The organism is Rubrimonas cliftonensis, assembly GCF_900107585.1.
Lineage (GTDB): Bacteria > Pseudomonadota > Alphaproteobacteria > Rhodobacterales > Rhodobacteraceae > Rubrimonas > Rubrimonas cliftonensis.
On sequence record NZ_FNQM01000013.1, the window covers coordinates 57672 to 106711 of the forward strand.

Sequence of the window (49040 nt, forward strand, 5' to 3'; positions counted from 1 at the left end):
CTGCAGGGCGTACTCGGCCGCGTCGACGCTGGAGGAGACGTCCAGCGCGAGCACGAGGGCCGCCGTGCAGTCCAGCGCACGCGCCCCGACGGGCGCGAGCGCCAGCAGTGCTGCGGCGGCGGCGCGGCTCACCACGTCCCGGTGTTCTCCATGCCGGACCAGGGCTCGGCTTTGGGAAGCGACTCGCCGATCTGAAGCAACTCGATGGAGATGCCGTCGGGCGACTTCACGAAGGCCATCCGGCCGTCGCGCGGCGGGCGGTTGATCGTGACGCCCGCCTTCTGCAGCCTGTCGCACATGGCGTAGATGTCCTCGACGCCATAGGCGAGGTGGCCGAAGTTGCGGCCGCCCTGATACTGCTCGTCGCCGTCCCAGTTGTAGGTCAGCTCGATGGGGCGGTCGTGCTGGCCCGGCGGGGCGAGGAAGACCAGCGTGAACCGGCCCTGCTCGCTGTCGACCCTGCGGATCTCCTCCATGCCGAGGAGGTCGCAGTAGAATTTTTTCGACGCCTCGACGTCCTTCACCCGCACCATGGTGTGGAGGTATTCGATCTTCATGATGTCACGTCCCTTTTGGCGTTGCGCTCACCGCCGCGCAGTCTCAATCCCGGCCTTGTCCGCGGTCCATCCACAGTCTTGTCCACAACAGGTCCACCGTCGTCGCATTGCGGGAGGCGCATATTTCCGATTCAGTCGCGGCGTTCAGCGGACGGGAGCGATGCGATGGATGGTAACGCATTGGACGAGCGAGGCCAGCCGGAGATCGCGCCAGAGAACGCGGGAGAGACCCGTCGCGCCACGGCCCCCGCCATGGAGGCGCGGCTCGGCGCCGCCATCCCCGTGCTCGACCACGGTTTCCTGCGCGTGGTGGACTACATGGGCGACGACGCCGCCATCGTTCAGGCGGCGCGCGTCAGCTACGGCCGGGGCACCAAGTCGGCGCGCGACGACGCCGGGCTGATCCGCTACCTGATGCGCCATTGGCACTCCACGCCGTTCGAGATGTGCGAGATCAAGCTGCATGTGAAGCTGCCGATCTTCGTCGCGCGACAGTGGATCCGGCATCGCACGGCCAACGTGAACGAGTATTCCGCGCGGTACTCGATCCTCGACCGCGAATTCTACACGCCCGCGCCGGAGCACCTGGCGGCCCAGTCCGCCAGCAACCGGCAGGGCCGCGGCGCGGTGCTGGCGGGGGACGACGCGGAGGCCGCGCTGCGGCTGCTGCGCGACGAGGCGACGCGCGATTTCGACGCCTATGAGCGGCTGCTCGGCGATGGCGGCGACCGGCCCGGCCTCGCGCGCGAGCTGGCGCGGATGGCGCTGCCGCTGTCGGCCTACACCCAGTGGTACTGGAAGACCGACCTGCACAACCTGTTTCATTTCCTGCGCCTGCGCGCGGACCCCCATGCGCAGTACGAGATCCGCGTCTATGCGGAGGCGCTCTGCGAGGTGGTGCGAGACTGGGTTCCGGCGGCATGGGCGGCCTTCGAGGACTATCGCCTCAACGCCGAGACGTTCTCCGGCCCGGCGATGGCGTGTCTGCGCCGCATGCTCGCCGGCGAGGCGGTGACGCAGGACAGCTCGGGCATGAGCGCAGGCGAATGGCGGGAGTTCCAGGCGGCGCTGGCCGGGCGCGCGGCGTGAACGGTTTGCCCGCGCCCGCGGCGCGCGCTAGATACGCCCTATGACTGGAGCATTGACCACTGTCGCCATCGCGGCCTGTCTCGTCGTGCTGGGCGTTCTGGTGCTCGGCCTGTTCTCGTTCGGGCGCGGCGGCGCCTTCAGCAAGCGGTGGTCCAACAAGATCATGCAGGCGCGGGTGATCGCGCAGTTCGCCGCCGTCGTCATCATCGTTGCGCTCGCCTGGGCGATGCGCGGAGGTCAGTGAAATGGTCGTTCTGAACCGGATCTACACGCGCACCGGAGACGCAGGCGAAACCGCCCTCGGCGATGGCATGCGCGTGGCGAAGTTCTCGCTGAGGGTCGACGCCTACGGAACGGTGGACGAGACCAACGCCGTCATCGGCCTCGCACGGCTCCATGCCGAGGGCGACATGGACGCGGCGCTCGGGCGCATCCAGAACGACCTGTTCGATCTCGGCGCTGATCTCTGCACGCCGGACCGCGGCAAGGATGACGAGGCGGAGTATCCTCCGCTTCGGATGGTCGAGAGCCAGGTCGAACGCCTCGAACGTGAGATTGACGCCATGAACGGCGCGCTTCAGCCTCTGAGGAGCTTCATTCTGCCAGGCGGTTCGCCGCTGGCGGCGCATCTGCACATGTGCCGCACCGTGTCGCGCAGGGCGGAGCGGCTGGTCACTGCGCTGTCGGCTCAAGAAGTCGTCGGTGGCGCGGCCTGTCGCTACGTCAACCGTCTCTCGGACTGGTTCTTCGTCGCCGGCCGCATCGCCAACGACAATGGCGCAGACGACGTGCTCTGGGTTCCGGGAGCAACCCGCGGCTGATGGCCCCGCTCAGCGCTCGCGCCGCGAGAGATGTGCCAAGCCGCAGAGCGCGCCAAGCCCGCTGAGCCCGGCAAGCATCTGGCTGGACGCCGCGCCGATCAGAAAGGCTGGGTCAATGAGCGGAGCCGCGCTCACACTGAACGCGACTCCGGCCACGATCACGATAGCAACGGCACCCTGGATCATCGCTTCAACTCCACGCCTACGCGAAATGTGATGCCGCACTGCAGCGAATGCCTCAAGTGAATTATCGATGACCTTGCAGCCAACCCGGGCAAAATCGGCGCATGGAAGGGGATGCACGCCATCATGGCGCCGACTGCCTCAAATTTGTTTCCCGGCTGAACCGGTTCCGGCTCACTTCTCGCCGTGATGCGGTGGAGACGCTAGACAGTTCGGCGTGTGACGCGGCGATTGATTCGATTGCAGGAGGCTCGATCCATGAAGGTGCTCGTCCCCGTTAAACGGGTGATTGACTACAACGTGAAGGTTCGCGTGAAGGCGGACGGCAGCGGCGTGGATCTCGCCAACGTCAAGATGTCGATGAATCCCTTCGATGAAATCGCCGTCGAGGAGGCCATTCGCCTGCGCGAGGCCGGCCATGCGACTGAGATCGTCGCGGTCTCCATCGGCGTCAGGCAGGCGCAGGAGACGCTGCGCACGGCGCTCGCCATGGGCGCCGACCGCGCGATCCTGATCGAGGCGGCCGCGACGGTGGAGACCGACATCGAACCGCTGGCCGTCGCCAAGCTGCTCGCGAAGGTGGTCGCGGACGAGGCGCCAGGTCTCGTCCTGATGGGAAAACAGGCCATCGACAACGACATGAACGCCACCGGCCAGATGCTGAGCGCGCTGCTCGGCTGGGCGCAGGCGACCTACGCCTCCAAGCTCGAGATCGAGGACGGCGCAGCGGTCGTGACGCGAGAAGTCGACGGCGGCCTCCAGACCATCCGCGTCAAGACGCCCGCGGTCGTGACGGTGGACCTTCGCCTGAACGAGCCGCGCTACGCGTCGCTGCCCAACATCATGAAGGCGAAGAAGAAGCCGCTCGACGTCAAAACGCCGGCCGACTATGGCGTGGACGTCTCGCCCCGGCTCAGCATCAGGACCGTCACCGAGCCGCCAGTGCGGCAGGCCGGCGTGAAGGTCGGCTCGGTCGATGAACTCGTCGAGAAACTCAGGAACGAAGCGGGGGTGATCTGACCATGGCCGTTCTTCTGATCGCAGAAATGTCCGGCTCGGATCTAGCCGCCGACGCCACCGCGAAGGCGCTGACCGCCGCCAAGGCCATGGGCGGCGACGTCCACATCCTCGTGGCGGGCGAAGGCTGCGCCGGCGCGGCCGAAGCCGCCGCCAAACTCGACGGCGCGGCGAGGGTGCTGTGCGCCGACGCGCGGGCCTTCGCTCATTCGCTGGCGGAGCCGATCGCTGATCTCGTGGTCTCGCTGGCCGGCGCCTACGAACACATCGTCGCACCCGCCACGGTGCAGGGCAAGAACGTGTGCCCGCGCATCGCGGCGCTGCTGGACGTCATGGTGATCACGGACATCTCGGAGGTGAAAGGTCCCGACACCTTCGTGCGCCCGATCTACGCCGGCAACGCCTTCCAGGAAGTGACGAGCGCGGACGCCAAGAAGGTCGTCACTGTGCGCACCTCGACGTTCGAGGTCGCAGGCGCGCAGGCGGCCGCGCCGGTCGAGGCCGTCGCCGCGCCCGCCGATACGGGGCTCTCCTCATGGGTCGAGGACACGGTCGCCGCGTCCGACCGCCCCGAGCTGACTTCGGCGAAGGTGATCGTCTCCGGCGGCCGCGCCATCGGCTCGAAGGAGAACTTCGCGATCATCGAGAAGGTCGCCGACAAGCTGGGCGCCGCCATCGGCGCAAGCCGCGCCGCGGTCGACTCGGGCTACGCGCCGAACGACTGGCAGGTCGGCCAGACCGGCAAGGTCGTCGCGCCGGACCTCTACATCGCCATCGGCATCTCCGGCGCGATCCAGCACCTCGCCGGCATGAAGGACAGCAAGGTGATCGTCGCGATCAACAAGGACGAGGAGGCGCCGATCTTCCAGGTCGCCGACTACGGGCTCGTCGCCGACCTGTTCGACGCCGTGCCGGAGCTCGAGGAGAAGCTCGGCTGAGGCGCCATGGCCGCGCGGATGCGCGCGGCCACCGCCCAGTAGAAAAGGCAGGTTCCGGCGCCCCAGAGCGAGAGCGCCGCGAACTGCGCCTCCACCCCCACGCCGAGGTCGATGAGCGCGCCGGTCGCGCCGGGCCCGAGCGCGGTCGCGAACACCATCATCGCCACCGCAACGCCGCGAATCGCCCCGATGTGCCGCGTTCCGTAGACCTCAGGCCATAGCGCGCCGATCACCGCCACCGCCGCGCCCTGCGTCGCGCCGAGCAGCGCAAAGCCGACGAACGCGGCGGCCGGCGCGTCCCACAGGCCGATAAGCGCCACGCCGAGCGCCAGAGGCGCCTGGTAGAGCGGCAGGAGACGCCGCGCGCTGAAACGGTCCACCGCCCATGCCGCCACGAAGCTCATCGCGATCGTCGCCACGGAGTAGAACGGGAAGGCCGCCGCCACGGTCGTCAGGCTCCAGCCCTTCACCGTGGAGAGGTGCGCGCCGTGGAAGAACACCGCGGTGCCGATGAACGGCGGCGCGAGCAGGCCCGGCGTCAAAGCCCAGAAAGTCCAATGTCGCAGCGCCTCGCCGCGGGTCCAGTGCCGACCCATCATGCCGGGCGCGCTCTCGGTCTCGGCCAGCTGGCGCGGCGTACGCTCTCGGCCCAGCAGCCACAGCACCGGCGGGATCAGCGCGATGAGCAGCGCCGCGGCCGCCAGCCAGACGCCCCGCCAGCCGATGAGGCCGGTCAGCGCGACGGCGGTGATCGGCAGCAGCGCCTCGCCCAGCGAGAAGCCCATGGCAGCCAGCGCCACCGCGCGGCCGCGCTGCGCGCTGAACCACCGCCCCATCGCGGTGAAGGCGAGATGGCTGCAATAGCCCTGCCCCAGAAAGCGCAGGCAGAAGATCAGGCAGCCCAGCGCCACGGCGCCGCCGACGAACGCCATGCCGACGCAGGCGCCCGCCAGGCCCGCGAAGACGCAGGCCGCAAGCGCCCGGATGCGGAAGCGGTCGGCGAGAAAGCCCGTCGAGGTCAGCAGCGCGGCGGAGGCGACCGTGCCGAGCGTATAGACGCCGCCCCACTCGCCGTGGCTGAGATCGAGCTCTGCGCGCAGCGCCGGCCCCGACAGCGCGATGAAGAATGTCTGCCCGAAGCTCGAGGCGAAGGTCAGCACGCCGCCGGCCGCGAGCCAGCGCGCGTTCTGGCGCATGAAACCCAGTGTTCGCATCACCCAGCGTTAGCGCCGCGGGGCCCGGCGCGCCAGCGGGCCGCTTGCATAGAAGGCTTGCGCGGGCGTATCAGGCGATCGATGGAATTGGTCGATGCGGGATCGGCCGGGCGGGTTTGGGAGCAGGCGCATGGAAAAGTTCGAAACGCTGACCGGGGTCGCCGCGCCCCTGCCGCAAATCAACGTCGACACCGACATGATCATCCCCAAGCAGTTCCTGAAGACCATCAAGCGCACCGGCCTCGGCAAGAACCTGTTCGACGAGATGCGCTACCGGGCCGACGGCTCCGAGAACCCCGACTTCGTGCTGAACAAGCCGGCCTATCGCGAGGCGAAGATCCTCGTGGCGGGGGAGAACTTCGGCTGCGGCTCCTCTCGCGAACATGCGCCCTGGGCGATCCTCGATTTCGGCATCCGCTGCGTGATCGCGACGAGCTTCGCCGACATCTTCTTCAACAACTGCTTCAAGAACGGCATCCTCGCGATTGCGCTGCCGCAGGAGCAGATCGACAAGCTGCTCGACGACGCCGGCCGCGGCGCCAACGCGGTGCTGACGGTGGACCTGCCGAATCAGACCATCACCGGCCCCGACGGCGGCTCGATCAGCTTCGACATCGACCCGTTCCGCAAGCGCTGCCTGCTCGAAGGCCTCGACGATATCGGGCTGACGCTGGAGAAGGCCGACGCCATCGCGGATTTCGAGGCGAAGCGCGCCCGGACGACCCCTTGGCTGGCCGGCTCCTCCGCCGCCTGACAGCCGCGGCGGGGCTCTGCGCCGCCGCTACGCTTCCAGCCCAGTCCGACCCGGCGCCGCCCGCGCCCGGCGCGATCCGCGTCGCGGCCTACAACACGGCGCTGTCGCGCAGGGCCCCGGGGGCGCTGGTGCAGGCCCTTCGTCTCGGAGACGATCGTCAGGTGGCGGCGGTGGCGGAAGTGGTCCAGCGCGTCCGCCCCGACGTGATCCTGCTGATGGAGATCGACCACGACGCTGACGGCGAGGCGCTGCGGCTGGTCGCCGAGGCGCTGCGGGCGGGGCGCAACGGCGCCGAAGGGCTCGACTATCCCCACCGTTTCACCGCCCCGGTCAACACGGGCGTGCAGAGCGGCTTCGACCTCGACGGCGACGGCGAGACGGGCGGGCCGGGCGACGCCTGGGGCTGGGGTGCCTTTCCGGGTCAGTACGGCATGGGCTTGCTGAGCCGGCTGCCGCTCGGGCCGGCGCGCACGTTCCGGATGCTGCGCTGGGCGGCGGCGCCGGAGGCGCTGATCCCGCGCGGCCACTACCCGCCCGAAGCTGAGCCCATGCTGCGGCTCTCCTCCAAGAGCCACTGGGACGTGAGCGTGGACGGCGGGCGGCTGCGGCTGCTGGCCAGCCACCCGACGCCGCCGGTCTTCGACGGACCCGAGGACGCCAACGGCCGCCGCAACGCCGACGAGCTGCGCTTCTGGGGCGACTACCTAGACGGGGCGGGCTGGATGGCTGACGACGCCGGCGTGAGTGGCGGCTATGCGGGCGGCCCCTTCGTCCTGCTCGGCGACCTGAACGCCGACCCCGAGGACGGCGACGGACGGCGCGAGGCGATCCGCGCGCTGCTCTCGCACCCGGTCTTGCAGGATCCCGCTCCGATCTCGGCGGGCGGGCGCGCGGCGGCCTCGCCCGACCATGCCGGCCCGCCCGGTCGCGACACGGCGGACTGGCGCACGGCGCGCGGGCCGGGCGCGCTGCGCGTCGACTACGCGCTCCCCTCCGCCGAGCTGGCGGTGACTGGTTCTGGCGTGTTCTGGCCGGCCCCGGACGAGCCGCTCGCGCGGCTCGTCGGCGGGCCGGGCAAGATCGTGAGCTCCGACCACCGCCTCGTCTGGGTGGACGTCGTCCTGCCCTGAGACCGTCGCGCCGACCGGCTTGACCCCCTCCGCGCGGTGGTTTCTAGCTCGCTGGCCGCATGGCGCATTCAATCAACAAGCACGAAAGGGGCCGACCATGGCCGATCGCTCACTCCTCATTCTCCCCGGCGACGGCATCGGCCCGGAGGTCATGGCCGAGGTGCGCCGGGTGATCGACTGGTTCGCGACCCATCGCGGCATCGGCTTCGACGTGAGCGAGGATCTTGTCGGCGGCGCGGCCTATGACCTCCATGGCAAGCCGCTTTCGGACGAGACGATGGCCAGCGCGCAGGAGGCGGACGCGGTGCTGCTGGGCGCGGTCGGCGGCCCGAAATACGACAAGCTGGACTTCTCGGTGAAGCCCGAGCGCGGGCTGCTGCGGCTGCGCAAAGAGATGGACCTGTTCGCCAACCTGCGCCCCGCCCAGTGCTTCGAGGCGCTGGCCGACGCCTCGAGCCTCAAGCGCGAGGTGATCGCCGGGCTCGACATCATGATCGTCCGGGAGCTGACCTCCGGCGTCTATTTCGGCGAGCCGCGCGGCGTGACCACGGGCAATGACGGCCAGCGCGTCGGCGTCAACACCCAGCGCTACACCGAGGCGGAGATCGACCGCGTCGTGCGCGCCGCGTTCGAGCTGGCCCGCAAGCGCGGCGGCAAGCTGTGCTCGATGGAGAAAGCGAATGTGATGGAGTCCGGTGTTCTGTGGCGCGAGATCGCCACGGAGGTCCACGCCGACTATCCCGACGTCGAACTCAGCCACATGTACGCCGACGCCGGCGCCATGCAGCTCGTGCGCTGGCCCAAGCAGTTCGACGTCATCGTGACCGACAACCTGTTCGGCGACATCCTGTCGGACATCGCCGCGATGCTGACCGGCTCGCTGGGGATGCTGCCCTCGGCGTCACTCGGCGCGCCGCAGGCCAACGGGCGGCCCAAGGCGCTCTACGAGCCGGTACACGGCTCGGCGCCCGACATCGCCGGGCAGGGCGTGGCGAACCCGATCGCCTGCATCCTCAGCTTCGCGATGGCGCTGCGCTACAGCTTCGATCTGGGCGCCGAAGCCGACCAGATCGAGGCGGCGGTTCAGAGCGTTCTGGCCGACGGCCTGCGCACCGGCGACCTGATGACGGTCGGCGGCGGCCGCAAGGTCGGCACGGTGGAGATGGGGGACGCGATCCTGAAGGCGCTCGCCGCCTGACATGCTTATGGTGACCGGGCGGTGACCGGGCGCCTCGCCGCTAAAACTAGCAAGGGCGGCCCATGCGGACCGCCCTTGCAAGTCAATCGATGATCGGATGATCAGAAGTCGAGGTTCATGAAAACGCCGCCGGCGTAGGCTTCCTCGGCGACCGAAGTGTCGTCCTCGCCGTACTCGAGCACGACGCCGACGGTGACGCCCGGCGCAAGCGCGTAGTCGGCGCCGGCCGAGAGGCCCATCACGTCGTCAGCATTGTCGACGCCCTGCGCCCACTGCAGGCCGAAGTTCCAGGGGCCGGTCTCGTAGTTGGCGCCGATCGCGTAGCCGCCGGTGTCCTCAGCTGCGCCGGAGGCGCTGGTCGCGCCGTCAAACTGCAGGCCATAGATACCGCCGACCGTGAAGCCGCCGAAGCCGACGTTCGCGGAGACGATGAAAGCGCCGTCATGGCCGAACGTGTCCGACTCGAGCGGAGCGATATAGGCGCCGCCGACGTCGAGGCCGAAGCCGCCGAAGTCGTTGGAGTACTTGGCGCCGAGCTCGAAGGCGGCCGTGTCGTTGTCGGTCTCGTTGGTCGAGACTTCGCCCTGGCCCGCAGCGCGGCCCGAACGGCTGTCGCCGCCCGGCGTGAACGAGACGCCCGCCTGGAAGCCGGCGAAGGTCGGCGTGAAGTAGGTGACCTTCAACTGGTCGCCTGTATCGCCGCCGTCCGTGGACACGACGCCGACGAGGCTGTCGTTGTAGTCGAAGAGGATGCCCGCGGCATCGCCGGCGGCGGTGAAGGCGGTGGCGCCGGCGGCGGCCCCGGCGAGACGGTCGCCCGCGCCGTCTTCACGACCGACTTCGATGGTGCCGAAGGAGCCGCGCACGGTGCCGACGTACTCGTCAGCGTTCTCGGAGGTGCCGCTGGCCTCGAACTCGACCTTCGCGCCAAAGGTGATGCCGTTGTCGGCGACCAGGCGGAAGTTGAAGATGACTTCAGCGTTGTTGATGACGGTGAAGTTCGTCGCGTCGGGCACATCCTCGCTGGTATCGAAGTAGCCGAAGCCCGAGGTCATGAAGCCGCCGATCTGGGCCGTCACTTCCTGAGCCGAGGCGGCGCCGGCGAAGCCGGCGATGGACAGCGCCGAAGCGCCCAGCAGAATCTTTTTCATTTCGGTCCCTCGCATCGTTAGCGATTTCAGGTCGTGAGCGTTTCGTCACGAGCATCATCATGTATCTTGAGCGGGCCTTCTACCGTCAAGCTACAAGCAGATGCGCCATGACACGATGGAACGTATGTGGCCAAAGAGGCACAAGGGTGCTTTCCCAAGATTTGGATTGCCGGCATATGAGGGGTCTGGCCGCAGCGTCGGCCGCACGGGGAGAAGAAGACATGTCTCGTCAGTTTCGCCGCCTTTCGGGCGGCGCGGCCGCATTCTCGGCGGCCGCCCTGCTTCTCGCGGCCTGTTCTGGCGGCGGCTATCGGCAGACGGCGGAGGACGCGCCGCCGCCGAGCGAGGTCGGCGGGCGCAAGGGCAATCTTGAGCGGTACGGCGCCGACGGCACGATCCTCGACATCGTCGGCGGCTCGGCTGCGATCTCCATCGGCGGAGACCGGGGAGAGGCGTTCGCCGGGGCGGTGAACAAGCATCTCTGGCAGGCCTCGCTCGAGACGCTCGACTTCCTGCCCATCTCCTCGACGGACCCGTTCACGGGCGTGATCGCGACCGACTGGGGCGCGGCGCCCGGCGTGCAGGGCGAGCGCTTCAAGGTGACGGCCTATGTCACGGACACCGCGCTGACGCCGCAGGCGCTGCGCGTCGCGGTGTTTCGCGAGATCCGCGCGGAGGGCGGCGTCTGGACGCCGGCGCCGGTCGCCCAGGAGACGCCCAGACAGCTCGAGGACTCGATCCTCGTGCGCGCGCGCCAACTGCGCGTCGCCGAAGCCGAGGCCGGTTGACCGCCGGCGTTGCTGGGTGTGACGCCGCGTCCTAAGACGGCGCAGAATCACCACTCTGGTCGCCAGCGCAGCTTCGGAGCCCTCGATAGATGAGCCCAGCCGACGACGCCTCCAATCCGGGCCGCCACGAGGGCGGACCCTCGCGCTACGACGCCGCGGCCGTCGAGGCGCGCTGGCGCGCGGCCTGGGACGAAGCCGGCTGCTTTCGCGCGTCCCGGGACGACGCTCGACAGAAATACTATGTGCTGGAGATGTTTCCCTACCCGTCGGGGCGCATCCACATCGGCCATGTGCGCAACTACGCGATGGGAGACGTGATCGCCCGCTACAAGCGCGCGACGGGCTTCACCGTGCTGCATCCGATGGGGTGGGACGCTTTCGGCATGCCTGCGGAGAACGCGGCGATGGAGCGCGGCGTCGAGCCGGCCGGCTGGACGCGCGAGAACATCGCCGTAATGAAGGACCAGCTCGCGCTGATGGGGCTGTCGCTCGACTGGTCGCGCGAGATCGCGACCTGCGAACCCGACTACTACGGCCAGCAGCAGGCGCTGTTTCTTGACATGATGGAGGCCGGCCTCGTCGCCCGACGGGCGTCGATGGTCAACTGGGACCCGGTCGACAACACCGTGCTCGCGAACGAACAGGTGATCGACGGGCGCGGCTGGCGGTCGGGGGCCCTGGTTGAGCGGCGCGAGCTGACGCAGTGGTTCTTCCGCATCTCCGACATGGCCGACGAGCTGCTCGAGGGGCTGGACAGCCTGGAGAAGTGGCCCGAGAAGGTCCGGGCGATGCAGCGCAACTGGATCGGCCGCTCGGAAGGTCTGGAGCTGCGCTTCGACCTGACGCCCGACGCGCGCGCGCCGGAATGGACCGGGCGCGACGGGCGCGGCGTCGAAGTCTACACCACCCGGCCTGACACGATCTTCGGCGCGGGCTTCCTCGGCCTGTCGCCGGACCACCCGCTCGCGAAGGCGATCGCCGCGCAGAACCAGGAGGTGGCGGCGTTCTGCGAGGAGGCGCGGCGCGGTGGCACGACCGAGGCGGCGCTTGAGACGGCGGAGAAGACGGGCGTCGACACCGGCCTGCGCGCCCGTCACCCCTTCGTCGACGGCCGCGAACTGCCGGTCTGGATCGCGAACTTCATCCTGATGGACTACGGCTCCGGCGCGATCTTCGGGTGCGCGGCGCATGATCAGCGCGATCTCGATTTCGCTCGGAAATACGGGCTCGACGTCCTGCCGGTCGTCGCCCCTTCCGACGCGGACGAGGACTTCACGGTGGACGCCGAGGCCTACACCGGACCGGGACGGCTGATCAATTCGCGCTTCCTGGACGGCATGACCATCGAGGAGGCCAAGGCGGAGGTGATCTCGCGGATCGCCGCGACCGGACGCGGGCGGGCGCGGGTCAACTATCGCCTGCGCGACTGGGGCGTGTCGCGGCAGCGCTACTGGGGCTGCCCGATCCCCGTGATCCATTGCGCGACATGCGGCGTCCTGCCCGCCCCGCGCGAAAACCTGCCCATACGCCTGCCGGAGAAGGTGAGCTTCGACCAGCCCGGCAACCCGCTCGACCGGATGCCGGAATGGACGCGGGTCGCCTGCCCCGCCTGCGGCGCCGAGGCGCGTCGCGAGACCGACACGATGGACACCTTCGTGGATTCGTCTTGGTACTTCGCGCGCTTCACCGCGCCCCACGCGGAGACGCCCACGGATCGCGACGAAGCCGGCTACTGGATGAACGTCGACCAGTACATCGGCGGGGTCGAGCACGCGATCCTGCACCTGCTTTACGCAAGGTTCTTCGCCCGCGCGATGATCCGCACCGGTTGGCTGCCGGCGACCTGCGCCGAGCCGTTCGACGCGCTGTTCACGCAGGGAATGGTCTGCCACGAGACATATCGCGCCGCCGACGGCCGATGGCTGACGCCGGAGGAAGTCGAGCGGCGCGACGGCGCGACGGTGGAGCGCGCGACAGGCGCCGAGGTCTCGGTCGGCCCGTCGATCAAGATGTCCAAGTCGAAGAAGAACGTCGTCTCGCCCGAGGCCATCGTCGCAACCCACGGCGCCGACGCCGCCCGCTGGCTCATGCTGTCGGACAGCCCCCCGGAGCGCGACGTGGAATGGACCGCGTCCGGCGTCGAGGGCGCCGCGCGGCACATTCAGCGCGTCTGGCGGCTCGTGGACGGCGCGGCGGACGCGCTGGGTCAGGCGGCCTTCATCGGCGCCGACGCCGAGATCTCCCTGCGGCGGGCCACGCATCGCGCCATCGCCGGCGTGACGGCCGACATCGAGTCGTTCGCCTTCAACAAGGCCATCGCGCGGCTCTACGAGTTCGCCGCCGCCATCGGCCAGTCGGGCGAGGCTGCGGGGCCGGCGGCGCGGCGAGAGGCCCTTGAGACGCTCGCCCTCCTGCACATGCCGTTCACGCCGCATCTGGCCGAAGAAATGCGCGCGCGTCTGGGTCTTGGCGGGCTGGCTGCGGAGGCGCCCTGGCCGCAAGCCGATCCCACCCTCCTGAGGGCCGACACGCTGCGGCTTCCGGTGCAGGTCAACGGAAAACGCCGCGGCGAGATCGAGGTGCCGACCGATGCGGACCCGGCGGCGGTGGAGGCGGCGGCGCTTGCCGACGCCGACGTCCATCGCGCGCTCGCCGGCGCCAAGCCGCGCAAGGTGATCGTCGTGCCGGGACGCATCGTCAATGTCGTCGTCTGAGATGCGGCGGCGCGCGCTGATCGCATCCGTCGTCGCGCTGTCGCTCGGCCCCTCCTGCGGCTTCACGCCGCTCCACGGCGAAGCCAGCGAGGGATTGCGCGGGCGCGTGGCGCTGGAGAACTCCCGCAGCCGGGTGGACTTCGCCTATCGCGAACGGCTCGGGAGGCGACTTGGCGAAGCGTCGGGTGACGCCGAGTACACGCTCTCCACCGAAATCGCGATCGAGGAGATCGGCCTCGCGATCACGCCGGACGACGCGACGACGCGCTATGACGTGACCGGCCGCGCCCGTTACGTTCTGAGGCGACGTGGAGACGGCGCCGAGATCGCGAAGGGCGAGGCGCGGAGCGCAACCGCTTACAGCACCCTGGCTTCGCCCTATGCCACGCGCATCGCCGAGCGCGACGCGCGGCGCAGAGTAGCGGTCGATCTTGCAGACCGCGTGTTCACCCAGCTCGCCGCGGCGCGCCTCGATGCCGGCTAGGGCGACGCGCAGACAGAGGAGCGGTCGCGCGGGCCGGGCATCGGCGTGAAGCTCGGCGGCGCTCGCGCAACGGCTTTCTGCGCCAACCCGCCGGAAGGAGTTTCCGCCGCGCTGCTTTACGGCGAAGACGCCTCGCAGGTGTCCGCGGCGCGCGATACGCTGCTGCTTGGTCTCCTGGGGCCAGGGGCGGAAGCAGAGATGCGTCTCGACGTCCTTCAGGCGCAGGGGCTTCGCAGCGATCCGGCCGCGCTGGACGCGGCGCTGAGGGCGCAGGGCTTCTTCCCGGGGCGCAGGGCCGTCGTCGTGAACGAGACCGGCGACCAGCACGCCGAGACCGTCGCCGCCGCTCTCGCGGCGACGGGGCCGGAGGCGTTCCTGCTGATCACGGCTGGCGTGCTTCCCTCCAGATCGAGCCTGCGAAAGCTCTTTGAAGCCGGCGAGGGGCGGGTGGCGGCGGCCTTCTACCCGGACCCTCCCGACCGCGGCGCGCTGCGGGACATGCTGCGTTCGGTCGGCGTCGCGGGAGGAGCGGACGACGCGGCGCTTTCGGCGCTGGAGTCCGTTGCGCACGGCATGGATCGGGGTTCTCTCGCCAGACTTGTCGAGGTCGTCTCGCTCCACCACTCCGGAGCGGACCGACCGGTGGACCTCGCCACGGTGGAGGCGTGCGCCCCGCCCTCATCCGACGACGGGATGGGCGGCGCCGCGGAAGCCGCCGTCGAGGCCGCGCTATCCGGAAAGGCGGCGCGGGTGCGCGCGGAGCTGGCCCGGCTCACGGCGCGCGGCGCGTCGCCCGTGAGCGTCGCTCTGGCCTCGGCGCGCCGGTTGCGTCAGCTCCACGCGCTCGCGGTGGGCGGGGCGCCGAAGGCCGCGGCGCTGGCGCGTCTGCGCGCACCTGACGCCGCCGACAGAGCGCAGGCGCTCGCCCGACACTGGGGCGCCGCGCGCCTCGAACAGGGACTGCGCCTGATGCTGGAGACGGACGCAGGTCTGCGCGGCGGCTCAGCAGCCCCAGAACACGCGCTCATGGAGCGCGCGCTGCTGCGGCTGGCCGCGATGGCGGGCTGATCGAGGGCCACCGGACCGCCGCCTCAGCGCGCGAGAAGCTGGCAGATGCCGTCGAGCTGCTCGAGGTCGCGGTAGCGCAGGCGCACCTCCCCTCCGCCGTCGCCGCGATGCTGGATCTGGACCGACAGGCCAAGCGCCGCCGTGAGATCGGCCTCCAGCGCGCGGGTGTCGGCGTCCTTGACCGGAGCGGACGCGGTGCGCGGCGCCGGCTGGGCCGGCGACGGACCCTTCACCAACCGCTCGGTCTCCCGGACCGAAAGCCCGCGGGTCTCGATGACGCGGGCGAGCCCGCACGGGTCATCCGCGGTCACGAGCGCGCGGGCATGGCCGGCCGTGAGGCGACCCTCACGCGTCATGCGCTGAACGTCTTCCGGCAGTTGCAGCAATCTCAACAGGTTAGCGATATGGCTCCGGCTCTTTCCCATCGCTGAGGCGAGCTGCTCCTGGGTATGCCCGAACCGCTCGATCAACTGGGCGTAGCCCGTCGCCTCCTCGATCGGATTGAGATCGGCGCGCTGGACGTTTTCAAGGATCCCGATTTCGAGAACCTCGGCGTCGCCAATCTCCCGCACGACGATCGGCACGTCGTGCACCTGCGCGCGCTGGGCTGCCCGCCAGCGCCGCTCGCCGGCGATGATCTGCCAGTCGCCCGGGTGATTCGGATCCGCCCGCACGATGAGCGGCTGGACGACGCCGCGCGCTCGGATCGACTGCGCCAGCGCGTCGAGCTCCGTCTCGTCAAAGCGTTTCCGCGGCTGATCGGGGTTCGGGCGCACGCGATCTATGGGCGCCGTCGCCTCTGCGCGCGCTGGCTCGGCGGGATCGGGCCGAACATCCTCGATCAGCGCTGCGAGCCCCCTGCCCAAGCCCTTCCGGCGCGGTGCGTCGCTCATCGACATCTCCTTAAGGGGAACATCATCATGCCGCCACGGCCGGTTTGCTGCGGCGCAGCATCTCGCCAGCCAATTGCAGATACGCCTGACTTCCGGCGCAGGCGTGATCGTAGACCAGCGCAGGCAGGGCGTGTGAAGGCGCTTCGGACAGACGGACATTGCGCGGGATCATCGTCTCGTACACGAGATGGCCGAGCGTCGCGCGGACGTCCTCTCCCACCTGCGCCGAGAGATTGTTGCGCTTGTCGAACATCGTGAGGACGATGCCTTCGATCGTGAGATGCGGATTGAGCGAGGCCTTCACGCGCTCGATGGTCTTGAGGAGCTGGGACAGTCCTTCCAGGGCGAAGAACTCGCACTGCAATGGCACCAGGACGGCGTCAGCCGCGGTCATTGCATTGACTGTCAACAGGTTAAGCGCCGGCGGGCAATCAATCAGCACATGGTCGAAGTCGAGCGACTCGGCGGCATTGAGCGCCTTGCGCAGCCGCAACGCCCGATCCGGAGCATCCACCAGCTCGATGTCGACGCCACTGAGCTCGACCGAACCTGCGGCGACCCAGAGATTCGGAACCTTGGTCGGCGTCGCGACGCGCTCGATTCCCACATCGTTGACGAGCATATCGTAGCTCGACACCGCCCTGTCCCGCACCGCCACGCCGAGACCGGTCGACGCGTTGCCTTGGGGATCTAGGTCCACCAGAAGAACCTTACGGCCAACCGCGGCAAGAGCGGTGCCGAGATTGATGGCCGTCGTTGTCTTGCCGACGCCACCCTTCTGATTGACCACCGCCACCACGCGGCGGCCGCCGGAAACGGGACGCGCCTCAGTCGCTGCCGACACGGCCGATCTCCTTCATCTTCAGAATTGCGCCGCCATCATCGGAGAGACTCGGCGCCCGTGTCACTGTATACCGCCACTCGCGCGCGGCGAGAGCCAATTCGTCATCGACGCCGGCGCCTTTAAGGAACAGACCGACGCCGCGCGGCGCGACATGACGCGCAGCGAGCTCCAGCAGCTTCGGCAAGGGCGCGAGGGCGCGGGCCGAGACGATATCGCTCGCCAACGCCGGACCCGACTCGATACGCCTTCGCAAGATGACGACATCCACCTCCATCGTCTGCGCCGCCGCAATCAGGAAGGCGCACTTTCGAGCATCGCTTTCCATCAGCGTGACGGTCATTGACGGCGCCCGCTCCTTCGCGAGCGCGGCGACGACGAGGCCCGGGAAGCCGGCGCCTGAACCGAGGTCCAGCCAGCTTTCGGCGCCTGCCGGCGCATGGAGGATCAACTGCGCCGAGTCCAGCACATGTCGGGTCCAGAACTGCGGTAAAGTTCCAGGCGCCACAAGGTTGATTGCGCTCGACCACCTGAGCACGATGTCGCGGAAGGCGTTCAGGCGCAGCTCTGTTTCACGTGAAACATCGAGAGCGCGCAAGATCGGCTCCCGCTCACTGTCGTCAACCTCATGGGCGCCGGCGCCCTTGGCCCTTCGCTCAGCCATTCTCTGCGCCGAACCCGCCCCGCGGGCCGCAAGCCGAGGCGCAGCGCCAGGTCGCCCGTTTCGCCATCGGCTCATGCCCGCTCACGCGAAAGCCGCCGCGCAGCGCCCAGCAGAAGCAGCAGGGCCGCAGGCGTCATTCCCTCGATGCGTCCGGCCTGTCCCAATGTAGCCGGCCTGACGCGCTGAAGCTTCTCCCGAAGCTCAGACGAGAGGCCTGCTATCGCCCCGACATCAAGTGTTCCAGGCAGTTCAATCGCTTCGTCTCGCTGGACAGCCGCGATGTCTCGCGCCTGCCTCTCGGAGTACCGGGAATACTGGGCGTCCGCCGCAAGGCGCGCAGCGATTGAGTTCGGCAGATCCTTCAGTTCGGGCGCGACTCCGACGAGATCGCCAAACTCCACAGCCTCCTGCGCGAGGAGATCGAAGCCGTTGCGGCGCACACCATCGGCTTTCACAGCCATACCCATCGCCTGCGCCTGGTGCGGCGTTACCTGCAGCGCCTCCAATGCGGCCCGGCCCTTCCGCACAAGGGCCATCACCTCCGCGTGTCTCGACAGACGTTCAGCGCCCGCAATGCCCCATTGTTCCGCAAGAGGGGTCAACCGCTCACCAGCCGTGTCGACGCGCAGCGACAGACGAAACTCCGCGCGGGACGTGAACATGCGGTATGGCTCGGTCACGCCCCGGGTAACCAGATCGTCGATCATGACGCCGATATACGCATCCGACCGCTGCAGAACGACTTCATCATTCCCCTGCGCCATGCGGGCCGCATTCAGACCGGCGATCAAGCCCTGCGCCGCAGCCTCCTCATATCCGGTGGTGCCGTTTATTTGACCGGCGAGAAACAGGCCGGGGAAGGCCCGCAGCGACAGGCCTCGCGTCAGGGCGCGAGGATCCACATAATCGTACTCGATTGCATAGCCGTCACGCAGAACATGGGCGTCCTCCAACCCGACAATGGTTCTGAGGAACCGTCTCTGAACGTCCGCAGGCAGGGATGTAGATATGCCGTTGGGGTAAACGGTCGGATCGTCCAGTCCCTCGGGCTCAAGAAAGATCTGGTGCCTTGAACGGTCGCCGAAGCGGCGCACCTTGTCCTCAATCGAGGGGCAGTAACGCGGCCCCGAACCGGCGATTGCGCCAAGGGCGATCGCCGACCGGTCGAAATTCCTTCGTATGACGTCGTGCGTGGTCTCGTTCGTATGGGTGATGAAGCAATCGACCTGCCTGGCCGCCGTCGCAGAGGTCACGTCGGACAGGAAAACCGGTGCGTCGTCGCCGGGCTGCGGCTCAAGCCTGTCCCAGTCTATCGTCCGACCATCAAGACGGGGTGGCGTACCCGTCTTGAGACGCCCCATCGGCAGGCTGGAGGACCGCAATCGTGCAGCCAGGGCGCTTGCCGAAGCTTCACCCTGCCGCCCGCCAGAGTGCTGCATGTCGCCGATATGGATCACGCCGCCGAGAAAGGTCCCCGTGGTGAGGACAACCGCATCGGCCTCGATCACGCCCCCATCGTGTAGAATGACGCCGTCGACCCGCGAGCCACGGTGGCGCAGGTCGTCGACGGCCGACTCCACGATCGTCAGCGTCGCGACGTTCCTGAGCTCGGCCTGCATTGCCGCGCGATAGAGCGCGCGATCGCATTGCGCTCGCGGCCCCTGGACGGCGGGCCCTCGTCGCCGGTTCAGGAGGCGATAGTGAATGGCGGCCGCGTCGCCGACACGCGCCATCAATCCGTCGAGCGCGTCGATCTCGCGGACAAGGTGGCCCTTGCCGAGGCCGCCGATCGCCGGATTGCACGACATCTCGCCGATCCGGTCGGCCCGGTGCGTCACAAGGGTGACGGCTGCGCCCGCTCGCGCGGCGGCATGGGCGGCTTCGCACCCTGCATGGCCCCCGCCGACGATCACGACGTGACCTGCGCATGGTGGATGTTTCACGTGAAACATTGAGACGCCCGCTCCGGCCCGCAGGCCTACTTCCCGAGACAAAACCGGCCAAACACTTCGTCCAGAACCGCCTCGACGTCAACGCGCCCGAGCAGCATGTCGAGCGCCCTCACGGCGAGCCGAAGCTCCTCGGCCGCAAATTCAGCCTTTTCGCTGATGGCGGCAACCAGGTGACTGCGGGCCTCGCCCACCGCTGCGACATGTCGAGCCTGCGCGAGCAGGCCGCTCTCGCCCACCAACCCGTCAAGGCGCGACTCGATCTCCGCCAGAAGCCTGTCCACGCCGTGCCCGCTGACGGCGGATACGGGCACACCGGTGAAACCGCCCGGCGCAGGCGCCACATCCACCTTGTTCCAGACGCAGAGATCGGACTCGACGATCTCCGGGGCGTCCCATGACGCCACCGCCACCCTCATGTCCGACGACGCCGCGCGGCGCAGTCCCCACATCACACCGGCCCGCTCGACGCGATCCTCGGACTCACGCCTCCCGGCCGTATCGACGAAAGTCACAAGCCGCCCGCCAAGAGTGCATCGGACCTCGATAACGTCGCGGGTCGTGCCTGGAAGCGCGTCGGTCAAAGCCACTTCGCGCCCTGCGATGCGGTTGAGAATGCTCGACTTTCCCGCATTTGGCGGGCCAATCAGGGACACTTCGAAACCGTCGCGCACAAGCGCTGCGCCTTTGGCGGCCGCAAGAGCGGCATCCATTGCGGCGACCACCGCAGCCACCTGCTCGCGCGCGGCGCCCTCCACCTCGTCAGGAACATCGTCCGCGAAATCGATAACGGCCTCGAACAGAGCCATGGTGCCGATCAGGCTCGACCGCCATTGCGTCGCCACGTCGGTCAATGCGCCGGACGCAAGCCGGATGGCCTGACGGCGCTGTGCGGACGTCTCGGCTTCGATCAGATCGGCGAGGCTTTCAAGCTGAACGAGATCGAGGCGTCCGCCCTCAAGCGCACGACGCGAGAACTCTCCGGGTCTGGCCATCCGAAGACCGTCGACTTCCGTGAGCCGCGCGAGGACATCCCGAACAACGGCGGGGCCGCCGTGCAGATGCAGTTCCGCGCAGCGTTCGCCGGTGGCTGAAGCGCCTTCAGGAAATGCGACGACGAGGGCCTCGTCGAGAACATCGTCTGCGCTGCGGCCGAGAAGCCGCCTCAGACGCATCACCCGATCCGCCGGAACGCATCCGCCCGTCAAGATCGCCAATGCGTCGTGGGCGTACGGACCTGAAATGCGAATGACGGCGATCGCTCCCCGCCCGGGAGGCGTCGCGGCGGCGAAAATCGTGTCGCCGCCGCGGGGGGTCTCAACCGACGATGTCAAGGCCGCTGAAGAAGAACGCGATCTCGGTCGCCGCGTTCTCCGCACTGTCCGAGCCATGCACCGAGTTTTCGCCGATCGACAGCGCAAACTCCTTGCGAACCGTTCCCTCGGCCGCCTCGGCGGGGTTCGTTGCGCCCATGACCTCTCGGTTCTTCGCAACGGCGCCTTCGCCCTCCAGCACCTGCACGACAACCGGACCCGACGCCATGAAGCTGCGCAGCTCGTCATAGAACGGACGCGCCGCGTGCACTGCGTAGAAGGCGCCCGCCTGGTCCAACGTCATGCGGATACGGCGCTGCGCCACGATCCGCAGGCCCGCGGCCTCGAACTTGGCGTTGATCGCGCCGGTGAGATTGCGCGCGGTGGCGTCGGGCTTGATGATCGAAAGAGTGCGTTCGACAGTCATGTTCTGGTTCCTTGCGGCGACGCGCGACGGGCGTGCTGGACAGCGTTTCTGGGCGCGCGCGCAGAACCCCGAGGCGGGCTGCGCGCGGCTGCGAGGCGCTTAGCATGAAGGGCGCCCGCGTCAAAGCCGCAACGCCCGTCGAACCGCAGCGGTGGCCGTCTGCGCCGCGTCAGGTGTTCATCGAGTCGAAGAAATCCTTGTTGCTCCGCGTCTGCTTGAGCTTGCCTAGCAGAAATTCGATGGCGTCCGCCGTTCCCATCGGGTTGAGAATGCGCCGCAGCACGAAGATTTTGGTGAGCTCACTCTTCTGCACCAGCAACTCTTCCTTGCGGGTGCCGGACTTCAGGATGTCGAGCGCCGGGAACACGCGTTTGTCGGCGACCTTCCGATCGAGCACGATCTCGCTGTTGCCGGTACCCTTGAACTCCTCGAAGATCACTTCGTCCATCCGCGAACCCGTCTCGATCAGCGCGGTTGCGATGATCGTCAGCGAGCCGCCCTCCTCGATGTTGCGGGCCGCGCCGAAGAACCGCTTGGGCCGCTGAAGCGCATTGGCGTCGACGCCGCCTGTCAGCACCTTGCCGCTGGAGGGCACGACGGTGTTATAGGCGCGGCCGAGTCGCGTGATCGAATCGAGCAGGATCACGACGTCGCGGCCATGCTCGGTCAGCCGCTTGGCTTTCTCGATGACCATCTCGCTGACGGCGACATGGCGCGTCGCGGGCTCGTCGAACGTAGAGGCCACAACCTCGCCCTTCACCGAGCGCTGCATGTCCGTCACCTCTTCCGGGCGCTCGTCGATGAGCAGCACGATGAGGTAGCACTCGGGATGGTTGCGCTCGATGGAATGCGCGATGTTCTGCAGCAGCACGGTCTTGCCCGTGCGTGGCGGCGCGACGATCAGCGCGCGCTGACCCTTGCCGAGCGGCGCCACAAGATCGATGATTCGCGCCGAGCGGTCCTTAACCGCCGGATCGTCGATCTCCATGTTGAAGCGCTGGTCGGGATAGAGCGGCGTCAGGTTGTCGAAGTGCACCTTGTGCCGGGCCGCTTCCGGGTCCTCGAAGTTGATCGTCGAGACCTTGAGCAGCGCGAAGTACCGTTCACCGTCCTTGGGCGCACGGATCATCCCGTCGACCGTATCACCGGTGCGCAGCGAAAACCGCCGGATCTGAGACGGTGAAACATAGATGTCGTCAGGGCCAGGCAGATAGTTTGCTTCAGGCGACCGCAGAAATCCGAAGCCGTCTTGTAGTACTTCCAGAACACCCGTTCCTTGAATTTCGACTTCACGCTCTGCAAGTTCTTTCAAGATCGCAAAAAGCATGTCCTGCTTGCGCATGGAGCTGGCATTTTCGACTTCAAGTTCTTCAGCAAAGGCCAGAAGTTCGGTAGGCGATTTCGCCTTGAGTTCCGAGAGCTTCAGATAATCGGTTTCCATAACTGGTCCGTGGAGGATCGCCTCTGGGACAGGAAGGGACTGTCCGTGATTGGCGAGATATGGGAGGGGCGCAACATCGAGCCGTCGCCGGGGATGACGTGTATATGGATGTATGGAAAGCGTTGTCAAATGGTGAGCGTCAGAACGGCCTGACGATCACCATGATCACGATCACCACGAACAGCAATGTCGGCGCCTCGTTCGCGATGCGGTAGAACCTGCCCGGCCGCGTGTTCGCGTCCGCGGCGAAGCGCTTCACCCACGTCCCGGCCATGTGGTGAAATCCGGTCATCGCGGCGACCATTCCGACCTTCACCCAGAACCATCCGGAAGTGGCGACGCTGCCCCACAGCATCCAGGCCAGCCACAGACCCGTGATCCAGGTCGCGATCATGGCCGGGCCCATGATGAAACGATGCAGCTTGCGCTCCATGACCTTGAACGTCTCGGACGTCGCATCGCCCGGCGTCGCCGACTCCGCATGATAGACGAAGATGCGCGGGAGGTAGAACAGGCCTGCCATCCAGCTTGTCCAGGCCAGGATGTGGATCGTCTTGACCGTCTCGTACATCGCTCAACCCCTGATCACGCGAAGCAGACGCTCCACATTGGCGGGGTCGGCGTCCGGCGTGATTCCATGACCCAGGTTGAAGATGAACGGCCCGCCGCCGAGCGTCGACAACAACCCGCGCGCGGCATCGTCCAGCGCCGCGCCGCCCGTCACCATGTGCCGCGCGTCGAGGTTCCCCTGGACCGCGACATGCGGTTGCAGCGCATCGCGCGCCCATGTCGCCGAGACGCCCTCATCGATCGCCAGCGCCTGCGCGCCGGTTCCCCGCGCCATGTCGGCGTAGAGTTCCCCGGCGCCGCGCGGGAACAGGATCACCGGCGCGCCCGGTCGCGCCGCGCGCACCGCCGCCGCGATCCGCTCGGCCGGGTCGACGCACCAGCGCTGGAACACCGCCGGGTTCGGCGCCAGCGCGCCCGCCCAGCTGTCAAAGAGCTTCACCACTTCGGCGCCGGCGTCGATCTGCGCGATCAGATAGGCCGTCGTCGCGGTCTCCAGCCGCGCCATCAGCGCGCTGAACACTTCCGGCGCGCCGCGCATCAGCGCAAGCGCGCCGGCCTGCTGGTCCTTCCCCCGACCGGCGATCATGTAGGTCGCCACGGTCCACGGCGCGCCGGCGAAACCGATGAGCGTCGTCTCCTTCGGCAGCGCGCCGCGAAGAATGCGGACCGTCTCGTAGACCGGAGCAAGGAACTCATGCATCGCGGCGACGTCGGCGAGCCGTTCCACCTCCTCCATGGTCGTCATCGGCTCCAGCCGCGGCCCTTCGCCGGTCTCGAACCAGAGCTTCCGGCCAAGACCGTGCGGCACGAGCAGGATGTCGGCGAACAGGATCGCCGCGTCGAAGCCGAAGCGGCGGATGGGCTGAAGCGTCACTTCCGCGGCAAGTTGGGGCGAGTAGCAGAGATCCAGGAATGACCCTGCCTGCGCCCGCGTCGCCAGGTATTCCGGCAGGTATCTGCCCGCCTGTCGCATGAGCCACACCGGCGGCGCCGCAAGGCTCTCTCCCGAGAGAACGCGCAGGAGCGATTTTCCGGTGGTCATGCCTTCTCCGTTCAAGGATTTTTAGGAAAGGATGGAGTCGTAGATGGGCTGTGGGTCATGGGGATTATCGCCGCCGCACACTCTGCGCACAGAGTTATCCAGAACCGTCCCACGCAGCGGCGGCAGGCCCCATGCCACGCCGCAGACAACTGTTTCCGGCATGGGCCGTTCGGTTTCAAGCACATGGGCCCGGCCAGCGCTCTTGCGTCGCAGGCCGATCCATGCGGAGTCCGCCCACATGGGCCGAGTCGCGCACAATCGCCGCATCGCCGGGGACAGGCGTCCGCCTGGTTGTGGGAGAAGGGCGAGGTTTCGGGGGTGGTCCCGGCGCGCAGCGCTCCTTTCGCTGCGGATCATCGCTGCGCGCGGTCCGCTCACAGCGTCGGCGCCCGCCCGCCCCCGGCTTTTCCCCATCTTCCTGTGGAACGTCGCCGCCGCGCCTCGCCGGCGGGCGCCCGCGAGAGGTCGTTTCCGCCGATGACCACGCCGCTTCACGCCGAGCGCCTGCGGGTCGTGAGGGAGACGGTCATGCGGCTGCAGGCCCGCACCGTCCTCGATCTCGGCTGCGGCGACGGTGATCTGATCATCGAGCTCGCCCGTCTGCCCGGCGTGGAGCGCATCGAGGGCGTCGACGTCTCGCGGGACGCGCTCGAGCGATTGCAGGCGAGGCGGGCCGAGGCGGAGGTGGGTGCGGCGCCGCGCGGCGCGACGGTGGTCCTTCATCACGGCCAGATCTCGGCGCTGGGCCCCGCCTTTGCGGGCTTCGACGTCGCGACGCTCGTCGAGGTGATCGAGCATGTCGATCCCGAGCGGCTCTCGACCCTGGAGCGGGCCGTCTTTCGGGCGGCGCGTCCGCGCTTCGTCGTGATGACGACGCCGAACGCCGACTTCAACGATGCGCTCGGCGTGCCGCGGGGGCGATTCCGCCACCCCGGGCATCGCTTCGAGTGGGGCCGCCAACGGTTCCGGAGCTGGTGCGAGGGGGTCGCGTCGCGGACGGCCTATGCGGTGAACTGCACGGATCTCGGCGTTCGGCGCGCGCCGATGGGGGCGGAAAGCCAGATGGCGCTCTTCAGTCGGGAAGCTCAGGTCGATGGCGCGCGGCCAAGCCTTTCGCGCCCGCCCCGTTGGGCGCTATGACTTCCGGGCGGCTTCGCGGCTGGGGGCGCGGCGACGGGCGGGTTTGTGCGGTCATGCTGGAACTTGAAGCCATCACGATGCGCTTCGGCGGCCTCACCGCGGTCGACGGGTGCGGCTTCTCCGTGGAGGCCGGGTCGATCACCGGGCTCATCGGCCCGAACGGCGCCGGCAAGACGACGCTCTTCAACGTCATCGCCGGCGCCCTGCGCCCGACGGCGGGTGCGGTGCGGTTCCTTGGTGAGGCCATCACGCGACTCAGCCCCGATGCGCGGTATCGGCGCGGCCTCGTGCGCACCTTCCAGATACCCCACGAGTTCCACCGCCTGAGCGCCCGCGAGAACCTGATGCTCGCCGCGTCGGGCCAGTCCGGCGAGAGCCTTGCGGCCAACTGGCTGCGCTGGGGCGCCGTACGCGCCGAGGAGGCCGGCCTGCGCGGGAGGGCCGACGCCGTGCTGGACAGTCTGAACCTCGGCCATGTCGCCGATCTTCCGGCGGGCGGCCTCTCGGGCGGGCAGAAGAAGCTTCTCGAAATCGGTCGCACCATGATGAGCGACGCGCGGCTCGTCCTTCTCGACGAGCCCGCCGCCGGCGTGAACCGCACCTTGCTGCGCGACATCGAGGCGACGATCCGCCGCCTCAATCGCGAACACGGCTACACCTTCCTGTTGATCGAGCACGACATGGGCATGATCGAGCGCCTGTGCGGCCACGTCGTCTGCATGGCCGAGGGGCGGCTGCTGATCGAGGGCGGCTTCGCCGCCGTGCGCAACGATCCGCGCGTGCTCGAAGCCTATCTGGGCGAGCGCGTGCCTGTGGGCGTGGACGCATGAGCGCGATTCTCTCCGTCGAGCGCGTCACCGGCGGCTACGGCGACGCGGACATCATCCATGACGTCTCGATGACCGTCGGCCGCGGTGAGATCGTCGTGGTTGTCGGTCCCAACGGCGCCGGGAAGTCGACCGCGATGAAGGCCGTCATCGGCCTGCTGCGCATCCGTCACGGTCATGTCTGGTTCGACGGCGCGCCGATCGCCGGATGGGGCGCCGACCGCATCGTGCGCCACGGCGTCGGCTTCGTGCCGCAGGTCGACAACGTGTTTCGTGAGATGACGGTGCACGAGAACCTCGAAATGGGGGCGTTCATCCGTCGCGACGGCGTTGCCGCCGCCTTCGAGCGCGTCTACGCCCTGTTTCCCGACCTCGCCCTCAAGCGGCGCGAGCTGGCCGGGCGGCTCTCCGGCGGGCAGCGGCAGATGGTGGCGATGGGGCGGGCGCTGATGCTCGATCCGCGGCTGCTGCTGCTCGACGAGCCGACCGCAGGGCTCAGCCCGCTCTACATGGAGCGGATCTTCGAGATCGTCCGCGACATCCGCGCCGCTGGCGTGTCCGTGATGCTGGTCGAGCAGCACGCGCGCCAGGCGCTCGCGCTCGCCGACCGGGCTTATGTGCTCGCGGCGGGGCGCAACCGGCGCGAGGGAACCGGCGCCGCGTTGCTTGAAGACCCTGAAATCGCCCAGCTCTTTCTTGGAGGATGACCGCCATGAACCGCCTTTTCGACTGGGCTGTTGAGTTTTGGGATCGGCTTCGCCGCATGGCGGGCTTCGATCGGCTTGCAAAGTCCAAACGCGCAGCCGACCTCGCCGACAGCGGTCGGATCCGCCGCATTCTCTACTTTATGCGGCCGCTCGTCGCGCTGGTAGTGATCATCTACATCGCCGCGCTCGTGAGCCGCCTGACGATCATCCACGGCGACGACCTCGGCTATCCGCAAGTGGTGCTGACCGCGGACCGGCCCGCCGTTTCGCCGGGGACCGAGGCGCCAGACGGCGGCTGCGGCGACAGCGCGGTGGCGGCGATGAGCGGCTACATTCTCGACGTGCTGGTGAACCAGAACACCTGGGCGCCGGCCGATCCGCAATACAAGATCGGCTGGTTCGGTGTCGTCAGCTTCGCGCCGGGGCCATTCTTCGACAACAAGGCGAGCTTCCAGATCGGCGCGCTCAGGGCGGTGCGGCGCATGTCGATCGAGATGGTCGACATCCTCGGCCGGGCCCGCGGCACCTCCGCCGCCGACGTCGATCTGCAGGACGCGCGCAGCTCCGTGCAGTGGAACGAGCGGTCGTGGATCGTGAACCCGTTCGATTCCCGGCTGCCGCTGATCTCGACGGCGGCAGGTTCGTCCTACCGATCCGCCATCGGGAACTACGAGGCGTACAACGCGAAACTCCGGCGCTGCGAGGCGCTCTACGACAGCCGCAGCGACAACCTGTTCCAGCTGCTCGACCGCATCGCCAACGAGATCGGCGGCATGACCGACCAGCTCGCCAGCCGCAGCAAGGGCGACGCGTGGGACGTCCAGCAGAAGGCGATGGTCCCCGCCACCGGCAACAACCGCGGCTTCTTCGACTTCCGCGCCGACAACCTGTTCTACGAGGCGCATGGCCTGATGTGGGCCTATCACGGCTATCTTCAGGCCGTGCGGTCCGACTTCAGCACGGTCATCCGGGACGCAAATCTCGGCCAGATCTGGGACCGCATGGAGGCCCATGTCGCCGAGAGCGCCTCGCTGGAGCCGCTCATCGTGTCGAACGGACGCGAGGACAGCATCTTCACGCCCGACCACCTGTCGGCCATGGCCGCCAACATGCTGCGCGCCCGCGCCAACATGGTCGAGATCCGCGAGGTTCTGAACCGTTGAGGCGCGCCCCGCGATGACCCTGCTCGACTTCGTGAACTTCCACATCGTCCCCGGCCTGGTGCTGGGGTCGATCTATGCGCTCGGGGCCATCGGCGTGACGCTGGTGTTCGGCGTGATGCGCTTCGCCCATCTCGCTCATGGCGATCTGGCCACGCTGGGCGCCTTCATCGCTCTGGCCGTCGTGTGGGGGACCGGCCTGAATCCCTGGTTCGGCCTGCCGGCGGCGATGGCGTTCGCCGCCGGCGTCGCCATCGGCGCCGACCGGCTGTTCTACGCGCATCTGCGCCGCCGCCCGCTGATCCTCACCGTCATCGCGTCCCTCGGCGTGGCGCTGATGCTGCGCTCGCTGGTGCAGATGGGCTTCGGCGTCGACAGCCAGAGCTATGTCCGCGGGATCGTGCGCCCCGACGATTATTTCGGCGTGCGCCTGCGCGACCGGGAGCTTCTCACGCTTCTGGCCGCCGGCCTTCTGGTGCTGGCGCTGACGCAGTTTCTCGCGCGCACGCGGCTCGGCAAGGCGATGCGCGCCATGTCGGACAATCCCGACCTCGCCCGGCTGTCCGGCGTCGACACCGGCCTTGTCACCGCGCTGACATGGGGGATCGTCGGGGCCCTCGCGGCGGCGGCGGGCTTCTTCCTTGGCCTCAACACCGAACTGCGCTCGATGATGGGCTGGCAGCTTCTGCTGCCGATGTTCGCCGCGGCCATTCTCGGCGGCGTCGGCCGGGTGGAGGGGGCGCTTGTCGGCGGGCTCGTCGTGGGCGTGCTGGAGGAATGCGCGGTGCTCGTTATCCCGGCGCAGTACAAGTCCGCCATGGCCTTCGCCGTGCTGCTGCTCATGCTGAGCGTGCGGCCTACGGGGCTCTTCAGGGGGAAGGTGCTATGAGCTGGAGCGGGTTCCGCGAGGCGCGGCTGCCCGGCCGGGGCGCGGAGATCTTCGCGCGCATCGGCGGCGATGGGCCGCCGCTCCTGCTGCTGCACGGCTTTCCGCAGACCCATGAGGCGTGGCGCCGCGTCGCCCCCCGCCTCGCGCGCCGTTTCACGGTGGTCGCCGCCGACCTGCGCGGCTATGGCCGGTCGGACGCGCCGGCGGACGACCCCGATCACGAGACCTACGCCAAGCGGGCCATGGCCGCCGACATGGTCGAGGCGATGCGGTCCCTGGGCTTCGGGCGTTTCTCGCTCGCCGGCCATGACCGCGGGGGACGGGTCGCCTACAGGCTGGCGCTCGACTGGCCGGCTGCGGTCGAGCGCCTCGCCGCGCTGGAGATCGCGCCCACTGCGATGTTCTGGCGCGCCTTCTCGGCGGAGATGGCGCTGAAGGCGTGGCACTGGCCGTTTCTCGCCCAGAAGCCGCCGACGCCGGAGCGGCTGATCGGCGCCGACCCGGTCTTCTTTCTCGAAACGCTGCTGCGGGACTGGTCGAAATCGAAGGATCTCTCCGCCTTCGACGGCGCGATCGCAGCCTACCGCGAGGCATTCGCCCCGCCTGAGCGCATCGCCGCCTTCTGCGCCGACTACCGCGCCGGCGCGGGCCCCGACCGCGCCCATGACGAGGCCGATCTGGCGGCCGGCCGACGCATCGCCGCGCCGGTTCTGCTGATGTGCGGCGAGCGCGGCTTCCCTGCGGCGAGCGGCGACCCAGCGGCGCACTGGGCTGGCTTCGCGCAGGATTTCCGGTGCAGGGTGGTCGACTGCGGCCACTTTCCCGCGGAGGAGGCCCCCGACCAGACCGCCGCCGCGCTGGAAGCCTTCTTCGGCGAGCCGGCCTGATGGAGTGGATCGGCCTCGCCACCTACGCCAGCCAGCTCGCCGTGTTCATGGGCGTCTATGCGATCCTGGCGCTGGGCCTGAACATTCAGTGGGGCTTCGCCGGCCTGTTCAACGCCGGCGTCGCCGGCTTCTTCGCCGTCGGCGCCTACGCCTCGGCGATCTTCACCTCGGCGGCGGACCCTTCGCGGATCGGCGGATTCGAGCTGCCGGCGCCGGTCGGCTGGCTGGCGGCGATGGCGTTCGCGGGACTGGTCGCCTGGCCCGTCGGACGGGTCTGCCTGCGTCTGCGGTCGGACTATCTCGCCATCGCCACCATTGGCGTGGCCGAGATCATCCGCCTTGTCGCCCGGTCGGAGGGCTGGCTGACCGGCGCCGCCTCGGGCATCGCCAACCTTCCGCGACCGCTCGCCGGGCCCGGCGGCAGCGCCGCCGCGGCGCTTGAGGGCAATCTCGGTTATCTCGCCATCGTGCTGGCGCTGCTGCTCGCCGCCTATCTGGCGGTCGAACGCCAGCTGCGCGCGCCCTGGGGGCGGATGATGCGCGGGATCCGCGACAACGAGACCGCCGCCCGCGCCATGGGCAAGGACGTCGAGGCCCGGAGGATGGAGGCGTTCGTCTTCGGCGCCGCGCTGATGGGCCTTGGCGGCGCGCTCTTCGCCCACTTCAACCGCTCGATCACGCCGGAGGCCATCGACCCCATGGTGGCGACCTTCCTCGTCTGGATCATGCTGATCCTTGGCGGTTCGGGGAACAACCGAGGGGCCATCCTCGGGGTGGTCGTGGTCTGGTCGATCTGGTCGATGAGCGAGATGCTGACCGACCGCCTGCCTGCGGAGTACGCGATTCAGGCGAAGTACTTCCGCGTCTTCCTGATCGGGCTGGCGCTGCAGCTCGTGCTGCGGTTCCGCCCCGAGGGCCTTCTGCCGGAGCGTCCGCCGAAGGGGTGAGACGCGCGGCCCGTCCGCCGCCGCGCGCCGCCATATCGTGCGAGGGTTCGCTCTCAGGCCCGGCCGTAGACGTCGGGCCACTCGCGCTCCTCCGCGCCCGGCAGGGCGAAGCGCGTGGCGTAGGTGAAGACGATGGGAAGGCCGGGCGTCGGCGCGTCGAAGCTGCGCCGGCCCTGCATCGCCGCCAGCACCTCGTCATGCTCCCATGCCAGCACGAAGGCGCTCAACTCCGCAATGCGCTCGACCCGCACGCAGCCGGAGGACAGCGCGCGCCGCTCCCGCTCGAAGAGCTTCGGCTTGTTGGTGCCGTGGAGGTAGATCGTGCCGCCCTCGTCGAAGCGGATCGCGGCGAGGCCGAGCGGGTTTCCCGGGCCGGGCGGCCGCACGCCATCCTCGTAGAGCCCCTCGCGCACCATCCGCGGCGTCGGCCGCCAGGTCGGGCGAAAGCGCACGACGCCGGACCGGACCTCTCCGATCGGCGAGGGCGTCCGGGGCGCGCCGACGATGGCGCGGCTGGTGAGCACCGGCTCGCCGTCCTCGAAGGCGATGACGTCAAAGCTCGGCACGTTCACCAGCACCGCCTTGCCCACGGCCGGCGGCGCCCAGTTCAGGCCCATTGCGGACAGCCTGTCGGCATAGGTCGGAGGTTCTGGCGGCGCCGGAGGCGCCGCGACGACCGGCGCAGGGGGTGCGGCCGGAGCCGGAGACTCGGCACGGGCGCAGGCGGAACAGGCGGCGGCCGCTGCGCCGGCCATGAGGACGCGCCGGGTGATGATGGAATGGGACATGGGCACACTCGTACAACTGGAACACTCGGCGAAAACTGGCGGGCCGAGGTTGACATGTTCTTGCCCGGGCCGGCGCGCGGCGACCGCTCCGCGCCCGACTGTTGCCCGCATGCGACGCATGTGGCGTCTTGGCGACGCGGTCAGCCTGTCGCGCAAGTCGGCGCCGGTCGGGCGGTCGGGATCAGCCGCGTCTTCGGGCGAAGACCGGGCGGCCGCGGCGGGAGTTGCGCCGCCCCGTTCTCACAGCCGGGACGCAGGCCTCATGCGGCGCGTCCCGGCCCCGGCGCCGCAAGACGCGCCGGATCGAGCGCCCGGACGACGGTTTCCGGCAGCGCGGCGGCGCGGCCGGCGACGAGGTCGGCAGCGAGCCGCGAAAGCGCGGGCGCCGTCTGTACGCCGTAGCCGCCCTGACCGGCGAGCCAGAAGAACCCTTCCGCCGCCGCCGAGAAGCCGACGACCGGCGTGCGGTCGGGCGCGAAGGTCCGCAGGCCTGCCCAGCTCCGCTCGACGCGCGTGACCGGCGTCGTCACCGCCTGTTCGTAGCGGTGCAGGCCCTCCGCCAGCACCATCTCGTCGGGCCAGGCGTCATGCGGCTCGACGGCGTCCTCGTCAGCCGGCGAGACCATGAGGCGGCCCGCCTCGGGCTTGGCGTAGAAGGTTTCCGCCGCCGACACGATCAGCGGCCAGCGCGAGACGTTGAAGCCGTCGGGCGCGGGCAGGATCGCCGCCGAACGGCGATAGGGCGTCAGCCCGACGGGGCGCAGGCCGGCCAGCGCCGCCACGGTGTCGGCCCAGGCCCCCGCGGCGTTCACGACCACCGGCGCCTCGAAGACGCCCTGCCGCGTCTCGGCCCGCCATGCGCCGCCCGACCGCGCCAGCGCGCCGACCGCGGCGCCGGTGACGATCAGCCCGCCGCGGACGCGCAGCAGGCGCGCAAGCCCCTGGAGCAGCCGGTCCACGTCGATGTCGCTGGCGGCGGGCTCATGGGCCGCCGCCGCCAGACCCTCCCGCCGCAGGATGGGAAACAGCGCGACGGCGTCCTCCGGCGCGATCCTCGCGATGCCGGACGCGCCGTCGAGATAGGCGTCGAGCGCCGATGTCTCGTCCTCGCGCGCGATCATCAGCTGGCCGCGGGGCGACAGCAGCGATCGGTCCGAGACGCCCTCGGGCTCGGTGAGGAAGGGCTCGGCGCTGGCGTTGAGCGCCCTCAGCGTCGCGTTGCCGTAGTTGCGGATGTAGACGGCCGCCGACCGGGAGGTGGCGTGGTAGCCGATGGCGGCTTCGCGCTCGAGCACGACCACCCGCGCGTCCGCGGCGATGAAGGCGCCCGCGCCCACGCCGGCGACGCCGCCGCCGATCACCAGCACGTCCGCCATCGTCGCCTCAGCCATCGCTGGATCCTCCCAGAATTCGGCGCCGGATGTCGCTTCGCGCGCCGCTCAGGCCGAGCTGGCGCCGAACAGTCCGTGAAACCGCCCGAGGAAGCTGCGCAGGCGCTCGTTCTCGGGCTGGTCGAACACCTGCGACGGCGGGCCCTCGACCGCAACCCTGCCCTGTTCGAGAAACAGCACATGGTCGGAGACCTCGCGCACGAACAGCATCTCGTGGCTCACCAGCAGCATGGTCATGCCGCTCTCGGCGAGGCTGCGCATCACCGTGAGCACCTCGGCGACGAGCTCGGGGTCGAGCGCCGAAGTCACCTCGTCGAAGAGCAGCAGCCGCGGCTGCATCGCCACCGCGCGCGCGATGGCCACGCGCTGCTGCTGGCCGCCCGAAAGCTCGTAGGGGTGTCGCGCGCTGTGGGCGGACAGGCCGACCCGGTCGAGCCAGTGCTCCGCGATCTCCTGCGCTTCCGCCTTGCTCTTGCCGAGCACCTTGGTCAGCCCGAGCGTGACGTTGCCGCTCGCGGTGAGGTGGGGGAACAGGTTGAACTGCTGGAACACCATGCCGATGCGCGCCCGCTGCGCGGAGACGCGCGCCTCGCTCAGCCTGACGCGCCGGCCGCCCTGGTCGCGGTAGCCGATGGGCTCCCCGTCGAGCAGGATTTCGCCGCCGTCGTGCTCCTCCAGCAGGTTCACGCAGCGCAGGAAGGTCGTCTTGCCCGAGCCGGACGCGCCGATGAGCGACACCACCTGCCCCTGCAGCACGTCGAGGTCGATGCCCTTCAGGACGTTCACGCCCCCGAAGCTCTTGGTGACGCCGCGCGCCTGCAGCAGGATCGGATCGGTCATGGGTCGGGGCGCTCCGGTCAGCTTCGGGCGAAGGTGAACCGGCGCTCCAGGCGCGCGCCGATGCGGGACAGGGTGAAGTTGATCGCGACGTAGACCAACCCGGTGAACAGGTAGAAGTCGATGATCATGTAGTTGCGCGCCATCGCCTGCTGCGACGCCAGCAGCAGCTCCACCACGCCGATGATCGAGAGCAGCGTGGTGCCCTTCACGATCTCCAGCGCCGTGTTCACCCAGGGCGGCAGCATCCGCCGGAACGCCTGCGGCAGCACGACATAGCGCAGCCGGTTCACGAAGGGCAGGCCGATGGACTTGGCGGCCTCCATCTGGCCCGAGGGGATCGAGCTGACCGCGCCGCGAAAATTCTCGGCGACATGGGCCGTCGCGAAGCCGCCGAGCGCGATGACCCCCGCCCAGAACGCCGAGACGTTCACGCCGAACAGCGCCAGCCCGTAATAGGTGAACAGGATCAGCACCAGCAGCGGGATGCCGCGCAGCACGTCGACATAAAGCCGCGCCGCCAGCCGCAGGCCGATCCAGCCATAGGTCAGCGCGACGCCGAGCAGCACGCCCAGCACGGTCGCCATGACGATGCTGAGCGCCGAGCTCAGCAGCGTGGCGCCGAGGCCCGACAACAGGCCGAACCGGGCGTTCCACAGTTCGAACGCGAAAGTGCCGGGGGTGAGCGCGAGGTCCAGGGCGGGCTCCTAGCGGATGGCTGCGTAGCGGCGCTCGACCTGGCGCAGCGCGATGGCGATGGCGTAGGCGGTCAGCAGATAGAGGGCGCTCGCGGTCAGCCACGCCTCCATCACGCGGAACGTGTTGGCGTTGATCTGGCGGGCGGCGAAGGTCAGCTCCGGCACCGCGATGGCCGCGGCGAGCGAGGTGTCCTTGAAGAGCGAGATCAGGTTGTTGCTGATCGAGGGCAGCGTGATGCGGAACATCACCGGCAGCACGACGTAGCGCTGGCGCTGCCAGGGCCTGAGCCCGATGGCCTTCGAGGCCTCGACATACTGCCGCGGGATCGACTCCAGCCCGGCGCGGAACACTTCGCACATGTAGGCGCCGGCGTAGATCGAGAGCGCCGCCACGAAGGTCTCGAACTTGTCGAGAAAGCGCACGCCGAGCTCCGGCAGGCCGAAATAGAGAAAGAAGATCAGCAGCAGCAGCGGGATGCACCGGATCAGCTCGACATAGATCCAGACCGCGCCCGACAGCAGCCGCCAGCGCGACAGGCGCGCATAGGCGGCGAGCAGGCCGATCAGGCAGCCGATCGCGAGCGACGCCACCGCGAGGCCGAGGCCCAGCAGCAGCGCATCCGCCAGGAACCCGGCGTTGCGGGTGATCACCGTCCAGTCGAAATGGTAGTCGATCATCCGTCAGCAGACCCCGACCGGGGCGAAGCCGCGCCGGCGGCGCGCAGGCGCCGCGCCGCCGGCGCGCCGCATCAGGCGAACTCCCCCGGAAAGCCGACCTTCGGCACTTCGAGATCGACGCCGAACCACTTCTTGTAGGACGCGGCGAAGAGGTCGAAATCGACGCCCATCATCGCTTCCTTGTAGACGGTGTTGACCCAGTTGAGCCAGGTCGGGTCGCCCGGCTTCACGGCCGAGGCGTAGGAGTTCGGCAGCCAGCCATAGCCCGAATCGGCGAAGCGGCCCGGCGCCTGCTGCATCATCCAGCGGATCGCGGACTGGTCGGAGAGCGTGGCGTCGACCCTGCGGGCGTTGAGCGCCTGGATCGTCGCGTCCGGGCTGTCGTAGGCGTCGATCCTCGCCTCGGGCAGCGCCTTGCGGATCCAGTCCTCGAGAAAGACGTTCTGCATGCCGCCGACCGTGATGGTGGAGCCGGCGGCCCTCAGCGCGGCGAAGTCGGCATACTGGCTGTCCGCCAGCAGCATCAGGCCGACGCCCTCGCGGTAATAGGGGATCGTGAACTCGACCTGCTGGGCGCGGCCCGGCGTGACCGTCATCCACTGCACCACGATGTCGACCTTGTCGGTGATGAGGCTCGGGATGCGCGCGTCGGAGCCCTGGATGACGAACTCCACCGCCTCGGGGTCGTCGAACAGGCCCTTGGCCAGCAGTCTGGCCATGTCGATGTCCATGCCGGCGAGGTCGCCGTTGGCGTCCTGGAAGTGCCAGGGCGGGTTCGTGCTGCCGGTGCCGACGATCAGCCGCCCGCGATCCTTGATCGCGTAGAGCTTGCTGTCCCCGGTCGCCTGGGCCTTCGCCCCGTTCGCCGTCGCCAGCGACGCCGCGGCTGCGCCGGCGATGCCGAGCGACAGCAGGCTGCGCCGCTCCAGTCCTGCGCCGCGCCGCGCTTCGGTTTCGTCGCCCGGTTTCGCTTCCTCGGTCATTGTCAAACCCTCTCTCCCTTGGCCCCTCGACGCTAGCATGCAATCGCGCCCATGCGAGCGCATTGCGCACGAAAAGGGGGGGGTCCGGGGTCTGCTGACCTCAAAGGCGGCGCCGGGCGGCCGCAGCGCCCCGAGATCAGGCGCCGAGATCGGGCGCCGAGATCGAGCGCCGGGGGCGGACATGCTGAGCGCGGCGCCGCGCCCTCTCAGCTCCCGGCCGGGGCGCGCCCCAGCGACCCGCGCAGCATCAGCTCGACGTCGATGGCGCGGCTCTCGACCGTCTCGCCGTCGACCATCGCGCAGAGCATCTGGGCCGCGGCGCGGCCCATCCGGCGGTGCGGCACGCGGATCGTGGTCAGCGGCGGATCGACGGCGACGGCGAGATCGATGTCGTCGAAGCCCACCACCGAGACGTCCGCCGGCACGCGGAGCCCCAGAGACTTCGCCCCGATCAGCGCGCCGGCGGCCAGCACGTCGTTGCCGCAGACGACGACGCCGGGTCGCGGCGCGCGCCGGAGCAGCGCGACCGCCGCGGCCGCCGCGGCGTCGAGGTCGTAGGGGATTTCTAGGAGGTTCTCCGCCGCGAGGGCGACCCCGCGCGCGTCCAGCGCTTCGCGCACCCCCGCGACGCGGGCCGCGGCGCGGTCGTTGTCGGCGGTAAGCCCCGACAGCATGGCGATCCGGCGATGGCCGTGGTCGAGCACCAGTTCCGCCATGCGCCGCGCGGCGGCGCGGTTGTCGAACCCTACGAAGGGCGCGCCGGCCGCCTCGGACGTCGCCCACAGAAGCAGATGCGGGACGCGCCGCGCGTTGAGGAGTTCGAGCGTCTCCGCCGGGCGCGAGTGGCCGATCAGCGCGATCGCGTCCACGCCGCGGGCGAGCAGGGCGCGCACCTTTCGCGCCTCCGCGGCGACGTCGTAATGCGACGTCGCGACGAGCAGCGTGACGCCGCGCTCCGACAACTCCTCCTCCATCGCCTGGATGCCGCGGGCGAAGATCGCGTTCTCCATGGTGGGGATGATCGCCCCGAAGGTGTTGGTGCGGTTGGAGGCGAGCGCCCGGCCGCCGAAATGCGGCGTGTAGCCCAGCGCCGCGACGGCGGCCTCGACACGCTCGCGCGTCGCCTGCCGAACCCGCGCCGGCGCGTTCAGCGCGCGCGAGACCGTGGCGGTCGAGACCCCGGCGAGCCGGGCGACGTCGGCGAGCGTTGAGGCGGCGAGCACGAGGTTCCTTCCGGGCGACGGCGCTGGAGACGGCTCCTATGCCTAAGCTTGTTCAACACACCTGATGTAAGCGCTTGCATTTGTTTCGTGCAAGCGCTTACATTGTCATCAGGGCCGCCGGGAGAGCGCGCCGCAGGCGGAGGATCGACCATGCCGGGACCAGGCGGAGCCTGCCTTCTGCTCGCGCTGGCGGCGTTCGCGACGTTCTTCGCGGACGTGGCCTTCGGCGCGATGCGGATGCAGGGCTTTCTCGGCGACGTGGCGGAGATGCTCATGCTCCTGGCGGCGTCGATCCTCTTCGTGGCCGGCGTGCTTTGCCGTGAAGCGGCTGAAAACAAAAAAGACATCCAGGGAAGGAAAAGTTCATGACTGACTGGAAGGTGCGGTGCGAGATCGCCTCGGCCGAACGGCGGAACTTCCTCAAGCTGACCGGTTCGGGCGCCTTCACGGCGGCTGTCGTCGCCGGCGCCGGGGGCGTCCTGTGGTCTGACCGCGCCGTGGCGCAGACCCGGCAGGAGGAGGCCGAGCGCGAACGGGCGGCCGACCATGTGATGACGGTTGCGACGGCCTACGCGCTCTCGGCCGACCGCAGCTATCCGATCATGCAGCTCGACTTCAAGGAGAACATCCAGAACGCCACCAGCGGGCGCATCTACGTCAAGCTCGCCCCGGCCGGGCAGCTCGGCGCCGGCGGGGCGCTGGTGCAGAAGGTGCAGGGCGGCACGATCCAGGCGGCGCAGCATTCGCTGTCGAACTTCGCGCCCTTCGCGCCGGTCGTGGACCTGATCAACCTTCCCTATCTCTGCGGCTCCAACCAGCGCTTCGTGAACCTCGTCACCTCCGACCACTGGAATGCGACGGTGACGCCGCAGGTCGAGGCCAAGGGCTTCAAGCCGCTCTACTATGTGGTGATCGATCCGCGGGTTGTGGCGATCCGCCGGGGCGGCGACGGCCCGGTGAGGACGCCGGCGGACCTCGACGGCGTGAAGTTCCGCGTCCCCGGCTCCGCGATGCTCCAGCAGTACTACCGCATGGTGGGCGCCAACCCGACGCCGGTCGCGTGGGGCGAGACGCCCTCGGCCATCAAGCAGGGCGTGGCCGACGCGCTGGACCCTTCGGTGGGCGCGCTCTACGTCTTCGGCTTCAAGGATATCCTGTCCTACGTCACGTTCACGCAGGCGGTGCCCGACAGCCAGGTTTTCTCTTGCAACCTCGAATGGTTCGACGCGCTGCCGCTCGACGTGCGCGAGGGCGTCGACTTCGCCTCCGAGATCACCGCGGCGCAGAACCTCGCCAAGGTGCCGGCGGCGCGCAACTACGCGATGGCCGAGCTGCGCAAGTCAGGCGTCGAGTTCTATGCGCCCACCGCCGACGAGATGGCCCAGTGGCAAGCGGCCGGCGGCTACCAGCGCAGCGAGTGGGACGGGTTCAAGACCGAGCTCGCAGGCTCGATGGCCGCCTTCGACAAGCTGGCCGAGGCCGCGGACACCCAGGCCCGCGCCTACGTCCACGACGCCTGACCGGCGGGCCGGCGCGCCTTGCGCCGGCCGCTCCTCCGACGCTCCGAAAAGAGGTTCCGCAACCGGCGCGCTCTTGCGCCGCCGGCAGGGAGGGCTCGATGCTCAAGCTTCTGGACGAGAACGCCGAGCGCTGGGCTCTGCTGGTGTTCTACACGCTGCTGGTGGCGACCATGGCGGTGGAGGTGATCCGCCGCGAGATGTTCGCCTATTCCTCGATCTGGGGCGAGGAGGTCGTGCGGTACGCCTTCATCTATCTGGCGTGGATCGGCGCGGCGTCCGCGGTGCGTGAGCGCGCCCACATCCGCATCGACGTGCTGCTCCACTACGTCACGCCCCGCGCGAAGGCGGCGCTCTACATCTTCGGCGACCTCGTGATGCTGGCGATCGCGGTGCTCGCGGTGCGCTGGTCTCTCGAGGTCGTCTCGGTCTCGTGGCGCTTCGGCTCGGTCAGCCACGGCCTGCGCGTCTCGATGGTCTGGTTCCTCGCCGCCGTGCCCGTCGGGTTCGGTCTGATGATCTTCCGGCTCGTCCAGTCGCTGCTGCGCGACATCGCCGACCTTCGTGCGGGGCGCGCCCCCTACGAAGGCGCGCAGCTCTTCGACTGAGGGGGCGAGGCCATGCTCTGGAGCCAGATCGAACAGGAAGCCGTCGCCATCGGCTGGGAATTCTACGGCCCCGTGCTGCTCTTCGTGGCGCTGGTGGCGCTCGCCGTGCCGGTGTGGGCGGCGATCGGCGCTGCGGCGGTGGCGATGCTCGTCGTCTCGGAGGTGCTGCCGCTGTCGCTCTTGGGCGAGAGCCTGTTCGACGGCATCGACCATTTCGCGCTGACGGCGGTGCCGCTCTTCATCCTCACCGGCGACGTGCTGGTGCGCACGGGGCTTTCGAAGCGCTTCCTCGACGTGGCGGAGGCGCTGACCTGCTGGGCGAAGGGGGGCTTCGGCTCCGCGACGGTGCTGGTCTGCGGCATGTTCTCCGCGATCTCGGGGTCGGACGCGGCGGGCGCGGCGGCGGTGGGGCGCATGACCATCGCGCGGCTGGTGGAGAGCGGCTATCCCCGCCCCTACGCCTGCGCGCTGGTGGCGGCGGGGGCCTGCACCGGCATCCTCATTCCCCCCTCCATCGCCTACATCGTCATCGGGCTGGTGCTGGGCATCTCGGCCTCGACGCTGTTCCAGGCGGCGCTTATCCCGGGCCTACTGATCCTCGGCTCGATCCTTGTCACCAACATCGTCGTGAACCGGCGGCGCGCCTATGAGGGCGGCGGATTGATCAGCTTCCGCGACTGGGCGGCAAATCTCGGCCGGGTGCTTGCGCGCGGCTGGTACGCCTTCATCGTGCCGGGGGTCATCTTCTGGGGCATCTTCTCGGGGCGGCTGACGCCGACCGAAGCCGGCGCGACCGCGGTGGTGGTGACCATCGTCATCGGCTTCGTCATCGGCACGCTGAAGCTCTCGGACTTCCCGGCGATGATGGTCTCCTCCGCCAAGGTCAACGGCGTGATCCTGCCGATCATCGCCTTCTCCCTGCCTCTGGCGCAGACCATGGCGGCGCTGGGCGTGCCGCAGGGTTTCGTCGCCTCGGTCACGTCGCTGACCGACGACCCGATGCTGCTGATCCTCCTGATGATCTTCATCCTCATCGCGGCGGGCTGCGTGATGGAGACGACGCCGAACATCGTGATCCTCGCGCCGATCCTGCATCCGCTGGCGCTGGAGATCGGCATGAACGAGATCCAGTTCTGCGTGATGATGATCACCGCGCTCGGCGTCGGTTTCATCACCCCGCCGCTGGGGCTGAACCTCTTTGTCGTCTCGGGGCTGACGGGCGAGTCGATCCTGAAGATCGCCGTGCACGCCGTTCCCTTCGTCTTCTTCATGATGATCGTGGTGCTGATGATCGCCTACTGGCCGGCGCTCTCGACCACGCTCCTGCCCGCAGCTTACCAGTGAGGAACCCATGACCGTCGAATACCTCAAGAAGGCCGCGCGCAGGTCGACCGACGACAGCGGCGACGTGCGCGAGACGGTGAAGGCGATCCTCGACGAGATCGAGAAGGGCGGCGACGCCGCCGCCCGCGCCGTCGCGGCGCGCTTCGACAAGTACGAGGGCGACATCGTGCTGACCGACGACGCGATCGAAGCGGCGGCGGCGGCCGTGCCCGAGCGCCTGAAGGACGACATCCGCTATGCGCACGACAACGTGCGGCGCTTCGCGGAGGCGCAGAAGGCCACCATCGGCGACACGCAGCTCGAGATCGCGCCCGGGCTGATCGCGGGCCAGAAGGCGATCCCGGTGTCGGCGGCGGGCTGCTATGCGCCGGGCGGGCGCTACGCCCATGTCGCCTCGGCGCTGATGACGGTGACGACGGCGAAGGTCGCCGGCTGCGGCCACATCGCCGCGTGCTCCCCGCCCCGCCCCGGCCAGGGCGTGCACCCGGCGATCGTCTACACCGCGCATCTGTGCGGCGCCGACCGCATCCTCGCGCTGGGCGGCGTGCAGGGCGTCGCGGCGATGGCGTTCGGCCTGTTCGGGCTGCCGAAGGCCGACATCCTCGTGGGCCCCGGCAACCAGTTCGTCGCCGAGGCCAAGCGGATGCTGTTCGGGCGCGTCGGCATCGACATGTTCGCAGGGCCCACCGACAGCCTGATCATCGCCGACGAGACCGCAGACCCCGAGATCGCGGCGGTGGACCTCGTCGGACAGGCCGAGCACGGCTACAACTCTCCGGTGTGGCTGGTGACCACCTACCGCGGCCTTGCCGAGAAGGTCATGGCGCGCGTGCCGCAGCTCATCGCCGAGCTGCCCGAGCTGAACCGCAGGAACGCCGAAGCGGCGTGGCGCGACTACGCCGAGGTCATCCTGTGCTCCGACCGGCATGAGATGGCGCGCGTCTCCGACGACGTCGCGCCGGAACACCTGACGGTGCAGGCGGCCGACCTCGACTGGTGGCTCGACCGGCTGAGCTGCTACGGATCGCTGTTTCTCGGCGAGGAGACGACGGTGGCCTATGGCGACAAGGCGTCCGGGACCAACCATGTCCTGCCGACCTCCGGCGCGGCGCGCTACACCGGCGGCCTCTCGGTGCACAAGTTCATGAAGCTCGTGACATGGCAGCGCAGCACCCGCGACGGCGCGCGGCGCGTGGCCGAGGCGACGGCGCGCATCTCGCGGCTGGAGGGGATGGAGGGCCACGCGCGCAGCGCCGACGTCCGGCTCGCGAAGTACTACCCGGGCGAGAACTTCAACCTCTCCGCCCATGACTGAGGCCGCTCCAGCACCGGCGCGGCTGTTCGACCTCAAGGGGCGCGTCGCCTGCGTGACCGGGGCCAGCAGCGGGCTCGGCCGGCGCGCGGCGCGCGCTCTGGCGGCGGCGGGCGCGAAGGTCGTCGGCGTGGCGCGCCGCGCCGAGGCGCTGGAGGCCTGGCGGGAGGAGAGCGCGGGCCAGACCGCCGCGCTCGTCGCCGACGTCGCCGACCGGGGCGGTCTGGCCGACCTCGCGCGACGGGCCTGCGCGCCGTTCGGCCCGCCAGACATCCTCGTACACGCCGCCGGGATCAACACGCGGCAGACCGCCGACGACGTGACGCCCGAGGGCTGGGACGCGACGCTCGACCTCAACCTCGCGACGCCCTTCTTTCTCAGTCAGGCGCTGCTGCCGGGGATGAAGGCGGAGGGCTGGGGCCGCATCGTCACCTTCGCGTCGCTGCAGAGCTGGCGGGCCTTCCCCGGCGGGGTCGCCTACGGCGCTTCGAAGGGCGGGATCGCCCAGCTGACCCGCGCGATGGCGGAGGCCTGGTCGCGCCACGGCGTGAACGTCAACGCCATCGGCCCCGGCTTCTTCCGCACCGAACTGACGGCGCCGGTCTTCGCCGACCCCGAGCGCGCCGCCCGCAACGCCGCGCAGACCTGCGTGGGCCGCAACGGCGAGCCGGCCGACATCGACGGTCCGGTGCTCTTTCTCTGCTCGGACGCCTCGGCCTTCGTGACCGGGCAGGTGCTGATGGTCGACGGGGGGTTCACCGCGAAATGAAGGCGCTGGTCTACTTGGGGCCGGAGCGGCTCGAAGTTCTGGAAGTCTCGCGCCCGGTCCCGAGCGAGGGCGAGGAGCTGGTGCGGGTCGAGGCGGTCGGCGTCTGCGGCTCCGACATGCATGCGTTTCTGGGGCATGACCCGCGCCGCCCGGCGCCGCTGATCCTTGGCCACGAGGCGGCGGGCGTGATCGATGGCGGGCCGCGGGACGGGCTGCGCGTCACGGTGAACCCGCTCGTGACCTGCGGCGCCTGCCCGGCCTGTCGCACGGGGCGCGACAACCTCTGCCCGTCGCGGCAGATCATCTCGATGCCGCCGCGCGAAGGGGCCTTCGCCGGCTGGGTGGCGATGCCCTCGCGCAACCTTGTCGCCATCCCCGAGGACGTGCGGACCGAGGCGGCCGCGCTCACCGAGCCGCTCGCCTGCGGCTGGCACGGCGTGAAGCTCGCCCGGCGCGCGCTGGCGGCCGCCGGCGACGGCCCCGCTTCCCGCGCGCTGGTGCTCGGCGGCGGCGCCATCGGCCTCGGCGCCGCGCTCAGCCTTGCGGCGCAGGGGGTGGAGGACGTGACCATCGTGGAGCCCAACGCCCTGCGCCGGACCGTCCTGATCGAACGCTGCGGCCAGCGCGCGGTGGCGCAGGAGACGGCGGGCGGCTTCGACGTCGTGATCGACGGCGTGGGTTTCGCCGCCACCCGCGCCAGCGCGTCGCGCCAGACGCGCCCCGGCGGCGTCATCGTCCACATCGGCCTCGGCGAGGACGAGGGCGGACTCGACGTGCGCCGGATGACGCTGCAGGAAATCGCCTTCATCGGAACCTACACCTACACCGCGGAGGACTTCCGCGAGACCGCGGCGGCGATCTTCGACGGACACATGGGCGCGCTCGACTGGACCGACATACGCCCGTTGGGCGACGGCCCCGCCGCCTTCGCCGATATCCGCGCCGGGCGCGCGGCGGCGCCCAAGATCATCCTGATTCCACGCCATGACGGCTGAGCCGGCATGATGGGGGGCGGCGAGATCCATTGCAGCGCCGATGCGCGGCGGCTCGCCCGGCGCAAGCTGCCCTGGATGATCTTCGACTACATCGACGGCGCCGCGGGGGAGGAGCACGGGGCCGACCTCAACCGCGCGGCTCTGCGCGACATCCGGCTGCGCCCGCGCTGCCTCGTCGACGTCAGCCGGCGCGACCTCTCCGCGGAGGTGTTCGGCGAGCGGCAGGGCGCGCCCTTCGGCGTGGCGCCGATGGGCATGTGCAACCTCTCCACGCCGGGCGCGGACCTCATGCTGGCGCGACTGGCGGCGAAATGGCGCGTGCCGCACTGCCTCTCGACGGTCTCCTCCACGCCGATGGAGACGGTGATCGAGGCGGCGGAGGGCCACGCCTGGTTCCAGCTCTACTTCAGCGGCGACGGCGCAGGGTCGATGAAGCTGGCGCGCCGGGCGCAGGAAGCGGGATACGCGACGCTGATCCTCACGGTGGACGTGCCCGAGGTCGGCCGCCGCCCGCGCGAGCTGCGCCACGCGTTCCGGATGCCCTTCCGCATCGGCCTGAAGCAGTTCGTCGACTTCGCGCTGCACCCGGAATGGTCGCTGCGGACGCTGCGCGCCGGTGCGCCGACGCTGGCGAACTTCGACGGCGTCGACTACGCCTTCGACCGCACCGAGAGCCGCGCCGCCGCAGACTGGGGCTGGTTCACGAACCTGCGAGACGCGTGGCCGGGCAGGCTCGTCGTGAAGGGCGTGCTCGACGCCGAGGACGCTCTGCGGCTCAAGAACGCCGGGGCCGACGCGATCCAGGTGTCCAGCCACGGGAGCCGCCAGCTTGACGCCGCGCCGCCGCCGATCCTCGCGCTGCGGCGCATCCGGGCCGCGGTGGGCGAGGGCTTCCCGCTCTTCTACGACAGCGGTCTGCGCGGGGGGGAGGACGTGGTGAAGGCCTACGCCGCCGGCGCCGACTTCGTCTTCTTCGGCCGCGTGCTGCAGTTCGCCATGGCGGCGCGGCGCGAGGCCGGGCTGAACGCGCTGTGGGGCGTGCTGCTGGAGGAGACGAGCCTCACGCTCGCGCAGGTTGGCGCCTGTTCGGTGGATGCGCTCGGCCCGGACAACCTGGCCTGACGGCCGGCGCCGCGGCGGTGCGGTGCGCGACGTTCGATCCGCCGCAACGTCGGGCTCGACATCAAACGCGGCGTTTCGCATATTTTCGCGTGGAAATGCGCGCGGCGCGGCGCTGGCTAGCAAGGCGGCCCGAGACCCGGCGCCCGTGCGCCGCCGGGGCTGTCGCCGCCGCCGAAGGACGTCTGGAGGCTTCCGATGCTGCGCGACATGGTCCTGCTCTGCGGCGCGCTGCTCTGCGCCGTCGCGGCTCAGGCGCGGACGATCACCGACAGCGCGGGCAGGGCCGTCGACGTGCCCGAGACCATCGAGAGCGTCTTCGCCGCCGGCCCGCCGGCCTCGATCCTGCTCTACGTGATGAAGCCGGAGGCGATGACCGGCTGGCCCCGCCGCCCCTATCCCGAGGAGCTTCCCTATATCGCCGAGCCGTTCCGCGACCTGCCCGAGCACGGCCGGCTCACGGGGCGGGGCGGAGAGGCGAACCTCGAGACCGTGCTGAAGGTCGCGCCCGACCTGATTCTCGACTTCGGCTCGGTGCGCGACACCTACGCCGACCTTGCGACCCGCGTGCAGGCGCAGACCGGCATTCCCTACATCCTGATCGACGGCCGCTTCGAGGCGACGCCGGCGGCGCTGCGGCTCATCGGCGACGTTCTGGGCGAGCCCGAGCGCGGCGAGACCCTCGCCGCCGACGTGGAGGCGACCTTCGCCCGCATCGACGCCCTGCTCGCCGACATCCCCGAGGAGTCCCGCCCCAGCGTCTACCTCGCGCGCGGGCCGGACGGGCTGGAGACGGGTCTCAAGGGGTCGATCAACACCGAGATCATCGAGCGCGCCGGCGGGCGCAACGTCGCCGACAGCGGCGACGGAAGGCGCGGGCTCGTGCAGGCCTCCATCGAGCAGGTCATCGTCGCCGACCCCGAGATCATCGTCACCTGGGACCGGACCTTCTACGACCGGGTTTGGAGCGATCCGCTCTGGGCGGGGATCGGGGCGGTGCGGGAGGGGCGCGTGTATCTGTCGCCGACGGCGCCCTTCGGCTGGGTGGACCGGCCGCCTTCGGTGAACCGCATCATCGGCCTGCGCTGGATGGCCGGGCTGCTCTGGCCCGACCGCTGGGAGGGCGATCTGCGCGAGGAGACGCGCGACTTCTACAGCCTCTACTACCACGTCGACCTGACGGAGCCCGAGCTGGACGGGCTGCTCGAATGGGCGGCGGGGCGCGCGCCGCCCCTCGCAAACCCCTGAGCGCGCCGCGGATCGACGCCGCGCGGCCGGCCCGGCGCCTCGCCGCCCCGCCGCTCTGGGCCGGCGTGGCGGTCGCGCTGGCGGGACTGTGCTTCGGCGCGCTGATGCTGGGGCCCTATCCGCTCACGCCGGCCGAGACGCTGGGCGCCCTGCTGGGCTTCGGCGACGCGCAGGCCCAGATCGTGGTGCGCAACGTGCGCCTACCCCGCGTCGCGGCGGCGCTGCTGGTGGGCGCGGCGCTGGCGGCGGCGGGCGCCAGCTATCAGGCGCTGTTTCGCAACCCGCTTGTGTCGCCGGACATTCTGGGCGTCTCCGCCGGCGCCGGGCTCGGCGCGGTGCTCGGCATCTTCCTGTCGCTGCCGGTGGCGGCGATCCAGGGCATGGCGTTTCTCGGCGGTCTCGGCGCGGTGACGCTGGTGGGCCTCGTCGCCCGCGCCGTCCGCGGGACGGACCCGACGCTGGCGCTGGTGCTGACGGGCGTCGTGGTCGGGGCCCTCGCGGGCGCCGCCACGTCGCTGCTGAAGGTGATGGCCGATCCCTACGACCAACTGCCGGCGATCACCTTCTGGCTGCTGGGCTCGCTGGCCTCGGTGACGATGGCGGACCTCGCGCCGGCGGCCCCCGCCGTGGCGCTGGGCCTCGTCCCGCTCGCGCTGCTGCGCTGGCGGATCAACGTGCTGTCGCTCGGCGACGAGGAGGCGCGCGCGCTCGGCGTGGAGGCGGGGCGGCTGCGCCTCGTCGTCGTCGCCGCCGCGACGCTGGCCACCGCCAGCGTGGTCGCGCTCGCCGGCGTGGTGGGCTGGGTCGGCCTCGTCATCCCCCATGTGGCGAGGATGCTCGTCGGTCCCGGCTTCGGCCGCCTGCTGCCTGCGGCCGCGGCGCTGGGCGCGGGCTATCTGCTGGTGGTGGACACGCTGGCGCGGACCATGGCGGCGGTGGAGATCCCGCTCGGCATCCTCACGGCGGTGATCGGCGCGCCCTTCTTCATCTGGCTGCTGGCGCGCGGCCGCAGGGGCTGGCTGTGAGGCTTCAGGCCGAAGGGCTCGCCATCGGCTATCCCGGCGGCGCCGTCGGTCATGACCTGGCGCTCGCGGTCGGCCCCGGCGACATCCTGTGCCTGCTCGGTCCCAACGGCTGCGGCAAGACCACGCTGCTGCGGACGCTGCTGGGCCTGCTGCCGCCGCTCGCGGGGGGCGTCTCGCTGGGCGGCGAGCGGCTGGAGCGGCTCTCCCGCGCCGAGATCGCCCGCCGAGCGGCCTATGTGCCGCAGGCCCATGCGCCGCCCTTTCCGTTCACGGCGCTGGAGATCGTCCTGATGGGGCGGACGGCGCGGCTGCCGCCCTTCGGGCAGCCGGGCCGCGCAGACCGCGCGGCCGCGCTGGCGGCGCTGACGCGGCTGGGGATCGGCGATCTCGCCGCGCGCGACTACTCGCAGCTGTCGGGCGGCCAGCGCCAGCTCGTGCTGATCGCGCGCGCGCTGGCGCAGGAGGCGCCGCTGATCGTGATGGACGAGCCGACGGCCAGCCTCGATTTCGGCAATCAGGCGCGCGTGCTCGCCGAGATCGCCGCGCTTGCCGGCGCGGCGCGCGGCGACGGCCGCGCCGTCGTGCTCACCACCCACGACCCCGACCAGGCCTTCGCGCTGAACGCGCAGGTCGTGCTGATGAAGGCCGGCCGCATCGTCGCCCGCGGCGCGCCGGAGAACGCCCTGACCAGCGCGGCGCTGAGCGAGGTCTACGGCGTTCCCGTCGTCGTGGAGCGCACGCAGAGCGGCCGCGCCGTCTGCGCGCCGACGCTGGCGCGTCAGTCGGCGCCGAGCATCACCTCGGAGGCCTTGACGATCACATGAGCCTCCTTGCCGACGGCGAGGCCGAGCTCCTCGATCGCCTCGAGCGTGACGACCGACGTCATGATGTTGCCGCCGCCGATGTCGACTTTCACGACCGCGTTGACGGCCCCGGGCCGAAGTTCGACGACCGTGCCCTTGAAGCGGTTCCGCGCGCTCATCTTCATGTCGCTCTCCCTGGTTCGCTGCAGGCGCAGCCTTGCACCGGCCGCGCGCCCCGGCGCAAGCCGCCCGCTCAGCCCAGATGCGGCTGACCGGCGGGGTAGCGCAGCCGCGGGACCGAGCGGGTGGCGAGGAAGAAGCCCAGCGTCGGCGGCCCCGCCCGGCCGAAGAACATGAACACCATCATCAGCACGCGGCCGAAGGCGGACGTCACCTTGAAGGCCAGGTCGAGGAATTCTCCGTCATGGTGGATGGCCACGAGGAAGATCCCGCTCAGCACCATCAGCATGCTGACCGTCGTCAGCGCCAGCACCTTCATCACGTCCATCGCGCCTGGGCTGCGCCCGAAGGCGTGGAGGGCCTGCTGGCGGCGGAAGAAGGCGACGGTGGCCAGCAGCAGCGTCATCTTCATCAGCGTCGTGCTGTCGCGCAGGGCGCCGATGTCGAGCGTGTTGAAGCCGGTGGTGCGCGGCGTCACGGCCTGGAACCAGCTCGCCCACTCCCGAGGCCGCTCGATTCCGGCCTCGACGCGGCGGACCGTCTGACGCGCTGGTGCTGCGCGGTAACCGAGAGCTGCCGGACATGCGCCGCGCTCGTCGAAGACCTCATGGAGTGGCGTGCGAAGGCCTTCGACGTCGAGCGCACGCGGACGGGCAGGGGGATCGTCGATCTGCTGCTGCGCAAGCCGCAGGCGATGAGCGAGGACGTCGCCAAGGAAC

At 69.7% G+C, this 49040-nt stretch carries 53 protein-coding genes (1 of these 53 only partly in view); 30 read left to right on the top strand and 23 right to left on the bottom strand.

Features of this window, described 5'->3' with window-relative positions:
• Both BLW43_RS16585 and BLW43_RS16590 read right to left on the bottom strand, forming a co-directional pair.
• Positions 1–132, bottom strand: the 5' portion of a protein-coding gene (locus tag BLW43_RS16585; protein ID WP_093255250.1) for a DUF1194 domain-containing protein. It extends 552 nt beyond the left edge of the window; 132 of the gene's 684 nt are visible here — the first part of the coding sequence; it begins with the start codon at positions 130–132; its stop codon lies off the left edge, out of view.
• Entirely contained in the window at positions 129–557 is a 429-nt protein-coding gene (locus tag BLW43_RS16590) for a VOC family protein (protein ID WP_093255165.1), read from the bottom strand. The genes BLW43_RS16585 and BLW43_RS16590 overlap by 4 nt, the downstream gene beginning before the upstream one ends.
• Positions 558–722: 165 nt before the next feature.
• On the opposite strand from BLW43_RS16590, the gene thyX reads away from it, so the two are divergent.
• From thyX to BLW43_RS16605, 3 genes are read left to right on the top strand one after another with little or no spacing between them, the layout of a single operon-like run.
• On the top strand, positions 723–1646 hold the full coding sequence (thyX, locus tag BLW43_RS16595) for an FAD-dependent thymidylate synthase (RefSeq protein WP_093255167.1): 924 nt from the start codon (positions 723–725) through the stop codon (positions 1644–1646).
• A 40-nt stretch (positions 1647–1686) separates the two neighbouring features.
• Positions 1687–1890 carry a twin transmembrane helix small protein gene (locus tag BLW43_RS16600; RefSeq protein WP_093255168.1) on the top strand — a complete coding sequence of 68 codons (204 nt, stop codon included), beginning with the start codon at positions 1687–1689 and terminating at the stop codon, positions 1888–1890.
• Between the two features lies 1 nt (position 1891).
• Positions 1892–2467 carry a cob(I)yrinic acid a,c-diamide adenosyltransferase gene (locus BLW43_RS16605; protein ID WP_093255170.1) on the top strand — a complete coding sequence of 192 codons (576 nt, stop codon included), beginning with the start codon at positions 1892–1894 and terminating at the stop codon, positions 2465–2467.
• Positions 2468–2476: 9 nt separating this feature from the next.
• Here the strand turns inward: BLW43_RS16605 and BLW43_RS23660 are convergent, their stop codons facing one another.
• A complete protein-coding gene (locus BLW43_RS23660; protein ID WP_175478961.1) occupies positions 2477–2653 on the bottom strand; it encodes a hypothetical protein in 177 nt (58 codons plus the stop codon).
• Positions 2654–2908: 255 nt separating this feature from the next.
• On the opposite strand from BLW43_RS23660, the gene BLW43_RS16610 reads away from it, so the two are divergent.
• Positions 2909–3670, top strand: coding sequence for an electron transfer flavoprotein subunit beta/FixA family protein (locus tag BLW43_RS16610; RefSeq protein ID WP_093255171.1), 762 nt, complete (start codon positions 2909–2911; stop codon positions 3668–3670).
• Positions 3671–3672: 2 nt separating this feature from the next.
• Positions 3673–4605, top strand: coding sequence for an electron transfer flavoprotein subunit alpha/FixB family protein (locus BLW43_RS16615; RefSeq protein WP_093255173.1), 933 nt, complete (start codon positions 3673–3675; stop codon positions 4603–4605).
• On the opposite strand, the gene BLW43_RS16620 is transcribed toward BLW43_RS16615, so the two are convergent.
• On the bottom strand, positions 4545–5801 hold the full coding sequence (locus BLW43_RS16620; RefSeq protein ID WP_175478962.1) for an MFS transporter: 1257 nt from the start codon (positions 5799–5801) through the stop codon (positions 4545–4547). The two genes, BLW43_RS16615 and BLW43_RS16620, sit on opposite strands and share 61 nt — an antisense overlap.
• Positions 5802–5949: 148 nt before the next feature.
• Here BLW43_RS16620 and leuD point away from each other — a divergent pair, with 148 nt between their 5' ends.
• The 3 genes from leuD to leuB all read left to right on the top strand — a co-directional run bounded on the left by leuD (position 5950) and on the right by leuB (position 8901).
• The gene (leuD, locus tag BLW43_RS16625; protein ID WP_093255176.1) at positions 5950–6573 is read left to right on the top strand and encodes a 3-isopropylmalate dehydratase small subunit; all 624 of its coding nucleotides are present in this window, start codon (positions 5950–5952) and stop codon (positions 6571–6573) included.
• A complete protein-coding gene (locus tag BLW43_RS16630) occupies positions 6546–7703 on the top strand; it encodes an endonuclease/exonuclease/phosphatase family protein (protein WP_093255177.1) in 1158 nt (385 codons plus the stop codon). The genes leuD and BLW43_RS16630 overlap by 28 nt, the downstream gene beginning before the upstream one ends.
• Positions 7704–7800: 97 nt before the next feature.
• Positions 7801–8901 carry a 3-isopropylmalate dehydrogenase gene (leuB, locus tag BLW43_RS16635; protein ID WP_093255179.1) on the top strand — a complete coding sequence of 367 codons (1101 nt, stop codon included), beginning with the start codon at positions 7801–7803 and terminating at the stop codon, positions 8899–8901.
• Positions 8902–9002: 101 nt separating this feature from the next.
• Here the strand turns inward: leuB and BLW43_RS16640 are convergent, their stop codons facing one another.
• Positions 9003–10052, bottom strand: a complete 1050-nt coding sequence (locus BLW43_RS16640; protein ID WP_175478963.1) for a porin — start codon at positions 10050–10052, stop codon at positions 9003–9005.
• 221 nt (positions 10053–10273) lie between these two features.
• Between BLW43_RS16640 and BLW43_RS16645 the strand changes: the two genes are divergently transcribed.
• The 4 genes from BLW43_RS16645 (at position 10274) to holA (ending at position 15106) form a co-directional block, all read left to right on the top strand.
• Entirely contained in the window at positions 10274–10840 is a 567-nt protein-coding gene (locus BLW43_RS16645) for a DUF3576 domain-containing protein (RefSeq protein ID WP_175478964.1), read from the top strand.
• An 89-nt stretch (positions 10841–10929) separates the two neighbouring features.
• Positions 10930–13554, top strand: coding sequence for a leucine--tRNA ligase (leuS, locus tag BLW43_RS16650; RefSeq protein ID WP_093255183.1), 2625 nt, complete (start codon positions 10930–10932; stop codon positions 13552–13554).
• 1 nt (position 13555) lies between these two features.
• The gene (lptE, locus tag BLW43_RS16655) at positions 13556–14038 is read left to right on the top strand and encodes an LPS assembly lipoprotein LptE (protein ID WP_175478965.1); all 483 of its coding nucleotides are present in this window, start codon (positions 13556–13558) and stop codon (positions 14036–14038) included.
• Positions 14039–14083: 45 nt separating this feature from the next.
• Positions 14084–15106, top strand: coding sequence for a DNA polymerase III subunit delta (gene holA / locus BLW43_RS16660; protein WP_093255186.1), 1023 nt, complete (start codon positions 14084–14086; stop codon positions 15104–15106).
• A gap of 23 nt (positions 15107–15129) precedes the next feature.
• Here the strand turns inward: holA and BLW43_RS16665 are convergent, their stop codons facing one another.
• From BLW43_RS16665 to hemE, 9 genes are all read right to left on the bottom strand, one after another.
• Positions 15130–15999, bottom strand: a complete 870-nt coding sequence (locus BLW43_RS16665) for a ParB/RepB/Spo0J family partition protein (protein ID WP_093255188.1) — start codon at positions 15997–15999, stop codon at positions 15130–15132.
• Positions 16000–16024: 25 nt separating this feature from the next.
• Positions 16025–16843, bottom strand: coding sequence for a ParA family protein (locus BLW43_RS16670; RefSeq protein WP_093255189.1), 819 nt, complete (start codon positions 16841–16843; stop codon positions 16025–16027).
• Positions 16827–17504, bottom strand: coding sequence for a 16S rRNA (guanine(527)-N(7))-methyltransferase RsmG (gene rsmG / locus BLW43_RS16675; RefSeq protein WP_093255191.1), 678 nt, complete (start codon positions 17502–17504; stop codon positions 16827–16829). Before rsmG ends, BLW43_RS16670 begins: the two co-directional genes overlap by 17 nt.
• A 71-nt stretch (positions 17505–17575) precedes the next feature.
• Complete coding sequence (gene mnmG / locus BLW43_RS16680; RefSeq protein WP_093255193.1) at positions 17576–19456, bottom strand: tRNA uridine-5-carboxymethylaminomethyl(34) synthesis enzyme MnmG; 1881 nt, start codon at positions 19454–19456, stop codon at positions 17576–17578.
• A 26-nt stretch (positions 19457–19482) separates the two neighbouring features.
• Positions 19483–20787, bottom strand: a complete 1305-nt coding sequence (mnmE, locus tag BLW43_RS16685; protein ID WP_245731098.1) for a tRNA uridine-5-carboxymethylaminomethyl(34) synthesis GTPase MnmE — start codon at positions 20785–20787, stop codon at positions 19483–19485.
• Positions 20771–21193: a nucleoside-diphosphate kinase gene (gene ndk, locus BLW43_RS16690; RefSeq protein WP_093255197.1), complete on the bottom strand. Its 423-nt coding sequence runs from the start codon at positions 21191–21193 to the stop codon at positions 20771–20773. Before ndk ends, mnmE begins: the two co-directional genes overlap by 17 nt.
• A gap of 169 nt (positions 21194–21362) precedes the next feature.
• Entirely contained in the window at positions 21363–22634 is a 1272-nt protein-coding gene (gene rho, locus BLW43_RS16695) for a transcription termination factor Rho (protein ID WP_093255199.1), read from the bottom strand.
• A gap of 139 nt (positions 22635–22773) precedes the next feature.
• On the bottom strand, positions 22774–23205 hold the full coding sequence (gene hemJ / locus BLW43_RS16700) for a protoporphyrinogen oxidase HemJ (protein ID WP_093255201.1): 432 nt from the start codon (positions 23203–23205) through the stop codon (positions 22774–22776).
• A gap of 3 nt (positions 23206–23208) precedes the next feature.
• Positions 23209–24246: a uroporphyrinogen decarboxylase gene (gene hemE, locus BLW43_RS16705; RefSeq protein WP_093255202.1), complete on the bottom strand. Its 1038-nt coding sequence runs from the start codon at positions 24244–24246 to the stop codon at positions 23209–23211.
• Positions 24247–24723: 477 nt separating this feature from the next.
• Between hemE and BLW43_RS16710 the strand changes: the two genes are divergently transcribed.
• From BLW43_RS16710 to BLW43_RS16740, 7 genes are read left to right on the top strand one after another with little or no spacing between them, the layout of a single operon-like run.
• A complete protein-coding gene (locus tag BLW43_RS16710; protein ID WP_093255203.1) occupies positions 24724–25386 on the top strand; it encodes a methyltransferase domain-containing protein in 663 nt (220 codons plus the stop codon).
• Positions 25387–25439: 53 nt separating this feature from the next.
• A complete protein-coding gene (locus BLW43_RS16715) occupies positions 25440–26216 on the top strand; it encodes an ABC transporter ATP-binding protein (RefSeq protein WP_093255204.1) in 777 nt (258 codons plus the stop codon).
• Complete coding sequence (locus tag BLW43_RS16720) at positions 26213–26920, top strand: ABC transporter ATP-binding protein (protein WP_093255205.1); 708 nt, start codon at positions 26213–26215, stop codon at positions 26918–26920. Before BLW43_RS16715 ends, BLW43_RS16720 begins: the two co-directional genes overlap by 4 nt.
• 5 nt (positions 26921–26925) lie before the next feature.
• Entirely contained in the window at positions 26926–28083 is a 1158-nt protein-coding gene (locus BLW43_RS16725; protein WP_175478966.1) for a DUF2333 family protein, read from the top strand.
• Between the two features lie 13 nt (positions 28084–28096).
• The gene (locus tag BLW43_RS16730; RefSeq protein ID WP_093255208.1) at positions 28097–28969 is read left to right on the top strand and encodes a branched-chain amino acid ABC transporter permease; all 873 of its coding nucleotides are present in this window, start codon (positions 28097–28099) and stop codon (positions 28967–28969) included.
• Positions 28966–29856: an alpha/beta fold hydrolase gene (locus BLW43_RS16735; RefSeq protein WP_093255210.1), complete on the top strand. Its 891-nt coding sequence runs from the start codon at positions 28966–28968 to the stop codon at positions 29854–29856. Before BLW43_RS16730 ends, BLW43_RS16735 begins: the two co-directional genes overlap by 4 nt.
• Positions 29856–30803: a branched-chain amino acid ABC transporter permease gene (locus BLW43_RS16740; RefSeq protein WP_093255211.1), complete on the top strand. Its 948-nt coding sequence runs from the start codon at positions 29856–29858 to the stop codon at positions 30801–30803. Before BLW43_RS16735 ends, BLW43_RS16740 begins: the two co-directional genes overlap by 1 nt.
• A gap of 53 nt (positions 30804–30856) precedes the next feature.
• On the opposite strand, the gene BLW43_RS16745 is transcribed toward BLW43_RS16740, so the two are convergent.
• The 7 genes from BLW43_RS16745 to BLW43_RS16775 all read right to left on the bottom strand — a co-directional run bounded on the left by BLW43_RS16745 (position 30857) and on the right by BLW43_RS16775 (position 37401).
• Complete coding sequence (locus BLW43_RS16745; protein WP_139284105.1) at positions 30857–31420, bottom strand: L,D-transpeptidase family protein; 564 nt, start codon at positions 31418–31420, stop codon at positions 30857–30859.
• Between the two features lie 431 nt (positions 31421–31851).
• Positions 31852–32982 carry an NAD(P)/FAD-dependent oxidoreductase gene (locus BLW43_RS16750; RefSeq protein ID WP_245731099.1) on the bottom strand — a complete coding sequence of 377 codons (1131 nt, stop codon included), beginning with the start codon at positions 32980–32982 and terminating at the stop codon, positions 31852–31854.
• A 48-nt stretch (positions 32983–33030) separates the two neighbouring features.
• Positions 33031–33822, bottom strand: coding sequence for an amino acid ABC transporter ATP-binding protein (locus tag BLW43_RS16755; protein WP_093255214.1), 792 nt, complete (start codon positions 33820–33822; stop codon positions 33031–33033).
• A 17-nt stretch (positions 33823–33839) separates the two neighbouring features.
• Positions 33840–34454 (bottom strand): amino acid ABC transporter permease, encoded by a 615-nt coding sequence (locus BLW43_RS16760; protein ID WP_217632214.1) that lies wholly within the window; start codon positions 34452–34454, stop codon positions 33840–33842.
• A 72-nt stretch (positions 34455–34526) separates the two neighbouring features.
• Positions 34527–35195 (bottom strand): amino acid ABC transporter permease, encoded by a 669-nt coding sequence (locus BLW43_RS16765; RefSeq protein ID WP_093255217.1) that lies wholly within the window; start codon positions 35193–35195, stop codon positions 34527–34529.
• A 71-nt stretch (positions 35196–35266) separates the two neighbouring features.
• Positions 35267–36178, bottom strand: coding sequence for a transporter substrate-binding domain-containing protein (locus BLW43_RS16770; protein WP_093255218.1), 912 nt, complete (start codon positions 36176–36178; stop codon positions 35267–35269).
• A 206-nt stretch (positions 36179–36384) separates the two neighbouring features.
• The gene (locus BLW43_RS16775; RefSeq protein WP_093255220.1) at positions 36385–37401 is read right to left on the bottom strand and encodes a LacI family DNA-binding transcriptional regulator; all 1017 of its coding nucleotides are present in this window, start codon (positions 37399–37401) and stop codon (positions 36385–36387) included.
• A 150-nt stretch (positions 37402–37551) separates the two neighbouring features.
• Here BLW43_RS16775 and BLW43_RS16780 point away from each other — a divergent pair, with 150 nt between their 5' ends.
• The 11 genes from BLW43_RS16780 (at position 37552) to BLW43_RS16830 (ending at position 48162) form a co-directional block, all read left to right on the top strand.
• Positions 37552–37770: a hypothetical protein gene (locus BLW43_RS16780; RefSeq protein ID WP_093255221.1), complete on the top strand. Its 219-nt coding sequence runs from the start codon at positions 37552–37554 to the stop codon at positions 37768–37770.
• Positions 37767–38921, top strand: a complete 1155-nt coding sequence (locus BLW43_RS16785) for a TRAP transporter substrate-binding protein (RefSeq protein WP_093255223.1) — start codon at positions 37767–37769, stop codon at positions 38919–38921. Before BLW43_RS16780 ends, BLW43_RS16785 begins: the two co-directional genes overlap by 4 nt.
• A gap of 98 nt (positions 38922–39019) precedes the next feature.
• Positions 39020–39526, top strand: a complete 507-nt coding sequence (locus BLW43_RS16790; protein WP_093255224.1) for a TRAP transporter small permease — start codon at positions 39020–39022, stop codon at positions 39524–39526.
• A 12-nt stretch (positions 39527–39538) separates the two neighbouring features.
• Positions 39539–40870: a TRAP transporter large permease gene (locus BLW43_RS16795; protein ID WP_093255226.1), complete on the top strand. Its 1332-nt coding sequence runs from the start codon at positions 39539–39541 to the stop codon at positions 40868–40870.
• Positions 40871–40877: 7 nt separating this feature from the next.
• Complete coding sequence (gene hisD, locus BLW43_RS16800; RefSeq protein ID WP_093255227.1) at positions 40878–42185, top strand: histidinol dehydrogenase; 1308 nt, start codon at positions 40878–40880, stop codon at positions 42183–42185.
• Positions 42178–42951: an SDR family NAD(P)-dependent oxidoreductase gene (locus BLW43_RS16805; protein ID WP_093255229.1), complete on the top strand. Its 774-nt coding sequence runs from the start codon at positions 42178–42180 to the stop codon at positions 42949–42951. The genes hisD and BLW43_RS16805 overlap by 8 nt, the downstream gene beginning before the upstream one ends.
• Positions 42948–43946 carry a zinc-dependent alcohol dehydrogenase gene (locus BLW43_RS16810; RefSeq protein ID WP_093255230.1) on the top strand — a complete coding sequence of 333 codons (999 nt, stop codon included), beginning with the start codon at positions 42948–42950 and terminating at the stop codon, positions 43944–43946. The genes BLW43_RS16805 and BLW43_RS16810 overlap by 4 nt, the downstream gene beginning before the upstream one ends.
• A gap of 9 nt (positions 43947–43955) precedes the next feature.
• A complete protein-coding gene (locus tag BLW43_RS16815; RefSeq protein WP_093255252.1) occupies positions 43956–45068 on the top strand; it encodes an alpha-hydroxy acid oxidase in 1113 nt (370 codons plus the stop codon).
• 195 nt (positions 45069–45263) lie between these two features.
• Positions 45264–46313 (top strand): iron ABC transporter substrate-binding protein, encoded by a 1050-nt coding sequence (locus BLW43_RS16820; protein WP_093255232.1) that lies wholly within the window; start codon positions 45264–45266, stop codon positions 46311–46313.
• Complete coding sequence (locus tag BLW43_RS16825) at positions 46274–47338, top strand: FecCD family ABC transporter permease (RefSeq protein ID WP_093255233.1); 1065 nt, start codon at positions 46274–46276, stop codon at positions 47336–47338. The genes BLW43_RS16820 and BLW43_RS16825 overlap by 40 nt, the downstream gene beginning before the upstream one ends.
• The gene (locus BLW43_RS16830; RefSeq protein WP_093255235.1) at positions 47335–48162 is read left to right on the top strand and encodes an ABC transporter ATP-binding protein; all 828 of its coding nucleotides are present in this window, start codon (positions 47335–47337) and stop codon (positions 48160–48162) included. Before BLW43_RS16825 ends, BLW43_RS16830 begins: the two co-directional genes overlap by 4 nt.
• Here the strand turns inward: BLW43_RS16830 and BLW43_RS16835 are convergent.
• Both BLW43_RS16835 and BLW43_RS16840 read right to left on the bottom strand, forming a co-directional pair.
• Positions 48117–48326, bottom strand: a complete 210-nt coding sequence (locus BLW43_RS16835) for a TOBE domain-containing protein (protein ID WP_093255237.1) — start codon at positions 48324–48326, stop codon at positions 48117–48119. The two genes, BLW43_RS16830 and BLW43_RS16835, sit on opposite strands and share 46 nt — an antisense overlap.
• 68 nt (positions 48327–48394) lie before the next feature.
• Positions 48395–48799, bottom strand: a complete 405-nt coding sequence (locus BLW43_RS16840; RefSeq protein ID WP_093255239.1) for a hypothetical protein — start codon at positions 48797–48799, stop codon at positions 48395–48397.
• Between the last annotated feature and the right edge of the window lie 241 nt (positions 48800–49040).

What these genes read in the sequence shown, in the direction of transcription:
- BLW43_RS16590 (WP_093255165.1), bottom strand. Translation starts at nt 557, where the DNA reads ATGAAGATCGAATACCTCCACACCATGGTGCGGGTGAAGGACGTCGAG.
- thyX (WP_093255167.1), top strand. Translation starts at nt 723, where the DNA reads ATGGATGGTAACGCATTGGACGAGCGAGGCCAGCCGGAGATCGCGCCA.
- BLW43_RS16600 (WP_093255168.1), top strand. Translation starts at nt 1,687, where the DNA reads ATGACTGGAGCATTGACCACTGTCGCCATCGCGGCCTGTCTCGTCGTG.
- BLW43_RS16605 (WP_093255170.1), top strand. Translation starts at nt 1,892, where the DNA reads ATGGTCGTTCTGAACCGGATCTACACGCGCACCGGAGACGCAGGCGAA.
- BLW43_RS23660 (WP_175478961.1), bottom strand. Translation starts at nt 2,653, where the DNA reads ATGATCCAGGGTGCCGTTGCTATCGTGATCGTGGCCGGAGTCGCGTTC.
- BLW43_RS16610 (WP_093255171.1), top strand. Translation starts at nt 2,909, where the DNA reads ATGAAGGTGCTCGTCCCCGTTAAACGGGTGATTGACTACAACGTGAAG.
- BLW43_RS16615 (WP_093255173.1), top strand. Translation starts at nt 3,673, where the DNA reads ATGGCCGTTCTTCTGATCGCAGAAATGTCCGGCTCGGATCTAGCCGCC.
- BLW43_RS16620 (WP_175478962.1), bottom strand. Translation starts at nt 5,801, where the DNA reads ATGCGCCAGAACGCGCGCTGGCTCGCGGCCGGCGGCGTGCTGACCTTC.
- leuD (WP_093255176.1), top strand. Translation starts at nt 5,950, where the DNA reads ATGGAAAAGTTCGAAACGCTGACCGGGGTCGCCGCGCCCCTGCCGCAA.
- leuB (WP_093255179.1), top strand. Translation starts at nt 7,801, where the DNA reads ATGGCCGATCGCTCACTCCTCATTCTCCCCGGCGACGGCATCGGCCCG.
- BLW43_RS16640 (WP_175478963.1), bottom strand. Translation starts at nt 10,052, where the DNA reads ATGAAAAAGATTCTGCTGGGCGCTTCGGCGCTGTCCATCGCCGGCTTC.
- BLW43_RS16645 (WP_175478964.1), top strand. Translation starts at nt 10,274, where the DNA reads ATGTCTCGTCAGTTTCGCCGCCTTTCGGGCGGCGCGGCCGCATTCTCG.
- leuS (WP_093255183.1), top strand. Translation starts at nt 10,930, where the DNA reads ATGAGCCCAGCCGACGACGCCTCCAATCCGGGCCGCCACGAGGGCGGA.
- lptE (WP_175478965.1), top strand. Translation starts at nt 13,556, where the DNA reads ATGCGGCGGCGCGCGCTGATCGCATCCGTCGTCGCGCTGTCGCTCGGC.
- BLW43_RS16665 (WP_093255188.1), bottom strand. Translation starts at nt 15,999, where the DNA reads ATGAGCGACGCACCGCGCCGGAAGGGCTTGGGCAGGGGGCTCGCAGCG.
- rsmG (WP_093255191.1), bottom strand. Translation starts at nt 17,504, where the DNA reads ATGGCTGAGCGAAGGGCCAAGGGCGCCGGCGCCCATGAGGTTGACGAC.
- mnmG (WP_093255193.1), bottom strand. Translation starts at nt 19,456, where the DNA reads ATGTTTCACGTGAAACATCCACCATGCGCAGGTCACGTCGTGATCGTC.
- ndk (WP_093255197.1), bottom strand. Translation starts at nt 21,193, where the DNA reads ATGACTGTCGAACGCACTCTTTCGATCATCAAGCCCGACGCCACCGCG.
- rho (WP_093255199.1), bottom strand. Translation starts at nt 22,634, where the DNA reads ATGGAAACCGATTATCTGAAGCTCTCGGAACTCAAGGCGAAATCGCCT.
- hemJ (WP_093255201.1), bottom strand. Translation starts at nt 23,205, where the DNA reads ATGTACGAGACGGTCAAGACGATCCACATCCTGGCCTGGACAAGCTGG.
- hemE (WP_093255202.1), bottom strand. Translation starts at nt 24,246, where the DNA reads ATGACCACCGGAAAATCGCTCCTGCGCGTTCTCTCGGGAGAGAGCCTT.
- BLW43_RS16710 (WP_093255203.1), top strand. Translation starts at nt 24,724, where the DNA reads ATGACCACGCCGCTTCACGCCGAGCGCCTGCGGGTCGTGAGGGAGACG.
- BLW43_RS16715 (WP_093255204.1), top strand. Translation starts at nt 25,440, where the DNA reads ATGCTGGAACTTGAAGCCATCACGATGCGCTTCGGCGGCCTCACCGCG.
- BLW43_RS16720 (WP_093255205.1), top strand. Translation starts at nt 26,213, where the DNA reads ATGAGCGCGATTCTCTCCGTCGAGCGCGTCACCGGCGGCTACGGCGAC.
- BLW43_RS16725 (WP_175478966.1), top strand. Translation starts at nt 26,926, where the DNA reads ATGAACCGCCTTTTCGACTGGGCTGTTGAGTTTTGGGATCGGCTTCGC.
- BLW43_RS16730 (WP_093255208.1), top strand. Translation starts at nt 28,097, where the DNA reads ATGACCCTGCTCGACTTCGTGAACTTCCACATCGTCCCCGGCCTGGTG.
- BLW43_RS16735 (WP_093255210.1), top strand. Translation starts at nt 28,966, where the DNA reads ATGAGCTGGAGCGGGTTCCGCGAGGCGCGGCTGCCCGGCCGGGGCGCG.
- BLW43_RS16740 (WP_093255211.1), top strand. Translation starts at nt 29,856, where the DNA reads ATGGAGTGGATCGGCCTCGCCACCTACGCCAGCCAGCTCGCCGTGTTC.
- BLW43_RS16745 (WP_139284105.1), bottom strand. Translation starts at nt 31,420, where the DNA reads ATGGGCCTGAACTGGGCGCCGCCGGCCGTGGGCAAGGCGGTGCTGGTG.
- BLW43_RS16750 (WP_245731099.1), bottom strand. Translation starts at nt 32,982, where the DNA reads ATGGCTGAGGCGACGATGGCGGACGTGCTGGTGATCGGCGGCGGCGTC.
- BLW43_RS16755 (WP_093255214.1), bottom strand. Translation starts at nt 33,822, where the DNA reads ATGACCGATCCGATCCTGCTGCAGGCGCGCGGCGTCACCAAGAGCTTC.
- BLW43_RS16765 (WP_093255217.1), bottom strand. Translation starts at nt 35,195, where the DNA reads ATGATCGACTACCATTTCGACTGGACGGTGATCACCCGCAACGCCGGG.
- BLW43_RS16770 (WP_093255218.1), bottom strand. Translation starts at nt 36,178, where the DNA reads ATGACCGAGGAAGCGAAACCGGGCGACGAAACCGAAGCGCGGCGCGGC.
- BLW43_RS16780 (WP_093255221.1), top strand. Translation starts at nt 37,552, where the DNA reads ATGCCGGGACCAGGCGGAGCCTGCCTTCTGCTCGCGCTGGCGGCGTTC.
- BLW43_RS16785 (WP_093255223.1), top strand. Translation starts at nt 37,767, where the DNA reads ATGACTGACTGGAAGGTGCGGTGCGAGATCGCCTCGGCCGAACGGCGG.
- BLW43_RS16790 (WP_093255224.1), top strand. Translation starts at nt 39,020, where the DNA reads ATGCTCAAGCTTCTGGACGAGAACGCCGAGCGCTGGGCTCTGCTGGTG.
- BLW43_RS16795 (WP_093255226.1), top strand. Translation starts at nt 39,539, where the DNA reads ATGCTCTGGAGCCAGATCGAACAGGAAGCCGTCGCCATCGGCTGGGAA.
- hisD (WP_093255227.1), top strand. Translation starts at nt 40,878, where the DNA reads ATGACCGTCGAATACCTCAAGAAGGCCGCGCGCAGGTCGACCGACGAC.
- BLW43_RS16805 (WP_093255229.1), top strand. Translation starts at nt 42,178, where the DNA reads ATGACTGAGGCCGCTCCAGCACCGGCGCGGCTGTTCGACCTCAAGGGG.
- BLW43_RS16810 (WP_093255230.1), top strand. Translation starts at nt 42,948, where the DNA reads ATGAAGGCGCTGGTCTACTTGGGGCCGGAGCGGCTCGAAGTTCTGGAA.
- BLW43_RS16815 (WP_093255252.1), top strand. Translation starts at nt 43,956, where the DNA reads ATGGGGGGCGGCGAGATCCATTGCAGCGCCGATGCGCGGCGGCTCGCC.
- BLW43_RS16820 (WP_093255232.1), top strand. Translation starts at nt 45,264, where the DNA reads ATGCTGCGCGACATGGTCCTGCTCTGCGGCGCGCTGCTCTGCGCCGTC.
- BLW43_RS16825 (WP_093255233.1), top strand. Translation starts at nt 46,274, where the DNA reads ATGGGCGGCGGGGCGCGCGCCGCCCCTCGCAAACCCCTGAGCGCGCCG.
- BLW43_RS16835 (WP_093255237.1), bottom strand. Translation starts at nt 48,326, where the DNA reads ATGAAGATGAGCGCGCGGAACCGCTTCAAGGGCACGGTCGTCGAACTT.